Below are 55,949 nucleotides of genomic sequence, written 5' to 3'. Positions count from 1 at the left end.
ATCGCTTGTCCCAGCGGATGACCCGGCATGTTGTGCAATGCAAAGGCCCAGTCCGGTCGGATCGCGGCAAAGCGCGGATCGGCCAGCACCGCCGCCGCGCCCGAACCGTCCTCCTCTGCCGGCTGGAACAACAGGACCACCCGCCCCCGCTTCGGCCCCTGGCGCGAAAGCAGTCGCGCAAGCCCCAGAAGGATCGTCGAATGGCCGTCATGTCCGCAGAGATGCCCCTTGCCTGGAATGGTGGAGCGGTGGCTGACCTCTGACAGTTCCTCGATCGGCAGGGCATCCAGTTCCGACCGGAACATCACGGTCGGTCCCGGCTCGGCAGCCTGCCAGACCGCCGCGACGCCGTGGCCGCCAAGGCCCGTCAGGATGCGGTCAGGGGCAAGCGCCCGCAGCGCAGCCACGACCTCGGCCGCGGTCCATTCCTCCTGTCCCGACACTTCCGGGTGGCGATGCAGGTGGTGGCGGAAGTCGGTCAGTTCGGCGATGTCGCTGTTCGTCAGGCGCATGGGATCCTCCGTCGGATCCAAGCATCGTCCCTGCCGCGCGGCGCGGCAAGCGGCAAAGCACCCGGCCGGAGGCTGCTTTCCCTTGCGGAAGGACGATTAACACCACCCTAACGCGCCGCGGCAACCCATTGAAATCGTTGCATCGCGCTCCGCTGTCCACCGTGGACAACTTAGGACAGCCAGCCGCCCAGGTTCTCCTCAATGACCGCGACCAGCGCCTCGATATGGGCGGGATCGTCGTTCAGGCAGGGGATATAGGTGAACTCCTCGCCCCCCGCATGCAGGAAGGCCTCCCGGATCTCGCCGTTGATTTCCTCCAGCGTCTCGATGCAGTCGGCCGAGAAGGCCGGCGCGATCACCGCGATCCGCTTCTTCCCCGCCTTCGCCAGCTCGGCCACATGCTCGACCGTATAGGGCCGCAGCCATTCCTCGGGCCCGAAGACCGACTGGAAGGTCGTGTCGATCGCCCCCTTCTCCCATCCCAGCCTCTCGCGCAGCAGACGCGAGGTTTTCTGGCACTGGCAGTGATAGGGATCGCCCTCCCGCAGATACCGTTGCGGCATGCCGTGGTAGCTGGCGACCAGCACGTCCGGCCGGGTTTCCACCTTCGCATAGGCCGCCTCGACCGAACGGGCGAGGGCCTCGATATACAGGGGATGCTCGAAATACTCCGCCACCGTCCGCACCGCCGGCTGCCGCTTCTCCTTCATCAGGGCGCGGAAGAACTGGTCGTTCGCGGTGGCCGAGGTCGCGCCGGCGTAATGGGGGTAGAGGGGGAAGAACAGGATCTTCTCGCAGCCCGCCTCGACCATGGCCCGCACCTTCGCCTCGGTCGAGGGGTTGCCGTAGCGCATGCAGAAATCGACCATCACCTCGCCCCCGTGCCGGGCCGCAAGCGCCTCGGCCAGCGCCGAAGTCTGCGCCTTGGTGATCGTCAGCAGCGGGCTTTCGTTCAGCTCCCGGTTCCAGATCAGCCTGTAGTTCGCGCCCGAGGAGAACGGCCGCCTGGACAGGATGATCAGCTGGAGAAGCGGCTGCCACTTCCAGCTGGGATAATCCACCACCCTCTTGTCCGAGAGGAACTCGCTCAGATAGCGGCGCATCGACCAGTAGTCGTGGTTGTCCGGCGTCCCGAGGTTCGCCACCAGGACGCCGATCCTGGCCTTGCGGACGGGCGGGTGGTCGGCGGGGGCATGGGCCAGCCGGCCCTCGCCGGGGCGCAGGGGAGAGGTGTCGGATTTGGCGTCACGCATCGCAAGGATCCTGCTTGTTCCCTGCCGGAGATATAGGCTTCCCGCGCGGGGTCAACCGTCCAGCGGCTTCTCGGGCACGCCCAGCGCGTCGGAGAGCCGGGTCCGGGCCGAGCCGGGGCGGAGCGGCTTCTGCTGGCTTTCATGCGGGGCCCAGCCGGTAAGGAACACCAGTTCGAAGGTGGCGGGCAGATGGCCCTCTGGCGTCGCGAGGCCCTGGTAGACCGCCGCCGCCGCGCCGATGACCGAACGGCGGGTGAAGCGGCGCGGCCGCGCGGCCAATGCGCTGGTCTCGCCCATCGCGCGCAGGTCACCCAGCAGGCGGCCGAAATCGCGGTAATGGACCACCTGGGTCACGCTGTCCGCCACCGGCAGGGCGAACCCGGCCCGCTGCATCAGCGCGCCCAGGTCGCGGATCTCGCCCATCGGCAGGACGCGGGGGGAAAGGCCGCCGGCGACCTCGGCTTCGGCCTCGGCCAGGCTGGCGCGCAACTCGTGCAGCGTCCGGCCCCCCGGCAAGACCGCAAGGAACAGCCCGTCCGGCCGCAGCGCGCGCAGGCCTTGCACCAGCTGGCCCAGCGGATCGTTCGCCCAGTGCAGCGCCATGGCGTGAATCACCAGGTCATGCGCGCCGGGAGCCAGGGCCAGGACCTCGTCATCCGGCACGACCGGGGCGAAATCGGACCAGATCTCGGGATGGCCGCTGATCACCACGGGCGCCGTAAACGTCCTGTTAACCTCGGCGAGTCTTTCCTGGACGTCGGCAAGCGCCAGCCGGTGCAGGAACAGCGAATCGGCATGGCCGGGCAGGCGCAGGGCGCGCTGGCGCTGGCGCAGAAGGGCGGGGCGGTCGGTCAGGGTGGGCGGCTGTGTCATCGTGCGCGAAGATGCGGAGGAGTGGATGGGATTGCAAGCCGCGCTGCAGGTGATCTACCCGCCGCAATGCCTGAGCTGCGCTGCCCCGGTCGCCAGCGACTTTGGCCTTTGCGCCGACTGCTGGCGCGAGACGCCGTTCATCGCGGGCCTGGCCTGCGACCAGTGCGGCATCCCCCTGCCGGGCGGCGAGGCCGGAGAGATCGCGCAATGCGACGATTGCATCGCCATCGCGAGGCCCTGGGACCGGGGCCGCGCGGCGCTGGTGTATCGCGACAACGGGCGGCGGCTGGTTCTGGCGCTGAAACATGGCGACCGGATGGATCTGGCGCGACCGGCCGCTGGCTGGATGCTGAAGGCGGCGCGGCCGATCCTGCGACCGGGGATGCTGGTGGTGCCGGTGCCGCTGCACTGGCTTCGGCTGTTCCGGCGCAGGTTCAACCAGGCGGCGCTCCTGTCCCGTGCGCTGGCGCGGGGGGCGGGGCTGGACCATTGCCCGGATGCGCTGATCCGCCAGCGCAACACCGGCAATCAGGACGGCAAGACCCGCGAGGCCCGCTTTGCCAATCTGGCCGATGCCTTCGCGGTCCCCCGCCGCCGCATGGCAAGGATCGAGGGCCGCGACATCCTTCTGGTGGATGATGTGATGACCTCGGGCGCGACCTTCGCGGCGACGACCGAGGCGCTGGTTTCGGCCGGTGCCCGCTCGGTCAACGTCTTGTGTCTGGCGCGCGTTGCGAAAGACGGATGATCGCCTATAGTCGGCGCGCAAATGAGGTTTCCCATGCGTCCCGTCGAAATCTATACCACCCCGACCTGCAGCTATTGCGCCATGGCCAAGCGGCTGTTGCAGCGCAAGGGCGTGAGCTACCGCGAGATCGACGTCAGCGCCGATCCCGGCTTGCGCGCGGCCATGGTGCAGCGCGCCAACGGGCGGCGGACGGTGCCGCAGATCTTCGTCGGGCCGGTGCATGTCGGTGGCTCGGACGACCTGCATGCGCTGGAGCATGCGGGCAAGCTTGACGCGCTTCTGGCCGACTGATGCGCAGCGCCCTGATCCAGTTGACCGTGTCCGACGATCCGGTGGCGAACCTGCCGGTGACGCTGGACCTTGTGCGGCAGGCCGTGGCCGGGGGCGCGGGCTTCGTCCTGACGCCGGAACTGACGAACGGCCTCTCCTCCAGCCGCGCCTTCCAGCGCGGCGTCTTCCGGCACGAGGAGGAGGACGCGACCCTTGCCGCCCTGCGCGCCGAGGCGAAGGCGGCGGGGATCTGGCTGCTGATCGGCTCGCTGGGCCTGCTGACCCATGACGCGGACGGCCGCTTTGCCAACCGCAGCCTGCTGGTCGGCCCGGATGGCGGGATCGCGGCGCGCTACGACAAGATCCACATGTTCGACGTCAATGTCTCGGCAACCGAGGTCTATCGCGAGAGCGAGGGCTATCGGCCGGGCACCCGCGCCGTCGTGGCCGAGACGCCCTTTGCCCGGCTGGGGATGAGCGTCTGCTATGATGTCCGCTTCCCGGCGCTGTATCGGCGGCTGGCGCAGGGCGGGGCGCAGGTGATCACGGTTCCGGCGGCCTTCAACCACATCACCGGCGCGGCGCATTGGGAAACCCTGCTGCGCGCAAGGGCGATCGAAACGGGCTGTTTCGTCCTGGCCCCGGCGCAGACCGGCTTTCACCCCGAGGCGAATGGCAAGGGCCGCCGCACCCATGGCCATTCGCTGGCCATCGCGCCCTGGGGCGAGGTGCTGGCCGATGCGGGGACCGCCCCCGGCATGACCTTCGTCGACCTCGACCTGGCGCGGGTCGAGGAGGCGCGGCACCGCGTGCCCTCGCTCTCGCACGACCGGGACTTCGACGGACCATGAGCGCCGAGAAGTCGGAGGACATCGCCGTCGCCCTGTTCGGCGAGCTGTTCATGGCCGACCAGCTGGCGCGGAACCGCATTTCCAAGGTGCTGCCACGGGGGATGCAACTGTCGCATTTTTCGGTCCTGAACCATCTGGCGCGGATCAATGACGAGCGCACGCCGGCGCAGCTGGCCAAGGCGTTCCACGTCACGCGGGGGGCGATGACCAACACGCTGTCGCGGCTGGAATGGGCCGGCCATGTCCATATCCGCCCGGATTGGGAGGATGCGCGGCAGAAGTTCGTCGCGATCAGCCCCTCGGGCCGGGCGGCGCGGGATTCCGCCGTGGCGGCGGTGGTGCCCCTGATCGCCGAGGTGGTGCAGTCGATCGGGGATGACCGGGTGCGGGCGCTGGTCTCGGTCCTGCGCGAACTGCGGGTGCGGCTGGAGGACGAATAGTCATGGCATCCCTGCCATGCACCGGGCCTTTGATTCGGGCGGCGGCGGTTAGGTCTTGCCCTGCCCTGCCGAACTTCGCATAGACTGGCGCGGTATTCCGGGAAACGTGGAAACCATGCCGCAGACGCGCCTTCTTGCCCTTCTCGCCCTTGGCACCGCCCTTTCCGGCCTGCCCGCCGCAGCGGAGATGCCGAAATCGCTGAACCTGAACGGGGCGACGGGGCTGATCGACATGCCCTCGGGCGAGGCGCAGGAGGACGCGCGCTTCACCTTCTCGACCGCGCTGATCGGGCCGGTCACCCGCTCCTCCATCAGTTTCCAGATCACCGAGCGGCTCTCGGCCTCGTTCCGGTTCCAGGTCTGGCGCGACTGGGACACGATCATCGCCGGCGACGACAAGTTCGAGGACCGCAGCTTCGACCTGCGTTACCAGATCCTGAAGGAAGGGGCCTATCTCCCGGCCCTGACCATCGGCCTGCAGGATTTCACCGGCGAGGGGAACTTCTCCTCGGAATACCTGGCCGCGACCAAGAATTTCGGCGAGCGGCTGAAGGTGACGGCGGGCCTCGGCTGGGGCCGGATGGGTAGCTACGGCGGGATCGGCGCGCCCTTCGGCGACCGCCCCGCGCTGCCGGAAAGCGACTGGGGCACCCCGAACGTCGACCAGTGGTTCCGGGGCGAGGCCGCGCCCTTCGCCGGCGTGGAATACAAGATCAGCGACCAGTGGACCTTCAAGGCCGAATATTCGTCGGACGACTATGCACTTGAAGAGGGGCGGGGCCTGATCGAGCGCGACAGCCCGTTCAACTTCGGCTTCGAATACCAGCGCGGCCCGAACATGCGCTATGGCCTGTATTCGCTGTACGGCACCGAGGTGGCCTTTGCCTTCCACCTGATCCTGGACCCCAAGACCCGCGCCACCGGCGGGGTGATGGGGGCCGCGCCGGATCCGGTGAAGGCCCGCCCCGCACGTTCCGCCGACCCCGAGGCCTATGACGGCGGCTGGATTACGCAGGCCGATGCCGGGCCGCTTCTGCGCAAGAACCTGGCCAAGCGGCTGGCAAGCGACGGGATCGCGATCGAGAACCTGTCCTATACCGCGACCACGGCGCAGATCCGCATCCGCTCGAACCGGATCGACGCCGGGGCGCAGGCCATCGGCCGCACCGCCCGCGCCCTCAGCCATGTCATGCCCACCTCGGTCGAGACCTTCGAGATCGTGCCGGTCGTCAACGGCATGGGGGCGTCCAAGGTCACCATCCGCCGCTTCGACCTCGAGCAGCTGGAATATGCCGCCGACAACGGTTCGCTCCTGCGGCAGCGGGTGACGATCACCGATGCCGGGCCGCTTCCGGCCAATGCGGTGGGCGACGACGGCCTTTATCCGAAATTCCGCTGGAGCCTGAAGCCCGCGCTGAAGCTGAGCGAGCCGCTGAAGGGCGACGTCGGCCTGCGGCTGGCGGCCAGCTATGACATCCGCCCCGGCCTGGTGCTGAGCGGAGCGATCTACAAGCGCGTGCTCGGCAACGTGGATCGCGACGGCGCCTATTCCGACTCGACCCTGCCGCATGTCCGCACCGACAATTCGCGCTACAGCAAATACGCCGATCCGGGACTCGAGCAGCTGACGCTGGCCTGGTATGCCCGCCCGGCGACCGACATCTATTCGCGCGTGACGCTGGGCTACCTTGAGCGGATGCATGCAGGCATCTCGGGCGAGGTGCTGTGGAAGCCGGTGGACAGCCGCTTCGCGCTGGGGGCCGAGGTCAACTATACCAGGCAGCGCGATACCGACGGCGGGTTCGGTTTCGACGAATACGACTATGACGTGGTGACCGGCCATCTCTCGGCCTATTACGACTTCGGCAACGGCTATCTGGGCCAGCTGGACGTCGGCAAGTACCTGGCCGGCGACCTGGGCGCCACGGTTTCGCTGGACCGCGTCTTTGCCAACGGCTGGCGCGTCGGCGCATTCGCCACCGTGACCGACGTCAGCACCGAGGAATTCGGCGACGGCGGCTTTGACAAGGGCATCCGCTTCACCATCCCGATGACCTGGGCCATGGGCACCGAGACCCGGCAGACCTTCGGCGCCACCCTGCGGACCGATACCGGCGACGGCGGCGCGCGGGTGGATGTGGACGGGCGGCTTTACGAGTCGATCCGCGAATACCACACCCAGTCGCTCGATCCCGACTGGGGGAGGGTCTGGCGGTGAGCGCGATGTCCCGGCTGACCGCCGCCCTTGCCGTCCTCGCCCTGCTGGCCGCCTGCGGCAGCGAGAAATCCGAACCTTCGCCCATGGGTGCGGCGGTCGGCACGCTGGCCAAGGCCACGCTCTCGCGCGTGACCGCCCGCCGCGCGGGAGGAGAGGCCAAGGCCCCCGCCCCGCCCAGCCGGGCCGAGATCGAGAAATACGGCATGCCGATCCTGCGCGCGGTGATCCCATCGCGTGGGGCGGATGCGCTGGTCACGATCAGCGACAGGAAAGGTCCGGTCGTGACCTGGACCACCACCGACGGCACCACCTTCAGCCTGCGCGACGGCGTGCTGATCCAGACGCGCGGCCTTGGTCCCGACCTGATGTCCGCCCGCGCCCCCAGCCTTGGGCAGTTGCGCCAGAACGGCGGGACGCACCAGCGGGTCTACTACTTCCTCGGGGCGGACGACCGGACCACGACGCGGACCTATGACTGCACGGTCCAGGTCAGGGGCGGCGAAAGCGTCACGATCTTCGGCCGCGCCCATGCCACCACCCGCGTGACCGAGGAATGCACCCGTCCGCAGGGCAAGATCACCAACGAGTTCTGGCTGGAGGGCGCAACCGTCCGCAAGTCGCGGCAATGGGTCAGCGGACTGACCGGCTACATCGACCTTGAGCGCGTGGTTGATTGATTCGGACCCGTCGAATGCCGGGGCTGTATCCTTGATGCAACGGAATCGGGTTTCACGCCGGATTTCTTAACCTTCATTGGGCCTTGCACCTGCAAATGGTGTCGTTCCGGTTGCCGGAACACGGGTTGGTGATAGGCTGGTCCGGTGCAAGTCCAAGTCCAACCCTGGAGGTTCGAATGAAGAAACTTGTAACTGGTGTTCTCGCGTCTTCTCTGCTTGCGTCGGCGGCCTTTGCCGGTGGCCCCGTCGTCATCGTCGAGGAAGAGGTTCCCGTGGTCGAGGAACGGCCCGGCTCCTCGGCCGGCATCCTGCCGCTGCTGCTGATCCCGATCATCCTCTGCGTCGCGCTCTGCGGCAATGATGATGATGAGGAAGACGGGGGCTGACGGTTCCCCGGATTCGATCCCAGAACAGCCCGCCGCACCGGCGGGCTGTTTTCGTTTCAGTAGTCCCGCTCCAGGAAGATGCCGACGCCGGTCTCGCCCTCGGCCCCGACGCGGGCCTTCAGCGTCACGCCCTCGCGCAGGTCGAGGTTCAGGTTGATCCGGCTGGTGCCGCCCTGGCCGACCTCCACCTCGGTATAGACGTTCTCGGACAGGTATTTCCCCGCCCGCAGCGCCGCCGAACCATCGTCCGAGGTCGTGATGTCCAGGTCATCCAGCCCGAACCCCTGCCGCAGCTTGTTCACCAGCCCCTCGCCCCCGCGCCCGGCGAGGGTCGCCACGGCGTTCGCCAGTTGCAGCGCCTGCAGGGGTGACAGGTGCTGCAATCCGCGCCCGAACAGCAGTTGCGACAGCACCTCCTCCTGCGGCAGGTCGGGGGTCGAGGTGAAGCTGACCACCGGATCATCCGCCGGGCCGTCCACGTTCACATAGCTGATGATCCCGTCATTCTCGCTGCTGGCGGAAATGTGGATCGTCGGGATGAAACTGCCCTCCAGTTCCAGATCCGCGCGTGACAGGACCAGGCGCTTGCCCAGGATGTCGATCCGGCCCCGCACCAGTTCGAACGCGCCCGAGGGGATGACCGCCGCCGTGGTGCCGCCCAGCCGGATCTCGCCGCCCAGTTCCGCGTCGATCCCCCGGCCGCGCAGGAAGATCTGGTTCGGCGCCGCGATCAGCAGGTCCAGCCGGAACGCCCGCTCCGCGCTGCCACCCGGCCCCGCGCCGCCTTCGTCCAGAAGCCCGGCCTTGCGCCTTGTGTCGCGCACGGCGGCGGGTTCGTTGCGGTGCTGCAACGCCATCAGCGCCGCGGCCGAGGAGAAGCCGCTTGACGGCACCCGCAGCTCGGCCTCGCGCAGGTCCAGCCGCCCGGCGATCAGCGCGCCCCCGGCCAGCGGGCCGTCGATCGTCACCGCGCCGTCCAGCACCGCGTCGTAAAGCTCGGGGTCGTAGAGCCGCACCCCCACCAGCGCCACCGACAGGTCTGCCGGGAACGGAGCCGTCAGTCCCACCGGCCCGTCCAGCCGCAGTTGCCCCCCGGTCGAAGGCCGCCCGGTCAGCGAGACCTGCGCCTGCCCCCCGTCCAGCCGCGCCATGGCCTGCACATTCTCCAGCGCGAGGCCCAGCCCCGGATCGGTGGCCCGGCCGTCCGCAAGCGTCACGCTTCCCGAAACCGAGGCCAGCCGGAACGGCCCGTTCAGCCGCAGGTCATAGGACAGGGCCCCGTCCACCGCCCGGGGCGAGAGGAACACATTCGCCAGCCCTGCCCGCCCGGTGCCGGTGATGCTCAGATCGCCCGAGGCGAACCCCGCCGCGACCCGCCCGGCGATCCGCGCGTCGATACCGCCCGGCCCGCGCAGCGCGGCGGACAGCTCGGTCCCGGTCTCGTCCTGGCTTGCCAGGCCGTCCAGCGTCACCGGCCCCTGGAAATCCGGCAGCAGGAGTCCGACATTGGCCAGCCGTCCGGTCAGGTTCAGCCGCCGGGGGATGCTGTCCCCCTCTGCGCTGGCCAGGACGTCCAGTTGCGGGTTCGCCAGGCTGGCCCGGTCGATCAGCAGCCGCCCGTCCCGCAATTGCGCCGCCAGCGCCAGATGGCTGGTCCCGGCCAGCAGGCGGTCGGCCTCCGGGTTGCCCAGCCGGATTCCCCGGCCCTCGCCCTCGGCCGTCAGCGCGCCCGCTTCCGGCGTGCCCTTGAACGTCACCTCAAGCCCGACACCGCCGCCGAATCCGTTGCCCAGATCGCCCAGATCGGCAAAGTCCAACCGCCCGGTCAGGTCCGACCCGGCGGTCGCGACCGTGCCCGAGGCGGTCAGCACCAGACTGCGCGCGGTCAGGGCCAGCTGGCGCAGCCGGGTGCCGGTCTCGTCCCGCAGGACCGAGGCGCTGGCGCTGGATTGCCCCGCCAACAGCCGGTCCAGCGCCGGGATGCCAAGGCTGAGGCCCTGCGCCTCGACATCGACCTGACCGTCGATCATCCCCGACAGCAGGCCGACGAAGCCCTCGGCCCGGATCGTCCCGCTGCCGCCGAGCGCGCGTCCCACCAAGGTCGAGAAGCGCGACAGATCCCGTGCCGTGACGGTGATCCGCCCCTGCGTCCGCAGCCCGCCGTCCAGCCCGCCGACGGCCAGCTGGCCCAGCAGGGCATAATCCTCACCCGTCAGGGTCAGGTTGGAGAGGTTCAGGTCGCCGCCCTGCAGCGCGTGGAATTTCAGACTGCCGGTCAGGCCCGGCCCCAGCGCCGCCGAAAGCCCGGGGTCCGAGGGCGCGAGATCGCGCAGCGCCAGCGACAGCGTGCCGCCCAGCGTCTTGCCCGCCGGGGTCCGCCCGATCCGGCCCGAGCCCTCCAGCCGCGCCTCGCCCAGCCGCAGGTCGGTCCGCTCCAGCCCCTGCAGCGTGATCGCGCCGCGCCAGCCGGCACCGTCCCCGCTTTCCGCCGCCAGCCGGAAGCTGGCCCGGTCCAGCCGGGTCGGCAGCGCGCCGAACGGCAGCAACACCTTGTCCCCCTCGGGCGAGGCCAGGGTGCCGGTCACGTCCAGCATTTCCACCAGCCCGTCCGAGGCCAGCCGTGCCTGCCCCTGCAAGGCAAGCGACCGGGCCTTCAGGTCGAAGGCATCGACTTGCAGCCCGCCGAAGGCCGAGCGGGTGGCGTCCAGCGCCAGCGCCACGCGATCGCCGAAGAAATCCACATATTGCGGCAGCAGCAGCGGGGCGAGGTTCCCCGCCACATCCGCCCGCAGGCGGTAGGCCCCTGGATCCGCCGCCGCGAGGGTGATCGTCCCCGCCAGCCGTTCCTCGCCATCCGTCGCCAGCCGCAGCCGCGCGCCGAAATCCTCCAGCGGGCCCGAGCCGACAAGCTCCAGCTCGGCCGCCGGGGCGTCGGGGATGTTCAGGGCCGAGACGATCAGCCCGCCCGGACCCTCACGCGCGCCGAGGTCGATGGTCAACTGCCCGGTTTCATTGGTGAAACTCGCGTCCAGCCGGATTTCGCCCTCCGGCCCCCCGCCCTCGCGCAACAGCACGAGGTCCGCTTCCCCGTTGCCTTCTGCCAGCCTGGCCGAGGCCGAAAGGCTGCCCTCGACCGACTGACCCAACACGCTTTCATCCAGCGCGATTCTCTCGGCCGCGATCTTTCCGATCTCGACCGAGACCGGCAGGTCCGGCAGGCGGAAGCCGCGCGCCTCGGGGCTGGGGGCGCCGGCCTCGCCGGTATCGGGAAGCCGCGCCACCAGGATTTCGCCCGCTGAAAGCTCGGAGACCACCAGGGCCCCCGACAGCAGCGACGACCGGCTCCAGTCCAGCACCACATCGTTCAGCGTCAGCCAGACGCCCGCATCGTCGGCGATGGAAAGCGACTGGATCGTCGCGCGCGAGGATAGCGCGCCTTCAAAGCCGGTGATCGTCACCTGCCGCCCGGCGTCGGACAGGTTGTCCTCTAGGAAGGCAGTCAGAAAACCCCGGTCATCCTCCTGCGCGAGGGCCGGAGTGGCAAGGCAGGCGATCAGCAGGGCGCGGCGCAGCATCAGAACGCCTGCCCGAGGCCGATATAGACCTGCACCCCGTCGCCGGTATTGCCCGAGATCGGCGCCGCCACGTCCAGCCGGATCGGCCCGATCCCGGTGTCATAGCGCAGGCCCAGCCCCGCGCCGGCATGTGACTCGGCGTCGCCGCTGAACAGCCCGTCCAGCCCCACGCTGCCGGCATCGACGAAGCCGACCACGCCGATCCGTTCGGTAACCTTGGCGCGAAGCTCCAGCGACCCGGCGGCGAAGAACTGGCCGCCGATCAGGAACTGGGGTCCGAAGCCCCGCGTCACCGCGATCCCGAGCGAGCGGTAGGGTTGCCCCCGCACCGTCCCGCCGCCGCCCGAGAAGAACAGCTGGTCGCGCGGGGTCCCCAGCAGCGTCGGTCCCCAGATCCCCCCGGCCTGCGCCCGCGCGGCAATGACGAAGCGCCCCGCCTCGCCAAGGCTGCGATAGCCGCGCGCGTCCATGGTGGCGCGGACGCCCGAGCCGGTGGTGCCGAAGCCGAGGAAGGGTTTCAGCGTCGCGTCGATATAGAAGCCGCGCGTCGCATCCGTCTTGTCGTCGCGCCGGTCCCAGATCAGCCCCACGGGCAGCGAGAGGTTGCGGAAGGTGAAGTCGCCCCCCGGATCGTGGCCGTCCTGATACGAATAGGTCAGCCCCGCCTTGCCGGTCAGCGTGTCCGAGAAGATATGCGAGAAGTTCAGGCCAAACTCCACCGTGTCGGCGTAATAGTCCACCTCGTCCAGGTGGCTGTAGTTCAGCAATAGCCCCGCCGTCGTGTCCGGTGTCAGCGTCGCCGGCCGGTCCAGCGAGACGCCAAGCGCATAGTCCACCCCGCTCTCGCCCGAGCCGATGTTGGTGACCTCGCCCTCGACCAGCAGCCTCTCGCCCCCGCCCATGAGGTTGCGATGGAGCCAGGAGCCGGTCAGCGAGACGCCGTCCAGGCTCGCGACCTCGGCCCCCAGCGAGTAGCGGCGGGGTTTCTGTTCCACCAGTTGCGCCGTGATGCCCAGAAGGTCCGGCGCGGTGATCGTCTCGTCCTCGACCAGGTTGGCCGAGGCGAAGATGCCCGTCCGCCGCAGCCGCGTCTCGGCCCGGCGCAATTCGGTTTCGCTGAAGGTCTCGCCCTCGGGCAGGCCGGCGATCTTGCGGATCCGCGCCTCGCGCATCCGCCGTTCGCCCTCGACCTTCAGCGGGCCGAAGCGCAGGCGCGGTCCCGGCTCCAGCCCCAGCGCCACGTCCAGACGGGCGGCGGCATGATCGGCCACCACCTCCTCGGAGGCCAGGCTGGCCTTGGCATGGCCCACCTCGCGCCAGGCGCTGACCGCCCCTTCCGCGGCCTCGGTCACCACGCCGCTTTCCGCCAGGGCGCCGGGGCGGAAAGCCTCTGGCAGTTCGGTCCGTGGCGCGCGCGGCCCCAGCGCCATCCGGCCGAAGCGGAAGGGCGGGCCGGGATCGACCGCGATCTCGACGCGGTGGACCGTCGCCGGAACCTCCAGCGCCGGGATGTTCGCCGCCTCGCGCCCGTCGATGCGGATGGCGATGACGCCCGAGTAATGGCCCTTGGCATAAAGCGCGGAAAGGATCGCGGCGTAATCCGCCCTTGCGGCGGCCAGCACGTCCTGCGGCTCGGCATCCTTCGTCAGCACCACCAGATGCGAGGCGGCGCGGACGGCATCGGTCAGGTCCTCGTCTCCGCCCGCGACGCCCAGGGCCACCCGGTCCAGCGCCAGCGCGGGAATCGCCAGCCACAGACCCGCCAGCGCGGCGAGAGCACCTGGCAAAAGCGTCGTCCTTCCGGCAGACATGCGCGCTGGTCCCTCCTCCGGTCTTTGCCCGACTATTGCAGCTTGGTTCGACCGGGGCAATCGGACCCGTGGCGCTGGGCGAACAAGTGAACGGACTGGACCGTAACGCCCGATCCACCGCCCGGTTGCATCGGGCCTTGCAGACTCGGGCCCGGGGGCGTATATGGCCTTCAACAGCGGTTTCGGGGTCCACACCCGAAGCTACCGAAAGACGCAGCGGGCCGCCTGGTCCGCTTTTTTGTTTCTGGAATCCGGATGACCGATCTCGTCGCGAAAACCGCCATCGACCGCCGCCTGGCCGACATCGTCGGCCCGGTGATCGAGGGGCTGGGGTTTGAACTCATCCGCCTGCGGCTGATGGGCGGCAAGACGCGCGTGCTGCAGATCATGGCCGACCGCCCCGATGGCGGCATCGGCGTGGACGAATGCGGCGACATCTCGACCGCCGTTTCCGCCGTGCTGGACGTGGAAGATCCGCTGGAGGACAACTATGTCCTCGAGGTCTCCTCGCCCGGGATCGACCGGCCGCTGACCCGGCTGAAGGATTTCGAGATGTGGAAGGGCTGGGAAGCCCGGATCGAGACGACCGAACTGATCGACGGCCGCCGCCGCTTCAAGGGCGACCTGGCGGGGGTCGAGGGCGACGAGGTGCTGATCACCATCGAGGAGGGCGGCGAGGAGGTCACCATCGGGCTGCAGTTCGACTGGCTCTCCGACGCCAAGCTGATCCTGACCGATGAGCTGATCACCGAGATGCTGCGCCAGAAGAAGGTGGCCGAGCCCACCGAAGGCCAGTTCGACGAGATCGAAGAGACTGACGGGGATGAGGATGACGAGCCCGCCCCCGAGACGAAACACTAGGGAGTAAACACCCATGGCAATCACCTCGGCCAACCAGCTGGAGCTTCTGCAGACCGCCGAAGCCGTGGCGCGCGAAAAGATGATCGACCCGGATCTGGTGATCCAGGCGATGGAGGACAGCCTCGCCCGCGCCGCCAAGTCGCGCTACGGCGCCGAGATGGACATCCGCGTCAAGATCGACCGCAAGACCGGCCGCGCCAGCTTTTCCCGCGTCCGCACCGTGGTCGAGGATGAGGCGGTGGAAAACCACCACGCCCAGCTGACCGTGAAGCAGGCCAAGTCCTACCTTGCCGATCCGCAGGTGGGCGACGAGATCGTGGACGAGGTTCCGCCGGTCGATCTGGGCCGCATCGCCGCGCAATCGGCCAAGCAGGTCATCCTGCAGAAGGTCCGCGAGGCCGAGCGTGACCGCCAGTTCGAGGAATTCAAGGACCGCAAGGGCACCATCATCAACGGCGCCGTCAAGCGCGAGGAATACGGCAACGTCATCGTCGACATCGGCCGGGGCGAAGGCATCCTGCGCCGGAACGAGAAGATCGGCCGCGAGGCCTATCGCATCGGCGACCGCATCCGCTGCTACATCAAGGACGTGCGCCGCGAGCCGCGCGGGCCGCAGGTCTTCCTGTCGCGCACCGACCCGCAGTTCATGGCGGAACTCTTCAAGATGGAAGTGCCGGAAATCTATGACGGCATCATCGAGATCAAGGCCGTCGCCCGCGATCCTGGCAGCCGCGCCAAGATCGCCGTGATCAGCTATGACAACTCCATCGACCCGGTCGGCGCCTGCGTCGGCATGCGCGGCAGCCGCGTGCAGGCCGTGGTGAACGAGCTTCAGGGCGAGAAGATCGACATCATCCCGTGGAACCAGGACACCGCCACCTTCCTGGTGAACGCGCTGCAACCGGCCGAGGTCTCGAAGGTCGTGTTCGACGAGGAAGCCGGGAAGATCGAGGTCGTGGTGCCGGATGAGCAGCTCTCGCTTGCCATCGGCCGCCGTGGCCAGAACGTGCGCCTGGCCAGCCAGCTGACCGGCCTGGATATCGACATCATGACCGAGGCCGAGGAATCGGCCCGCCGCCAGGCCGAGTTCGCCGAGCGCACCAAGCTTTTCATGGACACGCTGGACGTGGACGAGATGATGGCGCAGCTTCTGGTTGCCGAGGGCTTCACCAACCTGGAAGAAGTCGCCTATGTCGAGGAGGACGAACTTCTGTCCATCGACGGCTTCGACGAAGGCACCGCGGCCGAACTTCAGGCCCGCGCCCGCGACTATCTGGAAGCGGCCAATGCCAAGGCGATGGAAAATGCCCGCGCCATGGGGGTCGAGGACAGCCTGATCAACTTCGACGGCCTGACGCCGCAGATGCTGGAGGCCCTGGCCAAGGACGGCATCAAGACGCTGGAAGACTTCGCCACCTGCGCCGACTGGGAACTGGCGGGCGGCTGGACCACGGAAAACGGCCAGCGCAAGAAGGACGAGGGCGTGCTCGAGAAGTTCGACATGTCGCTGGACGAGGCGCAGACCCTGATCATGACCGCCCGCGTCATGCTGGGCTGGGTCGACCCGACCGAGCTTGAGGAGCCCGAGGAAGAGTCCGCCGACGAAGACGAGGAGACCGAGGCCTGATCTCAGGCCTCGGGGTTTCGCGCCATGACGCGCGGCGGCCGGGAAAAGGACAGGATCGATCCGGAACGCAAGTGCATTGCGACCGGGGAAAGCCAGCCGAAGGCGGGGCTGATCCGCTTTTGCCTGGGCCCTGACGGGCAGCTGGTCCCGGACATCCTGGGCCGCCTGCCGGGCCGGGGGGTCTATGTCTCGGCCGACCGCGAGGCGCTGGAGAAGGCGGCGAAGAAGAACCTGTTCTCCCGCGCGCTGCGCCAGCCGGTGAAGCTGCCCGAAGGGCTGGCCGATCTGGTCGAGCGGTTGCAGGCGGCGCGGGTGGTCGAATTGCTGAGCATGGCGCGCAAGGCGGGCGATGCGGTGATGGGCTACGAGAAGGTGAAGGACTGGCTTGCCAAGGGCACGGCGGCGACGCTGATCCAGGCAAGCGACGGGTCGGAACGCGGCAAGACGAAGCTTCATGCGCCGGATGGCGAAAAGGGCTTCATCGGCTGTCTTTCGGCTGGGGAAATCGGTTTGGCTTTCGGGCGCGAACGTGCGATACACGCCGCGCTTGCCGCTGGTGGACTCAGAACCCGTGTTGTAGAGGAAGCGGCAAGGCTTGCCGGGCTGCGCCAGCAGACTGGTGGGCAATCGGGCGGTACTCCCGCCATGAAGGATACGTAGAACGCATGAGCGATACAGACGGCAAGAAACCTCTTGGCCTCGGGGGCGCCCCCCGTTCCGGACAGGTGAAGCAAAGCTTCAGCCACGGCCGGACCAAGAGCGTCGTGGTCGAAACCAAACGCAAGCGCGTCGTGGTGCCCACTCCGGCCAAGCCGGGGGCGCCTGGCGCAGGCGCTGCGTCGTCTGGCTCGGGGCTTGGCGATCCGTCGAAGCGGCCCGCCGGCATCACCGACGCCGAGATGGAGCGCCGTCTCGCCGCCCTGCGCGCCGCCAAGGCGCGTGAGGCCGAGGATGCCGCCCGCCGCGCCGAGGAAGAGCGCCAGCGCGAGGAAGATCGCGCCGCCCGCCGGGCCGAGATCGAGGCGAAGGAGCGCGAGGATCGCGAACGCGCCGAGGCCCTGCGCCTGAAGGCCGAGGAAGAGGAGCGCGCCGCCAAGGCCGAGGCCGCCGCCAAGATCGCGGCTGCCGAGGCCCGCCGGGCCGAAGTGCTGGGCACCCGCTCGCGCTCGACCATGCCGGCGCCGAAACCCGCCGAACGCCCGGCCAAGGCCGATGCCGCCGCCCCGGCCGCGCCCGCCGCGACCGAGGAGGCGCGCGGTCCCGCCAGCGCCAAGCCGGGCCTCAGCCCGCGCAAGACCGACCGCGAGAAGGACGACCGTTCCGACCGCAGCGCCAAGCGCGGCGCGGATGACGGCCGCCGTTCCGGCAAGCTGACGCTCAGCGATGCGCTCTCGGGCGAGAGCGGCCGCCAGCGCAGCCTGGCCGCGATGAAGCGCAAGCAGGAAAAGGCGCGGGCCAAGGCCCTGGGCCTGGGCCACAAGGCCGAGAAGCAGGTGCGCGACGTGCAACTGCCGGAAACCATCGTGGTCTCGGAACTGGCGAACCGGATGGCCGAACGTGCCGCCGACGTGGTCAAGGCGCTCATGAAGATGGGCATGATGGTCACGATGAACCAGGCCATCGACGCCGACACCGCCGAACTGGTGATCGAGGAATTCGGCCACAAGGCCGTCCGTGTCTCGGACGCCGACGTGGAACAGGTCATCGACACCGTCGAGGACAAGTCCGAGGACCTGCAGCCGCGCCCGCCGATCGTGACGATCATGGGCCACGTCGACCACGGCAAGACCTCGCTGCTGGACGCGCTGCGCAAGACCAGCGTGGCCACCGGCGAGGCCGGCGGGATCACCCAGCATATCGGCGCCTACCAGGTGAAGACGCCGAACGGCCAGCTTGTCACCTTCCTCGACACGCCCGGCCACGCGGCCTTCACCTCGATGCGTTCGCGCGGGGCGCAGGTGACGGACATCGTGATCCTGGTGGTTGCGGCCGACGACGCCGTGATGCCGCAGACGGTCGAGGCGATCAACCACGCCAAGGCGGCCAAGGTGCCGATGATCGTGGCGATCAACAAGATCGACAAGCACGAGGCCAACCCGCAGAAGGTGCGGACCGACCTGCTCCAGCACGAGGTCGTGGTCGAGGCCATGTCCGGCGACGTGCAGGATGTCGAGGTTTCGGCCAAGACCGGCCTGGGCCTGGACGACCTGCTGGAAGCCATCGCGCTGCAGGCCGAGGTTCTGGAACTGCAGGCCAACCCGAACCGTTCGGCTTCGGGCGCGGTGATCGAAGCCAAGCTCGACGTGGGCCGGGGTCCGGTCGCGACCGTGCTGGTGCAGAACGGCACCCTGCGCAAGGGCGACATCTTCGTCGTCGGCGAACAGTGGGGCAAGGTCCGCGCGCTGATCAACGACAAGGGCGAGACCATCACCGAGGCCGGCCCCTCGGTTCCGGTCGAGGTTCTGGGCCTGTCCGGCACGCCCTCTGCCGGCGACACGCTGAACGTCGTCGAGACCGAGGCCCAGGCGCGCGAGATCGCCGACTACCGGATCAAGACCGCCAAGGACAAGCGCGCCGCGGCCGGTGCCGCCACGACGCTGGAACAGCTGATGGCCAAGGCCAAGGCCGACCAGTCGGTTGCCGAACTGCCGATCCTGATCAAGGCGGACGTGCAGGGCTCGGCCGAGGCGATCGTCCAGGCGATGGAGAAGATCGGCAACGAGGAAGTGCGCGTCCGTGTGCTGCACTCGGGCGTCGGCGCGATCACCGATACCGACGTCGGCCTGGCCGAGGCTTCCAAGGCCCCGATCATCGGCTTCAACGTCCGCGCCAATGCCTCTGCCCGCCAGTCGGCGAACCAGAAGGGCGTCGAGATCCGCTACTATTCGATCATCTACGACCTGGTGGACGACATCAAGGCGGCCGCCTCCGGTCTCCTCAAGGCCGAGGTGCGCGAGCATTTCATCGGCTATGCCAAGATCCTCGAGGTCTTCAAGGTCTCGGGCGTCGGCAAGGTGGCGGGCTGCCTGGTCACCGAGGGCGTTGCGCGCCGCTCGGCGGGTGTGCGCCTGCTGCGCGACAACGTGGTGATCCACGAGGGCACGCTGAAGACGCTGAAGCGGTTCAAGGACGAGGTGAAGGAAGTCATCTCGGGCCAGGAATGCGGCATGGCCTTCGAGAACTACGAGGACGTGCGTCAGGGCGATGTGATCGAGATCTTCGAACGCGAGGAAGTCCAGCGCAAGCTGGACTGATCCCCGCCCCAGAAACACGAAAGCCGGGCCAAGCGCCCGGCTTTTTCATGCCTGCCGACTGTGGCGGCGTTCAGGCGGCCGCCCGGACCACCGGGATCGGAAAGCCGGTGAACTCACGGCTGCCGACGCGGACGACGATGCGGCCGTCCGGCAGCACGCCAACCTGGTCCCCCTGCACCTGCAGATTGCTTCCGATCTCGATCGTTCTCACCATGGCATCGCACTCGGCTGTCTGAATCATCTCAAGTGCACCTGATCGCAGATCCTCCGGTTGTGCCACATGACAAAAATCAACTCGTCACAGCCAATCGCGCAGAATGGGTAGCAAAGGTATATCGGCGGGTGGCATCGGATAGTCCCGCAATGCGTTTGGCCGCACCCAGGCCAGGGTCTGCCCCTCGGTCGGGCGGACGGTGCCCTGCCAGCGACGGCAGATGAACAGCGGCATCAACAGGTGGAAGTCGTCATAGCTGTGGCTGGCAAAGGTCAGCGGTGCGAGGCAGCTCGACCAGGTGTCGATGTCCAGCTCCTCCTTCAACTCGCGGATCAGCGCGACTTCCGGGGTTTCGCCCGGCTCGACCTTGCCGCCGGGAAACTCCCACAACCCCGCCAGGGACTTGCCCTCGGGCCGCTGCGCCAGAAGCACGCGCCCGTCCGCATCGACCAGCGCCACGGCCGAGACGAGAAGCGTCCTCACGATCGGTAATCGGCGTTGATCTCGATGTAGCGCGAGGTCAGGTCACAGGTCCAGACGCTGCGCTTCGACTTGCCCAGGCCAAGGTCGACGTGGAACAGCAGCTCCTGCCCCAGCATGTAGTTCGCGCCCTGCTCTTCCTGATAGTCGGGATTCCGCCAGCCCTTCTCGGCCACCAGGATGTCGCCGAAACGGATCGTCAGCAGATCGCGATCCGCCTGCGCGCCCGACTTGCCGACCGCCGCGACGATCCGGCCCCAGTTCGGATCCTGGCCCGCCACCGCTGTCTTGACCAGCGGCGAATTGGCGATGCTGAAGGCGACCTTCGCCGCATCCTCATCGCTGGCCGCGCCGGTCACCCGGACCTCGACCAGCTTGGTCGCGCCCTCGCCATCGCGCACCACCTGCAGCGCCAGGTCCCGCATCACGCCGGCCAGCGCCGTCTCGAAGGCCTTGGCCACGGCGCCCTTGACCTCCGCCGCCTCCGACCGCCCGGTCGCCGCCACCAGCAGCGTGTCCGAGGTCGAGGTGTCGCTGTCCACGGTGATCGAATTGAACGTCGCGTCCACATTGCGCGACAGCATCTTCTGCAGGTTCGCCTGGCTGATCTTGGCGTCGGTGAAGATGTAGACCAGCATCGTCGCCATGTCCGGCGCGATCATGCCCGAACCCTTGGCGATCCCCGCGATATGGATCGTCCCGCCCTCGCCCTGGACCGTGGCCGCCGCGCCCTTGGGGAAGGTGTCGGTGGTCATGATCGCCTGCGCGGCCATCTCGACCGCATCCTCGGTCAGCGCGGCCATCAGATCCGGTACCTTTGCCGTGATCTTCTCGAACGGCAGCGGCTCGCCGATCACCCCGGTCGAGGAGGAGAACACCCGGGAGGCCGGAACCCCCAGCGCCTCGGCCACCGCGCCGGTGACGGCGGCGACGGCCGCATCGCCAACGGCGCCGGTGAAGGCATTGGAATTGCCCGAGTTCACGATGATCGCCGCCCCGGCATCGGCCGGAGCCTTCAGCGCCAGCTTCGCCTGGCAATCCCGCACGCAGCCCGACCGGGTGGAAGAGCGGGTGAACACCCCCGCCATCGCCGTCCCCGGCGCCAGCCGCACCAGCATCACGTCCTTGCGGTTCTGATAGCGCACCCCGGCCTCGACCGCCGCGAATTCCGCGCCCTTGATCGGCGGCAGCACCGGGAAGGCGGCCGGGGCCAGCGGCGAGACCGGCTTCAACGCCTTCTTCGCCGCCTGCACCACATCGCCCACCGCCTCGCCCAGGGCCTCCGCGACCGGACCGGCCGCCGCGCCAAGCCTGTCCTTCAGCTTGCGCACCTTCTTCTTCAGTGCCTTCGCTTCGGCCTTCCAGTCGGTCTTTGCCATCTCTGTCCCCAGATCCGCGCGAGATCAGTCGATCAGCGCCGAGTTCTTCAGCAGCGCCGGGTCAAGCCCCTCACCTTCGCGGGTAATCGTGGCGGATTTGGTCAGTTCGTCAAGCTTCGCCTTGATCGCCGCATTCTCGATCTCGGCCGCCAGTTCGTCGCGCAGCATCTCCAGCGTGGGCTTCTCGGCGATGCGGGTCTCCTGCACCAGGATCAGGTGATAGCCGAAGTCCGACTGAACCGGCCCGGTCACCTCGCCGATCTTGGCGGCAACCACGGCCTCCTCGAAGGGTTTGACCATCTGGCCCAGGCCGAACCAGCCCAGATCGCCCCCCGCCGCGCCCGAGCCGGTGTCGGTCGAATGCGCCTTGGCGAGTTCGGCGAAATCCGCGCCGCCGGCCAGATCGGCCTTCAGTTTCTCGGCCTCCTCGGCCGTCGCGACCAGGATATGCGCCGCGTGATATTCCGTCTGCGGCGCCGCATCCTTGAAGCGCGCGTCATAGGCCGCCTGCAGCGCCTCCTCCGTCACCGCCTCGGCCGCGATCCGCTGGATCGCCACGCCCGAGACATAGCCGCGCCGCTCGTTCTCCAGCGTGATCTCGTCGCGGGCGCTCAGGTCGGTCGTGGCCTGCTCCAGCGTCTCCTGCTGGATCAGCTGGTCTAGGATGCCTTTGAACAGCACGTCATCCGGCAGCGTCTGATACTGCTCGGGCAGGCTTTCGCGCAGCGCGACCATATGGCCTAGCGTGATCTCGGTGCCGTTCACCGTCGCCACCACCGTTCCGGCCGTCTCGCCCTCGGCCCAGACCGGCGCCGCAAGTACCAGCGCCAGACCCAGAATTCCCGCAGGTTTCAGCATGCTCACACCCTCATGATCAGGGCGAACCACCCTGCCTCGTTGACTATGACCGTCCTTCCCCTTACATCGCGACAGTCGCGTGGAACGGGGGCACGGCTCTCTTCCCTGGCCCTTCTATGGAAGGGAGAGTGGTCGGGCAAGTCTCTGCGCCCACACGATGCCGTCAGATTGTCGCCCCACGGAGAAAACATGCTGGGTTTCGGAACGCTCGCGCGGAAGGTGTTCGGCACCCCGAACGACCGCAAGGTGAAATCGGTCCGCCCGCTGGTGGCGCAGATCAACGCGCTCGAGCCCGAGTATCAGGCATTCACCGACGAACAGATCATCGCCAAGACGCGCGAGTTGCAGAAGCGCGTGCAGGAAGGCGGCGAAAGCCTGGACGACGTGCTGCCCGAAGCCTTTGCCAACTGCCGCGAGGCCGCCAGGCGCGCCCTCGGCCTGCGCGCCTTCGACGTGCAGCTCAAGGGCGCGATCTTCCTGCATCAGGGCAATATCTCGGAAATGCGCACGGGTGAGGGCAAGACCCTCGTCGCCAGCTTCGCCGCCTATCTGAACGCGCTTTCCGGGCGTGGCGTGCATGTCGTCACCGTGAACGACTATCTCGCCAAGCGTGACTCGGACTGGATGGGCAAGATCTACCACCAGCTTGGCCTGACCACCGGCGTCGTCTACTCGCACCAGCCCGAGGACGAGAAGCGCGCCGCCTACCGCGCCGACATCACCTATGCGACCAACAACGAACTGGGCTTCGACTACCTGCGCGACAACATGAAATCCTCGCTCGAGGACATGGCGCAGCGCGGCCACTATTACGCCGTCGTGGACGAGGTCGACTCCATCCTCATCGACGAGGCGCGGACGCCGCTGATCATCTCCGGCCCCAGCCAGGACCGCGGCACGCTGTATCAGGCGGTCGACGCGGTGATGCCGCAGGTCAAGCCCGAGCATTACGAGATCGACGAAAAGGCCCGCAACGTCACCTTCACCGAGGAAGGCAACGAGGCGATCGAGGATATCCTGCAAAAGGCCGGCATCCTGCCCGAGGGGCAAAGCCTCTATGCCGCCGAAAGCACCACCATCATCCACCACGTCAACCAGGCGCTGCGGGCGCACAAGCTGTTCCACAAGGACCAGCAATACATCGTCCGCGACGGCGAGGTGATGCTGATCGACGAATTCACCGGCCGGATGATGAAGGGCCGCCGCCTCTCCGACGGGCTGCACCAGGCGATCGAGGCCAAGGAGCATGTCCAGATCAAGCCCGAGAACGTCACCTATGCCAGCGTGACCTTCCAGAACTACTTCCGCCTCTATGAGAAACTGGGCGGCATGACCGGCACCGCCGCGACCGAGGCCGAGGAATTCGCCGAGATCTACAAGCTGGGCGTGGTCGAGGTCCCGACCAACCGCCCGGTGCAGCGGATCGACGAACATGACCAGGTCTTCCGCACCGCACGCGAGAAATATGACGGCATCCTGAAGTCGATCAAGGAAGCGCATGAGAAGCGCCAGCCGATCCTGGTCGGCACCACCTCGATCGAGAAGTCCGAACAGCTGTCCGAGCTTCTGAAGAAGGAAGGCATCCCGCACAACGTGCTGAACGCCCGCCAGCACGAGCAGGAGGCGAAAATCGTCGCCGACGCCGGCAAGCTGGGCGCGGTGACCATCGCCACCAACATGGCCGGCCGCGGCACCGACATCAAGCTGGGCGGCAACGTCGAATTCAAGATCATGGAGGCGATCGCCGCCGATCCCGAGGCCGACCACATCGCCCTTCGCGCCCGGATCGAGGCCGAGCACAAGGACGAGGAAGAGGCGGTCAAGGCCGCCGGGGGCCTGTTCGTCCTTGGCACCGAACGCCACGAAAGCCGCCGCATCGACAACCAGCTTCGCGGCCGTTCGGGCCGGCAGGGCGACCCCGGCCGCTCGGCCTTCTTCCTGTCGCTGGAAGACGACCTGATGCGGATCTTCGGATCGGAGCGCCTGGACGGCATCCTGTCCAAGCTGGGGATGAAGGAGGGCGAATCCATCGTCCATCCCTGGGTCAACAAGAGCCTTGAGAAGGCCCAGGCCAAGGTCGAGGGCCGCAACTTCGACATCCGCAAGCAGCTCTTGAAATACGACGACGTGATGAACGACCAGCGCAAGGCGATCTTCGGCCAGCGCATGGAGATTCTCGAGGCCGACCATGTCGCCGACGTCGCCGCCGACATGCGCCATCAGGTGATCGAGGATCTGGTCGACCTGAACCTGCCGCCGAAGGCCTATCCCGACCAGTGGGATACCCAGGGCCTCGCCGATGCCTGCCGCGAGATGCTGAACATCGACCTGCCCATCGCCGCCTGGGCGGCCGAGGAAGGCGTGGACCAGCAGGTCATCCGCGAGCGGGTGATCGAGGCTTCGGACAAGATGATGGCCGAAAAGACCGAGGCCTTCGGTAAGGCCACCATGGACAACATCGAGAAGCAGGTCCTCCTGCAGGCGATCGACAGCAAGTGGCGCGAGCATCTGCAACGGCTCGACCACCTGCGCTCGGTGGTGAACTTCCGCGGCTATGCCCAGCGCGACCCGCTGAACGAATACAAGACCGAGGCGTTCCAGCTGTTCGAGGGCCTGCTGGAATCGCTGCGCGAGGCGGTGACGCAGCAGCTCTCCCGGGTCCGCCCCGTGACGCGCGAGGAACAGGAGGCGATGCTGCAGCAGATGCTGGCCGCCCAGCAGCCCGCCGCCGCCGCGCCGAAGATCGAGGCTTCCGCCCCGGAGCGCACTCCGGTCCTTGCCGGTTTCGATGAGGCCGATCCCTCCACCTGGGGCAATCCGGGCCGGAACGACGCCTGTCCCTGCGGCTCGGGCGAGAAGTTCAAGCACTGCCACGGCCGCATCGTCTGACGCTTTGCGCCAATTCTGGCCACAATCGGGGCGTTGATAGGCGGATTTCCGCAGAATTGCCACCGAGTTGCCGGGATTGGCCCCTACTCCGGACTCTCGTGATTCGAGTTCGGGATGCTCTCCGTGTCTTTTCGCTGGTCCCTTCTGCGTGGTGCGGCTGCGCTGGGTGTTGCCCTGGCGGCGGGGCATCTGGCGCAGTCGGTTCGGCCGGCGGGGGCCGTCATGGCCAACCTGACAGAGGCCAGCCCCCGCACCGACCTTCCGTCCGAAGCCGTGCCGAAATCCGCCTCGCTGCGCAGCGGCCAGGGTGTCGGCCTGCCGCAGCCGACCGGCATAACCCCCGTCGCGGCCGAGTTGCCCGCCCGGTCCGAATGTCCGATCACGCTCGACCTCACCGCCCTGCCCGGCGCGCTGATCGGGCTTTCGCTGAACGCCCCCTGCAACCTTGGCGAACGGGTGGTGATCCGCCACGCCGGCCTCTCCTTCACCGCCCGCACCGGGGCGCAGGGGACATTGCAGCTCACCTTCCCCGCCCTGCAGGAAGCCGGCCTCGTCGCCGTCTACCTGGAAGGTTCCGCCATCGTCCTGGGCGAGGTCGCGCTGCCCGAGGTTCGCACCTTGCGCCGCTTCGTCTTCCAATGGGCGGCTCCGGCCCAGTTCGACCTGCGCGTCAGCGAGGGCGGGCGCCTTTTTGTCGGCACCGCCAGCCAGGCTCCGGGGGCCGATCTCAAGGTCATCACCCTTGGTTCGGCCGACGTCGGCGATCCCCTCCTGGCCCAGGTCTATACCTTCCCGGCCGCCGACACCGCCATCGACCTGACGGTCGAGCATCGGATCACCGAGGATACCTGCGGCCAGACCCTCCCGGCCGAGATCATCATGGCGGCCGCGGGCCAGGCGGAAACACGCGACTATCCGGTCGCAGTCCCGCTTTGCGGCACTTCCGGCGACATTCTGGTGTTGAAGAATCTTGCGCCTGACCTGAAACTCGCCGCGCCGGATTAAGGGCAGGGTTCATGGGTTTCACAGCGCGGGTGGCGGCGTTTCTGGTCGCCATCGTCACGTCATTTCCGGCGCTGGCACAGGACGTGACCCTGATCGCGCGCGAGGGCGGGATCGTCCTCTCTGGTGCCCTGCAGGGCTTTGACGGCGAATTCTACCGGATCCAGACCTCCTACGGCCTGCTTACCGTCGATGGCCAGGGCGTGATCTGCGAAGGCCCCGCCTGTCCCGATCTCGTCGCCCCGCGCGCCGTGATCCGCATCACCGGGGCCGGTGACGTGGGCGCCGACCTGCTGGAGCCGCTGTTCCGCAGCTTTGCCGCGAAGCGCGGCCTGATCTACGAAGACCGCGCGCAGGGTGCCTATGCCGCCGCGCTTCTGGACCCCGACAGCCGGAAGGAGCTGGCCGTCGTCAGCTTCCAGCCCCTGCCCCCCGACCCGGCCTCCGCCGCCCTTGCCGAGGGCAATGCCGACCTCAAGCTCTCCTTCCTGCCCGAGGCGACGCTGGTCAGCCACGCCCTCGCCCTGGATGCGCTTGCCGCCATCGTCGCCCCCGACAACCCGACGCCCGAGATTTCGACGACCAGCCTTGCCCGCGTCCTGTCGGGCGAGGTGACGAACTGGGCCCGGATCGGCGGCCCGGACATGCCGATCGTGCTGCACGCGCTGGAGGGCGACACCGACATGCAGCGCGCCCTGGCCGCCCGGATCGGCGCCCCCGTTGCCGCCACGGTGCTGCACCCCGACCAGCAGTCCCTGGCCGCCGCCGTTGCCCTCGACCCCTGGGCGCTGGCGATCATCGGCCGCGCCAACATCGGCCCCGCCCGTCGCATCCCGTTGACCGACAGTTGCGGTTTCCCTCTCTTGCCGACCCCCCTTGCCGTCAAGGCCGAGGACTATCCGCTCGCCCTTCCCGTCCTGATCCTCGCGCCCAAGCGCCGCCTGCCGCTGATGACGCGCGAGTTCCTCGAATTCCTCCGCAGCCCCGCCGCGCAAGAGGTGATCGCCGCGAGGGGCTATATCGACCGTTCGCCCTCGCGCCAGCCGATGACCGCCGACGGGCTGCGCCTGATCAATGCGATCCAGGGCGCGGGCGAGGACATCACCCTTGCCGACCTGAAGCGGCTGGTGGACCTGATGGACGGCGCCGACCGCCTCTCGCTCACCTTCCGCTTCGAGGATGGCTCCTCCACCCTCGACACCACCTCGCGCGAGAACCTGGCCGACCTCGCCCAGATCATCGCCTCGGGCCGCTTCCGCAACGAGCGCATGGTGCTGGCGGGGTTTTCCGACGGCTCGGGCGCGGCCGCCGCCAATCTGGCACTGTCGCTGGAGCGGGCCGGGCGTGTGGCGCAGGAACTCGCCGCGCTGGCCCCGGACCTTCCGCCCGAGGCCCTGCCCGCGATCGACGGCTTCGGCGAGGCGCTGCCCATGGCCTGCGACGAAACCGCGATCGGCCGCCAGCTGAACCGGCGGGTGGAGCTTTGGCTGGTCCCGCATTTCCCGGAGTCCGATGCGCCATCTCCCTGAAATCATTGCGGAAGCCGCCGCCCGCGCCCCCCGGATCCCGGTCACCCGCCGCCCCGGCACCGCGCGCTGGAACGTCATCGATCCCCTGCCTGCCAGCGGCAATATCGGGATCGAGCTTGGCGTCGCCGCCGGCTCCTTCTCGGCGCGGATGGTGCAATCCGGCCGCTTCGCCCGGTTCTACGGCGTCGATGCCTACAGCGACGGCCATTCCGCGCGCGAATACAAGGCCGCCCTTCTGGCGACCGGCCTTGCCTCGGACTACCGTCTCCTGCGGCTGACCTTCGCCCAGGCCGTGGACCTTTTCCCCGACGCCAGCTTCGACTTCATCTATGTGGACGGCTTCGCCCATGGCGGGCGGACCCTGGCCGACTGGTATCCCAAGCTGAAGCCCGGCGGGATCATGGCGGGCGACGACTATGACGCGACGCACTGGCCGCTGGTCGTCTGGGCCGTGCATGAGGCCGCCGCGCAACTGGGTACCGGGCTGGAGATCACCGACCTGGTGCAGGACGCGACCTACAACCGCTTCCCCTCCTGGTCCTTTTCCCGGCCTCCGGGCGGACCCGAGCGCCTGACCTTCTCGCCCGAATTGCAGGCCATCGCCGACGCCGAGCGCGCCCGGATCGACGAGATCCGGCGGCAGAAGCGGGTGCAGCAACGCCGGGCCCGTCACAGGTAGCCGCTGCCGCGAAAGCTCAACTCGCGGCTCTTGCCGATGATCAGGTGGTCGTGCAGCACCAGCCCCAGCGCCTGGCACGCATCCTGAACCTGCGCCGTCATCGACAGGTCCGCATCCGAGGGCGTGGGGTCGCCGGAGGGATGGTTGTGGACCAGGATCAGCGCGCTGGCGTTCAGCTCCAGCGCGCGCTTCACGATCTCGCGCGGGTAGACCGGGACGTGGTCGACCGTGCCCCGCGCCTGTTCCTCATCCGCGATCAGCACGTTCTTGCGGTCCAGGAACAATACGCGGAACTGCTCGGTCTCCCGGTGCGCCATGGTGGTGTGGCAATAGTCCAGAAGCGCGTCCCAACTGGAGAGCAGCGGCTTCTGGATCACCCGCGCCCGCATCATCCGCTGCGCGGCGGCTTCGACCAGCTTAAGCTCCAGCACCACGGCGGGACCGGCGCCCTTGACCAGCTGCAGCCGCGCCGGAGAGGCGGTGATCACCCGGTTGAAATCGCCGAACGTGTCGAGAAGCAACCGGGCCAGCGGCTTCACATCCTGGCGCGGGATGGCGCGGAACAGGACCAGTTCCAGCAGTTCGTAATCCGGCAGCGCCGCGCCGCCGCCTTGCATGAAACGGTCGCGCAGGCGCTGGCGGTGGTCGGCGATATAGGAGGGCAGGCGGCCCGGCAGCACGGCGGGCGCGGCTTCATCCTCGTCCCCTTGCGGGCGAAACAGCGGCAGCGGCGAATCCTGGAATGACTGGCTCATGTCCCCAGTCTGGGCCGCGAGCGTGAAGGAAGGGTTAACCGGCGCCGGGGCGGGCCGCTCGTCGAGCACTTCGTGCACTCCTCGCCGGACGATCGCCGACGAGTGCACGAAGTGCTCGAGGAGGTTTCAGCCCTTCATCCCGTCCCAGAAGCCCTTGACCTTCGAGAAGAAGGAGGAGCTTTCGGGATTGTTCTCCTCGCTCAGCTTCTCGAACTCGCGCAGCAACTCGCGCTGCTTCGAGGTCAGGTTCACCGGGGTTTCCACCGCCAGCTCGATCACCATGTCGCCGGTGTTGCCGCTGCGCAGCGCGGGCATTCCCTTCATCCGCAGCCGCATCTGCTTGCCGGTCTGCGCCCCCGCCGGAACCTTAACCCGGGCGCGGCCGCCGTCGATCGTCGGCACCTCGACCTCGCCGCCCAGCGCCGCCGTCGGCATCGAGACCGGCACCCGGCAGAACAGATGCACCCCGTCGCGCTGGAAGATCGCGTGTTCCTTCACCTCGATGAAGATGTAGAGATCGCCCTGCGGCCCGCCGCGCAGGCCGGCCTCGCCCTCGCCAGCCAGGCGGATCCGGGTGCCGGTCTCCACCCCCTGCGGGATGTTGACCGAGAGGCTGCGGTCCTTCTGCACCCGTCCCTGCCCGCCACAGCTGCGGCAGGGGTTCTTGATGATCTGGCCCATGCCGTTGCAGTTCGGGCAGGTCCGCTCGACCGTGAAGAAGCCCTGCTGCGCCCGCACCTTGCCCATGCCCGAGCAGGTCGGGCAGGTGACCGGCTCGGCCCCGCCCTCGGCGCCCGAGCCATGGCAGGTGTCGCAGGTGACCGAGGTCGGCACGTTGATCGTCTTCTGGACGCCGGAATAGGCTTCTTCCAGCGTCACCCGCAGGTTGTAGCGCAGGTCCGAGCCGCGTTGCGCCCGGCTGCGTCCCCCGCCGCCGCCGCCACCCCGGCCGCCCATGAAATCGCCGAACAGGTCCTCGAACACGTCGGAAAACGCGCTGGCGAAATCGCCCTGCTGGCCATAGCCGCCACCGGGCCGCGGTCCGCCGCCCATGCCGCCTTCGAAGGCCGCATGGCCGAAACGGTCGTAGGCCGCCTTCTTCTGGTCGTCCTTCAGGACCTCATAGGCCTCGTTCACTTCCTTGAACTGGGCCTCGGCCTGCGGGTTGTCGGCGTTGCGGTCGGGGTGCAGCTCTTTCGCCTTCGCCCGATAGGCCTTCTTCAGCTCTTCCGCAGAAGCACCCTTCTTTGCCCCGAGAACTTCGTAGTAGTCGCGCTTTGCCACGGCAAAACCCCCATCTGGAACCAAGGAGGGGCGGCCCGTTGCCAGACCGCCCCTTTCCCCGATTCCCGCGGCTTACTTCCGCTTGTTGTTGCCCAGATCCTCGAAGTCGGCGTCGACGATGTCGTCGTCATCCACCGGCCGCGGCTCGTCCTCGGCTGCGCCACCCTCGGCCTGGCTGGCCTTGTAGATCGCCTCGCCCAGTTTCATCGCGGCTTCGGTCAGGTTCTGGATCGCACCCTTGATCTTGCCGGCATCCTCGCCTTTCAGCGCGTCCTCCAGCGGCCCCATCGCCAGCTCGATCGCCTCGACGGTCGAGGGATCGACCTTGTCGCTGTGTTCCGACAGCGACTTGCGGGTCGAGTGCAGCAGGCTCTCGCCCTGGTTCCGGGTCTCGACCAGCTCGCGCCGTTCCTTGTCGGCTTCGGCATTCGCCTCGGCGTCGCGGACCATCTTCTCGATCTCGTCGTCGGACAGACCGCCCGAGGCCTGGATCGTGATCGCCTGTTCCTTGTTGGTGCCCTTGTCCTTGGCTTTCACCGACACGATGCCGTTGGCGTCGATGTCGAAGGTCACCTCGATCTGCGGCACGCCACGCGGGGCGGGCGGGATCTGTTCCAGGTTGAACTGGCCCAGCATCTTGTTGTCCGCGGCCATCTCGCGCTCGCCCTGGAACACGCGGATCGTCACCGCGTTCTGGTTGTCCTCGGCGGTCGAGAAGACCTGGCTCTTCTTGGTCGGGATCGTGGTGTTGCGGTCGATCAGGCGGGTGAACACGCCGCCCAGCGTCTCGATCCCCAGCGACAGCGGCGTCACGTCCAGCAGCACCACGTCCTTGACGTCGCCCTGCAGCACCCCGGCCTGGATCGCGGCGCCCATGGCCACGACTTCATCCGGGTTCACGCCCTTGTGCGGCTCCTTGCCGAAGAACTTGGTGACCTCTTCGATCACGCGGGGCATCCGGGTCATGCCGCCGACCAGCACCACCTCGTCGATGTCGTCCTTCGAGACGCCGGCATCCTTCAGCGCCGCCATGCAGGGCTTGATCGAGCGTTTGATCAGGTCCTCGACCAGGCTTTCCAGCTTGGAGCGGGTCAGCTTGACCACCAGGTGCAGCGGCTGCCCGGTGTTCTTGTCCATGCTGATGAAGGGCTGGTTGATCTCGGTCTGCTGCGAGGACGACAGCTCGATCTTGGCCTTTTCCGAGGCCTCCTTCAGCCGCTGCAGCGCCATCTTGTCCAGCGTGAGGTCGACGCCATGCTCTTTCTTGAACTCGTCCGAGAGATACTGGACGATGCGCATGTCGAAGTCCTCGCCGCCGAGGAAGGTGTCGCCGTTCGTGGACTTCACCTCGAACAGGCCGTCGTCGATCTCCAGGATGGTGATGTCGAAGGTGCCGCCGCCAAGGTCATAGACCGCGATGGTCTTCGTTTCCTTCTTGTCCAGCCCATAGGCCAGCGCGGCCGCGGTCGGTTCGTTGATGATGCGCAGCACCTCAAGACCCGCGATCTTGCCCGCGTCCTTGGTCGCCTGGCGCTGGGCGTCGTTGAAATAGGCCGGAACCGTGATAACGGCCTGCGTCACCGGCTCGCCCAGATAGCTTTCGGCGGTTTCCTTCATCTTCTGCAGGATGAAGGCCGAGACCTGGCTCGGCGAGTATTTCTCACCGCGGACCTGGACCCAGGCGTCGCCGTTGCCGCCGTCGACGATGGCATAGGGGACAAGCTTCTTGTCCTTTTCCACCTCGGCATCGCCCAGGCGGCGGCCGATCAGGCGCTTGACCGCGAAGACGGTGTTGGTGGGGTTGGTCACGGCCTGGCGCTTGGCGGGCTGGCCGACCAGGCGTTCGCTTTCCGTGAAACCGACGATGGAGGGCGTCGTGCGCGCGCCTTCCGAATTCTCGATCACCCGGGGTTGCGAGCCGTCCATGATGGCAACGCAGGAGTTGGTGGTCCCGAGGTCGATACCGATGACTTTGGCCATGTTTTCATCCCTTTCGTTAGGCGATCTTCCGACCCAGAGCCCGGAGACTTCGGCACACGGGGTCGGGGGTGTCGGCTTCGGGTGGCTCCCCTCACCGGACTTGGCGTATATAGGCAGGCCGGTTTTGGCGTGCAACGGCTGCCGTGCTCTCTCTGGCGTGAATCTTCTGCGGATCCGCAGGACCGGCCCGGCGGCGCTATGGCGGCTGGATCGTGCAGCAGCCGCTCAGCCGGTCCGGTGCGGGGCTGTCCAGGAAAAGGTCGGCCGCGATGCCGTAGCTTCGGTCGGACATGCCGTCGCTGCAGGCGGCGGGCGACAGGACCACCATTCCCACCGGCAGCGACAGGGCCGCCGCCCTTGCCCAGGGCTGGCCGGGCCAGGCCTGGCGGATCGGCAGGGGTTCTCCCTCCGCCTCGGGCGTCGACAGGAGCGCCGTGCCCTGCGCCGGGTCGATCCGCAGCGACCAGAACGGCTCGGTCCCCAGGCAGGTCAGCGGCTGCTTCAGCGCGTTCCAGTCCGGCCCGGCCTCACGCTCCAGATAGCGCAGCGCGGCGTAGCCGGCCCGCTCTCCCGCATTGACCAGCGCCCAGTCGCCCTCGACCGCCAGCAGCTCCACCCCTGTCGCATCGGGGGCAAGCGTGCCCAGGATCGGCGCCCCGGCCTCGGGCCGTTCGCGGATGTTCAGCACGTCCCAGGCCGCCACCCCCGTCACCGAGTAGAGCGCGGGCATCTCCTCGGCCCGGCAGGGCAGGGCCAGAAGCAGGAAGACCAGAAGCGCCCTCATCGCCGCTTGTTCCAGCTGGCCGAGACATGCTGGCGGGTAAAGAACTCCATCATCAGGCCGATCATCACGCAGGCCAGCGCCACCATCACCGGATAGTCGATCGAGGTGTAGCGCGGGCCGTAGTTCAGGAAGATGAAGCCGCGCGACTGGTCGATGGTGTGGAACAGGGGGTTCCAGTCGAACATCGCCCGGATTCGCGGCGGGGTGTTGTTGACCAGAAGCATCTTGCCCGAGGCGATCATGTTGATCCGCATCAGGATCGTGGTGACGATCGACGCCAGTTCGGGCTGCCAGGGCCGGATCGACATCAGCACCATCCCGATCCCGACCCCCGAAAGCCAGGAGAGCAGGAACATGCCCAGCATTCCCACCGGCTCGTCGATCGAGATCGGCGTGAAGACCGCGTGATAGAAGAACAGGATCACCGAGGCCGCCAGCACCTGCTGATACAGCGATGCAAGCGCCGCGCCGCAGATCGAGATGATCGGATTCATCGGCCCATGCATCATCATCGGCGAGGTCGGCCCCTCGGCCCCGCTGACGGCGCCGATCGCCTTGATGTGCGTCATGAACATGAAGACGCCCGACATCACGTAAAGCATGAAGTCGCCGCGCACCGCGACCCGCCGCAGGCCCAGGATCTCCATCATGAAATACATGATCACGACCATGATCATCGCCTGCACGATCGACATGACCAGGCCCAGGACCGCATTGCCGTTGGTCTTGCGCAGGTTGCGGACGGCGGCATGGAAGATCAGTTCAAGGGTCTCGAAACCCTTGCTCAGCGGCGATCCGGCAATCGGCCTGTGGCGGAACATCCAGCGTCCTTCGTCCTGATGCGCGACTCTTGCCAGCGAAACCTTGCCGTTCCGTTACCGGCGAAGGATAAGGGGCGCGCCGCGGCAGATCAACGCCGCAAGGAGGGGATGATGGATTTCGACCACCTGATGCCGCTTCTGCGCCGTCTGGCGCTGCGGGCGGGCGATGCGATCATGCAGATCTACCAAGGCCCCGATTTCGAGGTCCGCACCAAGGGCGACGCCTCGCCGGTGACCGAGGCCGACGAGGCCGCCGATGCCGTGATCGCCGCCGGCCTGCGCCAAGCCTTCCCCGACGTGACCCTGATCACCGAGGAACAGGCCGCCAGCCACGCCCTGACCGCCTCCACCTTCTTCATCGTCGATCCGCTGGACGGCACCAAGGAATTCGTCCAGCGCCGCGGCGACTTCACCGTGAACATCGCCTATGTGCAGGACGGCATCCCGCTGCGCGGCGTCGTCTATGCCCCGGCCAGGGGCCGCCTGTTCTACACCACCCCCGACGGCCAGGCGGTGGAGGAATCCGGACCCTTCGGCCCCGAACCCGGCCCGCTGGCGCCGCTGAAGGTCTCCACCCCCGACAATGCCGCCCTGATGGTCGTCGCCTCCAAGTCCCACCGCGACCAGGCGACCGACGACTACATCTCGCGCTACGCCGTGAAGGACATGACCTCCGCCGGCTCCAGCCTGAAGTTCTGCCTTCTCGCGACCGGAGAGGCCGACCTCTATCCCCGCCTCGGCCGCACGATGGAATGGGACACCGCCGCCGGCGATGCCGTGCTGCGCGGGGCCGGAGGCCGGGTCGTCCGCTTCGACAGCCACCAGCCCCTCACCTATGGCAAACCCGGCTGGGACAACCCGTTCTTCATCGCCTTCGCCCCCGGTGTCGTGCTGAAATGACCACGCTCATCGCCATCCCCGCCCGCTATGCCTCGACCCGCTACCCCGGCAAGCCGCTGGTCCCGCTGAAGGGGCCGGACGGCGAAAAGACCCTGATCCGCCGCAGCTGGGAGGCGGCGATGGCCGTCCGCGGCGTCGATCGCGTCGTCGTCGCCACCGATGACGCCCGCATCGCCGACCACGCGAGCGCCTTCGGGGCCGAGGTCGTGATGACCTCCCCGGACGCCCGCAACGGCACCGAGCGTTGCGCCGAGGTGGCCGCGAAACTGCCCGGCTTCGACGTGATCGTGAACCTGCAGGGCGACGCCCCCCTTACCCCCGCCTGGTTCGTCGAGGATCTGGTCGCCGGACTGGCCTCCGACCCCCGGGCCGACATCGCCACCCCCGTCCTGCGCTGCACCGGCCGCGCCGTCGCGGGCTTCCTTGCCGACCGCCGCCAGGGCCGGGTCGGCGGCACCACCGCCGTCTTCGGGGCGCAAGGCCGGGCGCTGTATTTCTCCAAGGAGGTGATCCCCTATACCGGGCGTGACTATGCCCCGGACGAACCCACCCCCGTCTTTCACCATGTCGGCGTCTACGCCTACCGCCCGGCTGCCCTTGCCGCCTATCCCGCCTGGCCCGTCGGCCCGCTGGAAACCCTGGAAGGGCTGGAGCAGCTCCGCTTCCTGGAAAACGGCCGCCACGTCCTTTGCGTCGAGGTCGAATCACGGGGCCGTGAGTTCTGGGAGCTGAACAACCCCTCCGACGTTGCGGTGATCGAGGCGATGCTCGGCGGGCACTAGGCAGAAATTGCTCTTTCCGCATTGGCATGCCAAAGTCGGGCGTGCATCGCGATTCCGGACGTGCAAAATACCAATAATTGCCCCGGCGCGGTCCAGATATGGACAGAATCCGCGGCCACGACAGGGCGAGGCGATCCGTTGGTCGCCTGTGACAAGTGAGATGTGGGATGAAAGCGAAGAAGATCACGAAGGCCGTGTTTCCCGTGGCCGGTCTTGGAACCCGATTCCTGCCCGCGACGAAATCGATCCCCAAAGAGATCATGACTCTCGTCGATCGTCCGCTGATCCAGTACGCCATCGACGAGGCGCGCGCCGCCGGCATCAGGGAATTCATCTTCGTGACCGCGCGCGGCAAATCCGCGCTTGAAGACTATTTCGACCACGCGCCCGAACTGGAATCCGAACTGCGCAAGAAGGGCAAGACCGACCTTCTGGAGATGCTCAAGGATACCAACATGGACTCGGGCGCCATCGCCTATGTCCGGCAGAACCGGGCGATGGGCCTTGGCCACGCCGTCTGGTGCGCCCGCCGCCTGATCGGCAACGAACCCTTTGCCGTGCTGCTGCCCGATGACGTGATCGCGGCGGAAACCCCCTGCCTGCAGCAGATGGTCGAGGCCCATGCCCAGACCGGCGGCTGCATGGTCGCCGCGATGGAGGTCGCGCCGTCCCGCACCTCCTCCTACGGGGTGCTCGACGTCGGCAGCGACACCGGCTCGATCGTCCGGGTCCGCGGCATGGTGGAAAAGCCCCGCCCCGAGGAGGCTCCCTCCAACCTCGCGGTCATCGGCCGCTACATCCTGACCCCCAAGGTTCTGACCAACCTCAACCGGATGAAGCAGGGTGCCGGCGGCGAGATCCAGCTGACCGATGCCATTGCCGAGGAAACCGGCTCTGCCGCCGGGGTCCATGGCCTGCGTTTCCGGGGCCAGCGATACGATTGTGGTTCCAAGATCGGCTTCCTTCAGGCCACCGTTGCTTTCGGCCTGTCCCGTCCCGACCTGTGTGGTGAGTTCGAAGTGTTCCTTCACGAGCTTCTTGCCATGCAGAAAGCCGCGCAATAGCCCCTTGGGCCGGCTTCCTCACGCCTGCCCGGTCGGCGAGTTGCCAGACCCCGGGCGCGGCCCGGCGGCGCTCTGGCAGGCATTGCGGCTGCGGATCCGGCGCCGGACGCTTCTGGCCCGCGCCATCCGCCGCCGTCGCCAGCTGACCGTGCTTCGCGACCGGACCGCCGCGATCCGGCCGGGCGACATCCTGTGCTTTCTCTGCCTGCGCAACGAGGCGCAGCGCCTGCCCTTCCTGCTTGACCACCACCGCAGGCTTGGCGTGCGGCACTTCCTTGTCGTCGACAATGCCAGCAGCGACGGCTCCGACAGCCTGCTTCGCGACCAGGACGATGTCTCGCTCTGGCGGACCGGGGCCAGCTACAAGGCCGCCCGCTTCGGGATGGACTGGCTGACCTGGCTGATGCTGCGCCATGGACACGGCCACTGGTGCCTGACGCTCGACGCCGACGAGATCCTGGTCTACCCGCATTGGCAGACCCGCCCCCTGCCGGCGCTGACCGACTGGCTTGACCGTCAGGGCCAGCCCAGCCTTGGCGCGCTGACCCTGGACCTCTATCCCGAAGGCCCGGTCTCGCGCTCTCGCCACGCCGCCGGGGACGATCCCACCCGGATCCTGCGTTGGTTCGACGGCGGCAATTACCAGGTCCAGGTCCAGCCCCGGCTGCGCAACCTCTGGATCCAGGGCGGCGCCCGGGCCCGCGCCTTCTTTGCCGAGGCCCCCCGTCGCGCGCCGACGCTGAACAAGATCCCGCTGGTGCGCTGGCACTGGCGCTATGCCTATGTCAACTCAACCCATGCGCTGCTGCCACCGCGCCTGAACCAGGTCTACGCCACCGACGGCGGCGAGCTGACCTCGGGCGTGCTTCTCCACACCAAGTTCCTGCCCGGCATCATCGACCGCTCGGCCGAGGAAAAGGCGCGGGGCGAGCATTTCGCCGATGGCGCGCAATATGCCAGCTACTACGACCGGCTGATCCGGGACCCGGTGCTGCACAGCCCCGCCTCCTCGCGCTACACCGGCTGGCGCCAGCTGGAGGCCATGGGCCTGATGTCGCGGGGGGGCTGGGTATGACAGCCCTTTCGCGCATGCTGTCGATCTACCGCCTGCGCGTCCAGCGCAAGCAGCTCCTGTGGCGCGCCTTCACCAAGCGGCGGCAGCTTCAGCCGGTGACGCAGCGCATGGCGGGCCTCGGGCCGCAGCCGATCCTCCTGTTCTCCACCATGCGCAACGAGCGCGTCCGCCTGCCCTATTTCCTGAACTACTACCGCAAGCTGGGGGTCGACCACTTCCTGATCGTCGACAACGCTTCGGACGACGGCACCCGCGAATACCTGGCCGAACAGCCCGACGTCTCGCTCTGGAGCACCCCGGCCGGCTACAAGCAGTCGCGCTTCGGGATGGACTGGATCATGCATCTGTTGCGCCGCCACGGCCACGGGCGCTGGTGCCTGACCGTCGATGTCGACGAGTTCCTGGTCTACCCCTTCTGCGAGACCCGCCCCCTGCGCGCGCTGACCGACTGGCTGGACAGCGCCGGAAACCGCACCTTCTCCTCGATGCTCCTCGACATGTATCCCCGCGGCGCCATGCACGAGCAACCCTACCACGAGGGGCAGAACCCCTTCGAGATCGCCCAGTATTTCGACAGCGGCAACTATACCTTCAACCGCAGCTGGCCGCTTCTGAACCTCTGGATCCAGGGCGGCCCCCGCGCCCGGCTGTTCTTCACCGACGAACCCTACCGCGCCCCCGCGCTGAACAAGATCCCGCTCGTCCGCTGGCACCGCTCCTTCGCCTATGTCTCCTCGACCCACATGCTCCTGCCCCGCGGCCTCAACCTCACTTACGACGACGCCGGCGGCGAGAAACCCTCGGGCTGCCTTCTGCACGCCAAGTTCCTCGACACCTTCGCCGCCAAGGCCGAGGAGGAGATGCGGCGCGGCCAGCATTATGCCGAAAGCCACGAATACCGCGCCTATCGGGCCGGGATCAGCCGCGAGCGCGACCTCTGGTGCAACTGGAGCGAGAAATACGTCAACTGGCGCCAGCTCGAGATCCTGGGCCTGATGTCGAAGGGAAACTGGGCATGAGCTTTGGCGTCGTCATGCTCTGCCATACGGCGCTGGACCGCGCCGCCCAGGTCGCGCGGCACTGGGCGGCCAATGGCTGTCCCGTCGTCATCCACCTCGACCGCCGTGTTCCCGAAGCCCAGCGCGCCGCCTTCGCCGCGGCGCTTTCCGACCTGCCCGACGTCCGCTTCTCGGCCCGCGTCCCCTGCGAATGGGGCACCTTCAGCCTGGTCCAGGCCACCAACCTCGCCGCGACCCAGCTGCTTGCCAGCTTTCCCGACATCGGCCATGTCCTCCTCGCCTCGGGCGCATGCCTGCCGATCCGCCCGGTGGCCGAGCTTCAGGCCCATCTCGCCGCCCATCCCGATACGGATTTCATCGAAAGCGTCACCACCGCCGATGTCGGCTGGACCATCGGCGGGTTGAACAAGGAGCGGTTCACCCTCCGCTTCCCCTTTTCCTGGAAAAAGCAGCGCCGCCTCTTCGACGGCTATGTCGCCCTGCAGCGCCGCCTCGGGTTCCAGCGCCGCATCCCGGCGGGCCTGGTCCCGCACCTGGGCAGCCAATGGTGGTGCCTGACCCGCCGCTCGCTGCAGGCGATCCTGTCGCACCCCGACCGGCCCCGCCTCGACCGCTATTTCCGCCGCGTCTGGATTCCCGACGAAAGCTACTTCCAGACCCTCGTGCGCCAGGTCTCCACCCGCATCGAAAGCCGCTCGCTCACGCTGTGCAAGTTCGATTTCCAGGGTCGCCCGCATGTGTTCTACGACGACCACCTGCATCTCCTGCGCCAGTCCGACGCCTTTGTCGCCCGCAAGATCTGGCCCCAGGCCGACCTGCTCTACCGCACCTTCCTGACCGAGCTGCCCGAGCGGCGGGCCGCGCCGAACCCGGCCAAGATCGATCGCCTGTTCGCAAAGGCGGTCGAGCGGCGGACCCGTGGCCGCCCCGGCCTCTTCATGCAAAGCCGCTTTCCGACCCGTGCCCGCGGCGGCAACCGCGCGGCCGCGACCTATGGCGTCTTCCAGGGTTTTGCCCAGCTCTTCCCGGATTTCCATCCCTGGCTTGCCCGCGCCACCGGGGCCAGGGTCCACGGCCATCTCTTCGCCCCCGATCGCGTCGAATTTGCCGAGAATGAGCGCGTCTTCACCGGCGGCCTCTCCAACTCGCCCGCCCTGCGCGACTACAATCCCACCAGTTTCCTGACCAACCTCGTCTGGAACACCAGGGGCGAGACGCAGTGCTTCCAGTTCGGCCCCGCCGATGTGCAGGACGTCACGCGCTTCATCGCGGGCGATAGCAACGCGCGCGTCTTCATCATCTCGGGTGCCTTCGCGGTGCCGCTCTGGCGCTCCGCCCGCCCGGCCTCCGAGGTCCGGGCCGAGGCTGCGCGCCTGCAGAAGATCGAAGCGGATCTGATCGCGCGGCTCGACCACCCCGAGGCAAAGGCGAATGTCCGAATCTGGAGCCTGGCCGAATTTGTCGAGAACCCGGCCGAGCCGCTGATGCAACTGCTTGACGATCTCAACCCGCGCGGCTCGCATCGCGATGTGGACCTGCCGCCGATGATCCCGCTTCTGGGGTTCGGCGCCTTTCTGCAGGATCTGCGCAATCAGGGGATGCATCCCGTGCTGATGGGCGATTTCCCCATAGATTTCGGCAGCAAGTCCGCCCCCTCGCCGCTGCTGCGGCTGAAGTGACCCGATGCCGCAATCCTTTACCAGCTTTGTCATCCTTGCCGGAATGCGCACCGGCTCGAACTTCCTGGAAGCGAACCTGAACGCGCTGCCCGGCGTCGTCAGCCATGGCGAGGTGTTCAATCCGCATTTCATCGGCAAGCAGAACGTGACCGAGATGTTCGGGATCACGCTCGAAGCCCGCGAGGCGAACCCCAAGCCGCTTCTGCGCAAGCTGCGGGCCGAGACCCCCGGTCTTTCGGGCTTTCGCTTCTTCCACGACCACGATCCCCGCGTGCTGGACATCCTGCTCGCCGATCCGGCCTGCGCCAAGGTCATCCTGACCCGCAATCCGGTCGACAGCTATGTCAGCTGGCAGATCGCCCGCGCGACCGGCCAGTGGAAGCTGACCGATGCCAAGCGCCTGAAGACCGCGACCGCCCGCTTTGATGAGGGCGAATTCCGCGACCACCTTGCCGCGGCGCAGTCCTTCCAGCTTCAGATCCTCCATGCGTTGCAGACCTCGGGCCAGACCGCCTTCGTGCTGGATTACGAGGACCTTGCCTCGGTCGAGGTGCTGAACGGCCTCGCCGCCTTCCTTGGCGTCGCGGGGCGGCTCAAGGCGGTGGATGACACGCTGAAAAAGCAGAACCCCAGGGCGCTGGAGGACAAGCTTGAAAATCCGCAGGACCTCGCCGCCGCTGTCGCCCGGGCCGATCTCTTCGCCCTCGCCCGCTCGCCGGTGTTCGAGCCGCGCCGCCCCGCCGCGATTCCGCATGTCGTCGCCGCGCGCGCCGCACCCCTTCTGTTCTTCCCCGTCCGCTCCGGCCCCGAGGGCGCGATCCGCGACTGGCTTTCCGCGCTTGGCGGGCTGGTCGAAGGCTTTGACAACCGAACGCTGCGTCAGTGGAAACGTGACCACCCCGGCCACCGCGCCTTTACCGTGGTGCGCCATCCGCTCCTGCGCGCGCATGTCGCCTTCCGCGAGAAGATCGTCTCGGGCCAACTGGCCGACCAGCGCCGCCGCCTGATCCGCGCCTGGAAGGCCAACCTGCCCGACCCCGGCCAATCCTTCCCCGACCCGGCGGCCGAGCGCGAGGCGTTTCTGGTATTCCTGAACTGGTGCCGCCTTGCGACCTCGGGCCAGACCGGCAACCGGGTCGATCCGCACCTGGCCAGCCAGAGCGCGATCCTGCAGGGCTTTGCCGGCTTCCACCCCCTCGACCTCGTGATCCGCGAGGACCGCCTGCCCCGGTCCCTCGCCTTCCTCGCCGCCGAGATCGGCGTGACCGCCCCGCCCCCGCCCGCCGCCGACCCGGCCGCACAGGCGCTGGCCGCGATCTGGGACGACGGCCTCGAAGCCGCCGCCGAGGCCGCCTATGCACGCGACTACACCGGCTTCGGCTTCACCCGCTGGCGCGCATGACAGGGCGCGCAGGATGGAAAAATCCTGCGCGCCCTCGATGTCGAACCGACTTACGCCGCCTGCGGGGCCTTGGCCTCGGTCAGGATCGCATACAGCTTGGCCGGGTCGTTGTTCGCCCGCAGCTTCGCCAGCACCCCCTGGTCCCGCATCGTCCGGCTGACCAGGGCCAGCGCCTTCAGATGATCGACGCCCCCGTCCTTCGGGGCGAAGAGGCCGAAGACCAGATCCACCGGCTGCCGGTCCACGCTGTCATAATCCAGGGGCTTCTCCAGCCGGACGAAGACGCCGACGATCCCCTTCAGGTCCTCCAGCCGGGCATGGGGCAGGGCGATGCCATGTCCCACCCCGGTCGGGCCCAGCGTCTCCCGCTCCTGCAGCCCGTCGATGGCCACCGCCGCCGACATCCCGTAGGCCTGCGCCGCGATCTCTCCCAGCTCCTGGAAAAGCCGCTTCTTCGAGGTGAACTGCCCAACCACCTTGACGGCGGCCGGCACGAGTAGCTTGGAGAGTTCCATCGTCGGGCTTTGTTCCCGCGCCACGTCGGCGCCTTACCTGCTGTTGCGCGGGTCGATCCAGCCGATGTTCCCGTCGTCGCGACGATACACCACGTTCACGCCCCCATGTCCTTCGTTCCGGAAGACCAGCATGCGCTGCCCGGCAAGCTCCAGCTGCATCACGGCCTCGCCGACGGTGATCGAAGGAATCTTCGCCTCCATCTCGGCAATGACGACGGGCTGGAGCGTATCGGGCTCCGCATCCTCGGTCTCATCGGACGCGGCGAGGATATACGAGGACCCACCGGCGAATTCAACAGGGGCCGTGCGGTGGTTGTGGTGGTTGCGGATCCGCCGCTTGTAGCGCCGCAGCTGCTTGTCCAGCTTCTCGCGGCAGCTTTCGAAGGCGGCATAGATCTCGACCGCGTGACCCTTGGCCTGGGCGTTCAGGCCGGTGGACAGGTGAATCACCGTCTCGCAGACATATTCGTGCGCCGAACGCGAGAAAACCACGATGCATTCGGTGGGACGCTGGGCGTATTTCTCGACCAGCTCGCCCATTTCCGATTTCACATGGGTTTGAAGAGCCTCACCGACGTCGATCTGTTTCCCACTGATCTGATAGCGCATGGCCTCTCCTTTCGCATGCTTTCCGGCCGGTTCGGGTCAGTCCCAACCGGCCGATCCCCTATACAAGAGATGGAAAGAACGTAGCGCCACGCAAGAACGGCCGGCAGAAGGTTTCGCGGCAGGACGGGACCGGACAGGGGCAAGTGACGCACGCATTGAAGGCATTTGGCGCACCCGCGACGCGGCTTGTCAACCGGGTCCTTTTCAGATGATGCGGAAGTTCTCGCCCAGGTAAACGCGCCGCACCGTCTCGTCGCGGACGACCTCATCCGTCGTCCCGCTCATCAGCACCGTTCCGTCGTGCAGGATATAGGCGCGGTCGACGATCTCCAGCGTTTCCCGGACGTTGTGGTCGGTGATCAGCACTCCGATTCCCCGCGCCTTCAGGTCATGCACCAGATGGCGGATTTCCCCCACCGCGATCGGGTCGACCCCGGCAAAGGGCTCGTCCAGAAGCAGGTATTTCGGATCCGCCGCCAGGCAGCGCGCGATTTCCACCCGCCGCCGCTCGCCGCCCGACAGCGCCAGCGCCGGGGTCCGCCGCAGATGGGTGATCGAGAACTCGCTCAAGAGTTCCTCCAGCCGCTCGCGCCGCTTGTGGCGGTCGGGCTCGGCGATCTCCAGCACGGCCAGGATGTTGTCCTCGACGCTCAGCCCCCGGAAGATCGAGACCTCCTGCGGCAGATAGCCGATTCCCAGCCGGGCGCGGCGATACATCGGCAGGGCGGTCACGTCCTTGCCGTCGATCAGCACCTGTCCGCCCTCGGGCGTCACCAGCCCGGCGATCGAGTAGAAGCAGGTCGTCTTGCCCGAGCCGTTCGGCCCCAGAAGCGCCACCACCTCGCCCCGGCGCAGGTCCAGGCTGACATCGCGGATCACCGGCCGCTTCTTGTAGCTCTTGCGCAGGGACCGGACCTGAAGCCCGCCCGCGCCCTCGGTGATCGTCAGTTCCGGCTTTGCCGCCATCAGTTGCCGCCCGGCACGAAGGTCGTGGTCACCCGGCCTTCCATGATGCCGGTCCCGTCCTTCAGGTTGATCGTCAGCTTCTGTCCTTGCATGGTCGAGCCGGCCTGTGCCAGCTGCACATTGCCGGTCAGCACGATCACGCCGGTTTCGATGGTATAGACCGCCTCGTCGGCGCTGGCCTTGTCGGCCAGGTTGGTGATCGTCACCCCGCCGCTGGCCAGAAGCTCCTTGATCTGCGACTGGTCGGTGCCATAGCGCACATCGACCTTGGCCGCCGCCAGCGTCATCTCGCCCTGCTTCACCTGGACATTGCCGCTGAACACCGCGCTGCCGTCGGCGTTGTTGACCGCAAGCTGGTCTGCGGTGACCTCGACCGGCTGGGTCGTGTCCTGCTCCAGATCGCCGAAGGCGATGGTCGCCTGCTGCGCCTCGGCCATCCCGGCGGCAAGGCCAAGCATCAGGATCAATGCGCGATGGAATGCCATTCGTCGGAACCTCACGGGCCTGCGCCGCCCGGCAGATATACCAGCCGGACGCCTTGGGTGAAAACCAGAAGATAGGCGCCCGGGGTCACGTTGTCCTGACTCAGGGTCATGCCGCCCGCGATGATATCGCCCGCCGGGCCTGTCGCCCGCACCTCGCCCCGGCTCTCCAGCCCCGAACGGTCCAGCCGCGCCGCGATCTCGGGCGTATCCAGCACATAGCCGCTGCTGGTCGTGACCTTGACCCCGCCCGAAAGCACCATTTGCTTCGCCGCATCGTCCATCACCGCCGTCGCCGCATGCAACTCGGTCCGGGCGCCGTCGGGGGTATCCAGGTCCAGCCGCAGGCCGCGCGCCTCGGCCGGGGTGTCGGTCGCCTCGGGGCGCGCTTCCTCGGCGGTCAGGGTCAGGGCCGCGCCGTCGCTGGTGGTCCCGGCATAGCTGGGGGCGGTCATCCGCGGCTCGCGGGCCAGTTCCTCGACATCGACCTCGGCGTAAGGCAGGGCGTCCTCGGGGTCGATGCGGTCGGCCACGAGGAACAGCGTCGACAGGATCGCCAGCGCCGCCAGCGGCAGGGCGACCTTGAGCCAGCCCACCACCCGCGTATGCTTGTCGATCCCCGCCACCTCAGGCAACCCCGGCGCGCAGGCAGTCGTGGACATGCAGGATGCCGATGGCGCGGCTCTTGTCCTCGCCCGTGACCAGAAGGCAGGTGATCTTGCGGTCGTTCATCACCGCCAGCGCCTCGCCCGCCAGCGCGTCAGGCCCGATGGTGCGCGGGTTCCGCGTCATCACCTCGCCCGCGACATGCGACAGAAGCCCGTCCAGATGCCGCCGGAGGTCGCCGTCGGTGATGATCCCCGCCAGCGCGCCATCGGCATCCGTCACGCCAACCACGCCAAAGCCCCTGCGGCTGATCTCGACCAGCACTTCGCCCATGGCCATGTCCTCGGCCACCAGCGGCGGGTCGTCGTGCATCAGGTCGCGAACCTTCAAGAGCCGCGCGCCCAGCTTGCCGCCGGGATGGAAGACGCGGAAATGCTCGGGCGTGAAGGCGCGATGCTCCATCAGCGCAATCGCCAGCGCATCGCCAAGCGCCAGCGTCATCGTGGTCGAGGTGGTGGGCACGATCCCGGTCTCGCAAGCCTCGGGCACCTGCGGCAGCAGGATCGCCACATCCGCCTGCCGCATCAGCGTGGAACCCGCGCGCCCCGCCACCGCGATCAGGGGGATGCCGAAGCGGCGCGAATGGGCGACGATATCCGCCAGCTCCGGCGTCTCGCCCGAGTTCGACAGCACGATCAGCACGTCGCCCTCGGCCACCATGCCAAGGTCGCCATGACTCGCTTCGGCCGGGTGGACGAAATGCGCCGGCGTGCCGGTCGAGGCAAAGGTCGCCGCGATCTTGCGCGCGACATGCCCCGATTTGCCCATGCCCGAGACGATCACCCGCCCCTTCGCCGCCATCAAGAGGCCGACCGCCGCGCCGAAACTGTCCCCCAGCGCGCCCGCCAGCGTCTCCAGCGCCCCGGCCTCGCGCAGGATCACCCGGCGGCCGGTGGCCAGGAAATCAGTGGAGGAAGATGTCATTCACGTTTTCCCAGCCCAGAAGATCCAGCTCGGCCCGGGTCGGCAGGAAGGCGAACAGCCGCTCGGCCAGCTCCATCCGCCCCTCGCGCTTCAGCCGCACCTCAAGCTCGGCCTTCAGCGCATGCAGATACAGCACGTCCGAGGCCGCATATTCCTTTTGCGCCTCGGTCAGCACCTCGGCCCCCCAGTCGCTGGTCTGCTGCTGCTTCGACACATCGACGCCCACCAGATCGGCCAGCAGGTATTTCAGCCCGTGCCGGTCGGTGAAGGTCCGCACCAGCTTGGACGCGATCTTGGTGCACCAGACCGGGGCGGTCGTCACCCCGAAGGCCTTCTTCATCACCGCGATGTCGAAGCGGCCATAGTGGAACAGCTTCAGCACCGCCGGATCGGCCAGAAGCCGCTCCAGGTTCGGCGCGCGCTCCTGCCCCTTCGCGATCTGCACCAGATGCGCGTCCCCCGTCCCGTCCGAAAGCTGCACCACGCACAGCCGGTCGCGGCGCGGATCCAGCCCCATGGTCTCGGTGTCGATCGCCACCACCGGGCCCAGCGTCAGCCCGTCGGGAAGGTCGTTTCGGTGCAGATGAATGGCCACGGGTCGGATCTCCTGAAATCCCACCCGGATTACGCCCGGCACCCAACGGGGTCAACACTGGCGGGCCGCACGGCCCCGCGCTAGGCTGAAGCCAACCCCGGAAGGCACCCCGATGCTGCACCACGATAGCTTCCGCGACCCCGCGCCGGGCCAGCCCCGCGTGCTCGCCGCCTTTTCCTATCGCTACGACGCCCATCTCGTCCCCGACCTGATCCAGAACATCCGCCCCGCCGTCCACGGCTTCGTCGCCTGGGACGACCGCTCGGCCGAGGCCGCCCTGTCGGACGAGCCCGCCCGCCGCCGCCGCCTTCTTGCCGCCGCCCGGGCGAAGGGAGCCGACTGGCTCCTCGTTCCCGACCCGGACGAGCGTTTCGAGCGGGATTTCGCCGCGCATCTGCCCGCCCTCCTGGCCGAGGGCGATTGCCTCTGGCACTTCTCCCTGCGCGAGATGTTCTCGCCCGGCGAATACCGCAGCGACGGCCCCTGGGGCGCGAAATCCGTGCTGCGCCTCTTTCCGATTGCGGCGGCGGCGGCCGAAGACGTGGCGCTCCACGGCCTTTGGGTCGCCGACGACAGAGGCTTTCGCCGCCGCGCCAGCCGGATCAATCTCTACCACCTGCGCATGGCCTCGCCCGCCCGCCGCAAACTCCGGCGCGAGCTTTACGCCGCCGCCGACCCCGAGCGCCGCTTCCAGGCGATCGGCTACGACTACCTCGACGACGAGCGCGGCATGGTGCTGGAACCCCTGCCCCCCGGCCGCGCCTTCGATCCGCCCTTCGTCGAGGATCACGGTCTCTGGTCCCCCGACCCAGGCGATCTGGGTGAAATCCGCCCCGATCCGCCCGAGGTCAGCCTGCTACGCGCCGCCCATGCCGCCCGTCGCCGTGGCCAGGGCAACGCCTATCACATCGTCCGCGATCTGTTCCGTTCCGATCCTGTCGACTGCGATCTCGGTTTCCTCGCCGCCAGCTACGCCTTTCAGTCCGGTGACCATTCCGCCGCCATCGCGCTGGCCGGGGAAATCCTGACCTCCCGGCCGCAGGACCTCTCTGCCCGACTGCTCCGCGCCCGCTCGCTTGTCGCCAGCGGCCGGAATGCCGACCTCTCCACCCTTGCGGCAAGCCTGCCCGGCAGCCCCGTCATCGCCGCCCTTCAGGCCGAGGCCGCGCGCCCCACCGCCGATTTCACCGCCGCCGATGCTCAATGGCGCGGCCTCGCCCCGCCCGATGCCACGATCGACGAGGGCCGGCCCCACCGCTCCGATCTCGCGACGGTGGTGATCGGCTTCCGCAGCCAGCCCGGCCTCCTGTCGGCCGTCCGCTCCTTGCTGGACCAGGGGACCGAGATCGTCGTGGTCAACTCCGGCGGCGGCGGCGTCCGCGCCGACCTGGCCTCGGTCGCGGACCGGATCCGGCTGATCGCCACCGACACTCCGCTCCGCGTCGGGGCCGCGCGCAACATCGGTGTCGCCGCCAGCCGCGCGCCCTTCATCGCCTTCCTGGCCGGGGATTGTCTGGCGGAACCGGGCTGGGTCGCGGGTCGCCTTGCCCATCACCATGCGGGGGCGGCCTCGGTCTCCACCGCCGTCAGCGGCCTGCCCGGTGCGGGCCTCGTCGCGCTTGCGGCCAACCGTCTGCGCTATTCCGCCCGCAATCCTGCGGCTGATCCCCGCAGCCTCTCGCATTACGGCCAGTCCTGCTCTCGCCACCTTCTTGGCCTCTGCGGGCTCTTTCCGCCCGCGCTTTCGGCGGGCGAGGATACCGCGCTGAACCGCGTCGCCGCCCGCTTTGTCCAGCCGCGCTGGGCCCCCGAGGTCGTGACCCTGCACCGCGACCTGACCGATCTTGCCACCCTGGTGGCCGACGAACGGATGCGCGGCCAGCGCCGGGCCGGTCACCCGCCCTTCCGCGCCCTCGCCGCCGGGCCGGATCCCGCGCTCGCCGCAGCACCTTTCCTCCGCCGCCGCCTGCATCAGGCCTGGGAGCTGGTCATGCGCGAACCCGGCCTGTCAGCCGCCGAACGGCGGGCGGTGCAGGCGACGCAGTGGCTTGCCGCCCGGGCCGATGCGCAAGGCACCGTCGAGGGGTTGCAGCGCATTGCCCGCGCCGATGCGCTTCTCGGCCGGGCCAAGGTGCGGACGGACGATCCCGGCCAGGCCCTGCCCCTTATCGAAGAGGCCCTTGCCCTCGACCCCGAGGATCCGTCCAAGGCGCTGGCGCTCGGGCTCTTGCGTCTCGCGGTTGGCGACATGGCCGGGGGAGAGGCCTCGCTTCTGGCCGCCCTGGCCCTGTCTCCGGCGGATGAGCGGGCCGCCGCCGCCCTGATCGCCCTGCGGGACGCGCTGGAGGGCCCCGTCGCGGCGCTGCATCTGGCCGAGCGTCTCGCTCTCGCCGCGCCGACCGTCCCGCGGCTATGGTCCCTGGCGGCCGATCAGGCGCTTGCGGCCGGGGATGCCGGCTGGGCGGTCGCGCTGGGCCGGACCGCGCTTGCCTGCGCCCCGGCCCAGCCCGCAGCCCATGCCCATCTGGCCAAACTCCACGCCGCCGCCGGGGACCCCGCCGCCGAGGCTTTGCGTCACGCCACCGCCAAGCGTCTCACCGCCGCCGAGGAGCGCCGCAAGGGATAGGCATCCACCCGCGCAGGTGTCGTTCGCTCAGCGGCGGCGGCATTGCTTCCGCCCCCGGTGCCGCCCGGGACTCGGCAGTCGGCGCATCACGCCCCCGCCGCCAGGGAACTCCGGAAGGGACAGTCCGCCCGAATGCGCGGATGCCGTTCGCCCAGCGGAGGCGGCATTGCTTCTGCCCCGCCTCCAGGGACTTGGCGGTCGGGGCAGCACGCCCCCGCCGCCAGGGGACTCCGGAAGGCGCCAGCCGCCCGAATGCGCGGGTGTCGGGCCGTCCGTGGGCACGAGCCCGCCCATGCACCGGCCATCCCCGGGCGCGCGCCCAAGCCCTTCGCAGGCCGAAAGCCAAAGCTTTCCAGTTCATTAATCGGATCCGGCAACCCATTGATCCCATTGCATCAGCAAAGGTTGTCCACAGTGGGCAGGCCTCAGTTGACCACGAACTCCGCATGCAGCGCCCCGGCCGCATTGATGCTTTTCAGGATGTCGATCATGTCATGCGGAGCTACCCCCAGCGCGTTCAGTCCCGCCACCACCTCGGCCAGGTCGGTCCCGCCCCTGACCTCGGCTAGCCCGGTCCCATCCGTCCCGATCGAGGCGCTGGACCGGGGCACCACCACCGTCTCGCCCTCGCTGAACGGGTTGGGTTGGACGACCAGCGGGCTCTCCTCGACCCGCAGCGTCAGGTTCCCCTGCGCCACCGCGACCCGGCTGATCCGCACGTCGGCCCCCATCACGATCGTCCCCGACCGCTGGTCCACCACCACCCGCGCGCGGGTCTCGGGCTCGACCAGGATGCCCTCGATCCGGCTGATCACATGCGCGGGCGAGCGCATCCCCGCCGCCCCGATGTCCACCGCCACCGTACCCGCATCCTGCATCACCGCGACCCGGCGGCCGAAATCGGCGTTCACCGCCCGCTCGATCCGCTCGGCCGTGGTGAAATCCGCCGATTTCAACGCCAGACGCAGGTTCGACAGGCCGGAGAAATCGAATTCCACCTCCCGCTCGACCCGCGCGCCGGAGGGAATGACCCCGGCGGTCGGCACGCCCTGCACCACCCGGGCCGCCTCGCCCTCGGCCGAGATGCCGCCGGCGATGATCGTGCCCTGCGCCACCGCATAGATCTGCCCGTCCGCGCCATTGAGCGGCGTCATCACCAGCGTGCCGCCCAGCAGGCTTTTCGCATCGCCGATCGCCGAGACCGTCACGTCGATCCGACCTCCGGAGCGGGCGAAGGGCGGCAGCTCCGCGGTCACGAAGACGGCGGCCACGTTCTTCGGCCGGAACTCCTCGCCCGTGACATTCGCCCCCAGTCGCTCCAGCAGGTTGGCCATGATCTCCTCGGTGAAGGGCGCGTTGCGGATGCCGTCCCCGGTGCCGTTCAGCCCGACGACCAGCCCATATCCCACCAGATCGTTGGCCCGCACCCCGTCGAACTCCACCAGGTCCTTGATGCGGATCGGGTCGGCCCAGGCGGCGGTGGCGGAAAGGACCAGCGCAAGGAGAAGGCGGATCATCGCAGATAGTCCACAAGGCTGAGCCGCGAGACGCGGGCGGTGACGAGATAAAGCGATTCCAGCTGTCCGCGCAGCTCCTCGAGCCGGGTGGCGGCCTCGTAGGGGTCGGCGGCCCCGGTTTCGGAGCGCAGGATGCCGAGGGCCGTTTCCTCGGCGGAATTGCGGACGGCGGCGGATTCGATCCTGGCCTCGACCATGCCGATCCGCGCCGCCAGATCGACCCGCGATTCCTGCGAGCCTTGCAGCAGCCCGGCCGCCCGCTGCGCCAGATCGGCCCGCTCCTCATGGTTGCCGCCCAGCACCCCACGGTCCAGAAGCGCCGCCAGGGCAAAGCCGTGCAGCGTGTCACGGATCGCCGGGTCAAGCGCGGTGGTCGCAAGATCCACCGTCTCGCCCGAGGCGACCGGGCTGGAGGACAGGGGGCCGCCCCCCTGGTAGAAGGCCGCATAGTCGGCGGGGTCGGAGAACCAGGTCGCGACCGCATCTGCCACCTGGCTTGCGTTGGTTGCGCCCGCCGCCGCGGTCTCCAGCGCGGTGAGCATGTCCTCGGCCGGGCCGAGCGGCGGCGTGCCGGTCGCGGTGCCGGCAAAGATCGCCCGCCCCCCTGCCTCGGTGTTCACGAGGCCCATGGCGCTGGCGAGACGCCCCCGCGCATCGGCCCCGAAAAGGCCGACCTGGGCCACGGTCGCCATGTCCTTCGAGCGCAGGAGGGGGGCTGCAAGGTCGACCGCCAGCCCGGAGAGACCGGCAAGCGCGGATTGCTGGGCCGCGGTCTGGAACGCGGCTTCGGCCGTGTTTCCGGCAAAGGATTTCAACCGCGCCAGGCTGGCGTCCACCGCCAGAAGCGGCGAGAAATCGCCGCGCAGCGCCTGGCCGAGGTCGCCCTTGCGGCCGCTGGCGATCTCATTGGCGGTCCGCTGGATCTGCGCGCGCAGCTGCGTGCCCTGGCGGGAAAGGATGTTGGTCAGGCTGGCGTCGCCCAGGGAAATCCGGCTCATTCTCCCAACCTCATCAGGATGTCGATCATCTGGTCCGCCGTCTGGATCACGCGGGCATTGGCCGCATAGTGCTTTTCAATGGTCAGAAGCTCCTGCATCTCCCGGTCGGTATCGATGCCGTTCTGCGCCTCGAGGTCGGTCAGCGCGGTCAGCCGGGCCGAGGCGAAGGCCTGGTCCGACTGGCCGGAAAGCCGCCGGGCGGAGGCGTCGGAGAGGATCTCGGCGGTGAGGGTCGCAAGGCTGCGCGAGCCGGCCGGCAGCGCGGTCGAGGAGAGCGGCCGTGCGCCGACAAGGGCGCCATGCAGGGCCTTCAGCAGGGTCGCATCGCCCAAGGGCCCTTCGACCGTCGCGCCAAGCCCGTCCCGCAGGCGGTACAGCGCCCCGCCCTGCTCGGGGTCGGCCGCCGCATTGATCTGCAAGCGGCCCGCCAGCCCCACCTCGTCGGTGGCAAGGAAGGGTGCGCCGGCATCGGTGAACAGGCCCGGCGCGCCCGGCGTCGTGGTCGGGTCAAGGCCCGCAGCCGCGAACCGCTCCACCAGATCGCGGGCCATTGCGTCCAGCCTGCCCTGGGCGCTCGTCGCAAGCTCATCCCGCACCGCGAACAGTGCCCCGAGCGAGCCGCCGAGGATCGGGCTGGCCGGTCCCGACGTATCATATGGCCGCCCGTCGATCGTGATCCCCGACAACCCGCCGAGGGCCTGGGTCATCTCGGGCGTGATGGCGTGGACCGGGGTGAAGCCGAGTTCGACCCGGTTCCCCTCCAGCAGCGGCGCGCCGCCGGTGGTGAACAGCGCGATCTGGTTGCCCTCGCGCTCGACCTCGCGCAGGGGGACGATGGTCGAGATCGTGTCGACCAGCCGCTGCCTTTCGTCCAGAAGCGCCGAGACATCGCGGCCCATGCCGGTAAAGGACCGCAACTCGGTGTTCAGCGCATGGACCTTCTCCAGCGTGGAGTTCAGAAGCCCCACCTGGTCGGTGATCTGGCGGTCGGCGGCTTCGCGCGCGGTCTGGATATCGCGGGTGGCGGTGGCAAGGCCCGAGGCCAGCCCCTTGGCCGCGGTCAGGACATTGGCCAGCCGCGCCTGCGAGTCGGGGCGGCCCGCAGCCTCGACCAGGGCGGAGTCGAAGGCGGAGAGCCGCGCCGAGAGCGAGCCCAGGCTGTCGGGCGTACCGAAAGCCTGCTCGACCCCGGCCAGGAAGGTCGCGCGGGTGTTGCGATCACCATCCCCCGCCTGGGCCAGCCGCCGGTTGGCGAGGAGCGACTTGTCCACATCCCGGCTGATCCCGGTGACCGAGACCCCCTGCCCGGTCCCGGCAAGGACCGCCGCGCGCAGCCCGACCTCGCGCCGGGCGTAGCCGGGGGTCGCGGCATTGGCCACGTTCGACGACAGGACCTCGGCCCGCCGGGACGCGGCCGTGAGGCCGGACAGCGCGCTGGACAGGGCAGTGGTGATGCTCATGGCCGGTTACCGTTTGATATTGGTGGTTTCCTGCAGCATCTCGTCCACGGTCTGGATGACCTTGGCATTCGAGGAATAGGCGCGCTGCGTCTGGATCAGATTGGTCAGTTCGGCCGCGACATCGGTCTTCGATCCCTCGCGCGAATAGCCCTGGATCGAGCCGGTGGGCCCGCTGCCGGCGTCCCAGAGGTAGAAGGAGCCGGAGTCGGGCGAGACCTGGTAGGTCATGTTCGACATCGACAGAAGCCCGTTCGGATTCGGGACGTCGACGATCGGGATCTGATAGAGCCGGCGGGTGAAGCCGGTGTCGTAGGTTGCATTCAGATAGCCTTTCTCGTCGACCTCGACCGTGGTCAGGTTGCCGACGGGCGAGCCGTTCTTGGTGATCTGCACCGGGGCGAAATTGTCCGAAAGCTGGGTCAGCCCGTTCGGGTCGCCCGTCCTGCCGATGCCCACCGACATCGGCCCGCCCGCCACGGTCAGCGCCAGCGTGCCGTCCGCCGGGTTGTAGGCGCCGCCCGAGATCACCGTGACCGAGGCAAGAGTGCCGCCGGCACCGCGCGAATCGTCGAAGGTCAGGCCATATTCGCCGATCAGGGCCCCGCCCTGGGCGGAATCGCGGATCTCCATCGTCCACTGGTTCGAATGGCCGGTTGCCGGAACCACGGGGACGAAGGTGACCGCCAGCGATTCGGAGGTGCCGAGGTTGCCGAAATATTCCACCGACAGGGGCGGCGGGACCGCGGTACTTCCGGCAAGCGTATAGGTCGCGGGCAGGTTCACCCCCAGGTTCATCGTCGTGGTCGGGTCACCCGCCGTCTGGTTGGTGTTGATCACGATCGGCACCAGGCTGGAGATCGTGTCGCGCGCGAAGGACGGGATCGTGCCATCGGCATTGGCCGGCCAGCCGAGCAGCACCAGGCCCGAATCGGTCTTCAGGACGCCGTCCGCGTCGGTGCGGAAGCCGCCGGTCCGCGTCATCAGCATGGGTGTGTCGGAAAGCGCATTGCCCATAGACACCTCGTTGATCACCGGCAGCATGCCACGCCCGGCGATGGCGATGTCCAGCGCATTGCCGGTGCCGACGAGATCCCCCCGCTCCTCGATCAGGCGGACGGTGGTGGCACGGACGCCGCCGGCGGAATAGGTGCCCGAGCCCCGGGCCGAGGTGATGACCATGTTCGCGAAATCGGTCGAGGCGCGTTTGTAGCCATAGGTCGACGAGTTCGCGATGTTGTCGGAGATCGACGCCAGCCGCGTCGCATTGGCATTCAGACCGGCCACGCCCGCGGACAGCGAGGAAGAGATCGTCATTGGAAAGCGCCTTTCTGCTGCTTCGATCCTGATGGGGGCGAAGGTGCATCAGCGGCGCTTAACAACGGCCTAACGGATAAAATTCGACGGATTCCTCAGCGATCGCGGCGCAAGAGGATGATCTCGATCCGGTTGTTGCGCGGGTCGGCGGGTTCGGTCACCGCGGGTTTGCGGTCGGCATAGCCCGAGACGCGCTGCATCCGTGCCGGGTCGAGTCCCGCCGTTTCCAGAAGCCCCCGCGTCGCCTGCGCGCGATCCGCCGAGAGGTCCCAGACCGGGTTGTCGATCAGCGTCACCGGCAGGGCGCGCAGATGGCCGCTTACCGCGATCTCGTTGGTGGTCAGGTTCAGCACCTCGGCCAGAAGCGCCGCGATCGACCTGGTGACGGGCGCGGGATCGGCCGATTCGCCTTTGAACAGCGGCGCGTCGGGAAGATCGAAAATCTCGATCACCAGCCCCTCGTCGGTGACGCGGGTCACGACATGGCGCAGAAGCTGCTGCATCGTGTTGCTTTCGCCGCCCCGCGCCAGCAGCGCCTTCTCCACATCCTCAAGCTCGGACTCCGCCTTGCCGCTGCCGCCCTCGCCACGGCCGGAGGCCCCGGTGCCGGTCGCGGTCGAGGTCTCGCGATCCATCGCGCCGGTCCCGGTATGGGCCATCGTCTCCTCGGCAAAGACGCTGTCCCCGCCGAAGGCGCCGTCGCCCCCGCCCGAGATGCGGTTCACCGGGATCGTCGGATTGAAGTAATCCGAAATCCCCTTGCGCTGCTTTTCCGTCGTCGCGTTCAACAGCCACATCAACAGGAAGAATGCCATCATGGCAGTCACGAAGTCGGCATAGGCCACTTTCCAGGCCCCGCCATGATGACCGCCGCCCGCGACGACTTTCTTCCGTTTGATTATGACTGGCGCGCCATTGCCTGGCCCTGCCATTCCACATCACCCGATTACACACCCGGGATCAGGAATAGCATTCCAGCCTTTACGTCGGCTTAACCGCTTGGATTTTAACGGAAGGCCGCGACCGGGCCACAATTCACCGCAGCCGCTCGCCCTTCCCCCAAACCCCGCGCAGGCTGCCGTCCGGGCCAAGGTGCACCATGTCGGCCGCGCGGCCCGGCAGAAGGTGGCCCAGCCGGTCGCCTCGCCCCAGGCAGGCGGCAGGGCGCGAACTCGCCATGGCCAGCGCCACCTTGGGCGGGGTGCCAAGACGCAGCATCATCCCCACCGCCTGCGGCAGGGTCAGGTCAGCTCCGGCCAGCGTGCCGTCCTCCAGCGTGAGCCGTCCGTCACGGCGCAGGATGCGGCGGCCGTTCAGGGTGAATTCGGTCACATCGCTGCCGGCCG

At 68.2% G+C, this 55,949-nt stretch carries 50 protein-coding genes (1 of these 50 running past the window's edge); 23 read left to right on the top strand and 27 right to left on the bottom strand.

Annotated features, from left to right (window positions below; translation table 11 throughout):
• From ACE3UA_RS04410 to ACE3UA_RS04400, 3 genes are all read right to left on the bottom strand, one after another.
• Positions 1 to 512 carry the beginning of an amidohydrolase gene (locus ACE3UA_RS04410; protein WP_374642921.1) on the bottom strand. The gene continues 637 nt to the left of window position 1, outside the view, so only the first 512 of its 1,149 coding nucleotides appear in the window; the start codon lies at positions 510 to 512; its stop codon lies beyond the left edge, outside the window.
• 170 nt (positions 513 to 682) lie between these two features.
• Positions 683 to 1,765, bottom strand: coding sequence for a ferrochelatase (hemH, locus tag ACE3UA_RS04405; RefSeq protein WP_374642919.1), 1,083 nt, complete (start codon positions 1,763 to 1,765; stop codon positions 683 to 685).
• Between the two features lie 51 nt (positions 1,766 to 1,816).
• Positions 1,817 to 2,638: an SAM-dependent methyltransferase gene (locus ACE3UA_RS04400; RefSeq protein WP_374642917.1), complete on the bottom strand. Its 822-nt coding sequence runs from the start codon at positions 2,636 to 2,638 to the stop codon at positions 1,817 to 1,819.
• Positions 2,639 to 2,663: 25 nt separating this feature from the next.
• Here ACE3UA_RS04400 and ACE3UA_RS04395 point away from each other — a divergent pair, with 25 nt between their 5' ends.
• The 7 genes from ACE3UA_RS04395 to ACE3UA_RS04365 all read left to right on the top strand — a co-directional run bounded on the left by ACE3UA_RS04395 (position 2,664) and on the right by ACE3UA_RS04365 (position 8,228).
• Positions 2,664 to 3,386, top strand: coding sequence for a ComF family protein (locus tag ACE3UA_RS04395; RefSeq protein WP_374642915.1), 723 nt, complete (start codon positions 2,664 to 2,666; stop codon positions 3,384 to 3,386).
• A 33-nt stretch (positions 3,387 to 3,419) separates the two neighbouring features.
• On the top strand, positions 3,420 to 3,677 hold the full coding sequence (gene grxC / locus ACE3UA_RS04390) for a glutaredoxin 3 (RefSeq protein WP_374642913.1): 258 nt from the start codon (positions 3,420 to 3,422) through the stop codon (positions 3,675 to 3,677).
• Positions 3,677 to 4,507, top strand: a complete 831-nt coding sequence (locus tag ACE3UA_RS04385) for a carbon-nitrogen hydrolase family protein (RefSeq protein ID WP_374642911.1) — start codon at positions 3,677 to 3,679, stop codon at positions 4,505 to 4,507. The genes grxC and ACE3UA_RS04385 overlap by 1 nt, the downstream gene beginning before the upstream one ends.
• The gene (locus ACE3UA_RS04380; protein ID WP_374642909.1) at positions 4,504 to 4,947 is read left to right on the top strand and encodes a MarR family winged helix-turn-helix transcriptional regulator; all 444 of its coding nucleotides are present in this window, start codon (positions 4,504 to 4,506) and stop codon (positions 4,945 to 4,947) included. The genes ACE3UA_RS04385 and ACE3UA_RS04380 overlap by 4 nt, the downstream gene beginning before the upstream one ends.
• Positions 4,948 to 5,062: 115 nt before the next feature.
• Positions 5,063 to 7,165: a YjbH domain-containing protein gene (locus tag ACE3UA_RS04375; RefSeq protein ID WP_374642907.1), complete on the top strand. Its 2,103-nt coding sequence runs from the start codon at positions 5,063 to 5,065 to the stop codon at positions 7,163 to 7,165.
• Between the two features lie 5 nt (positions 7,166 to 7,170).
• Positions 7,171 to 7,842, top strand: coding sequence for a YjbF family lipoprotein (locus ACE3UA_RS04370; protein ID WP_374643223.1), 672 nt, complete (start codon positions 7,171 to 7,173; stop codon positions 7,840 to 7,842).
• A 176-nt stretch (positions 7,843 to 8,018) separates the two neighbouring features.
• Complete coding sequence (locus ACE3UA_RS04365) at positions 8,019 to 8,228, top strand: hypothetical protein (protein ID WP_374642905.1); 210 nt, start codon at positions 8,019 to 8,021, stop codon at positions 8,226 to 8,228.
• A gap of 56 nt (positions 8,229 to 8,284) precedes the next feature.
• Here the strand turns inward: ACE3UA_RS04365 and ACE3UA_RS04360 are convergent, their stop codons facing one another.
• Positions 8,285 to 11,803, bottom strand: coding sequence for a translocation/assembly module TamB domain-containing protein (locus ACE3UA_RS04360; protein WP_374642903.1), 3,519 nt, complete (start codon positions 11,801 to 11,803; stop codon positions 8,285 to 8,287).
• Positions 11,803 to 13,614, bottom strand: a complete 1,812-nt coding sequence (locus tag ACE3UA_RS04355) for an autotransporter assembly complex family protein (protein WP_374642901.1) — start codon at positions 13,612 to 13,614, stop codon at positions 11,803 to 11,805. The genes ACE3UA_RS04360 and ACE3UA_RS04355 overlap by 1 nt, the downstream gene beginning before the upstream one ends.
• A gap of 255 nt (positions 13,615 to 13,869) precedes the next feature.
• Here ACE3UA_RS04355 and rimP point away from each other — a divergent pair, with 255 nt between their 5' ends.
• Genes rimP through infB form a run of 4 tightly spaced genes read left to right on the top strand, consistent with a single transcriptional unit; the run spans position 13,870 to position 19,356 of the window.
• The gene (gene rimP / locus ACE3UA_RS04350) at positions 13,870 to 14,475 is read left to right on the top strand and encodes a ribosome maturation factor RimP (protein WP_374642899.1); all 606 of its coding nucleotides are present in this window, start codon (positions 13,870 to 13,872) and stop codon (positions 14,473 to 14,475) included.
• A 13-nt stretch (positions 14,476 to 14,488) separates the two neighbouring features.
• A complete protein-coding gene (nusA, locus tag ACE3UA_RS04345; RefSeq protein ID WP_374642897.1) occupies positions 14,489 to 16,102 on the top strand; it encodes a transcription termination factor NusA in 1,614 nt (537 codons plus the stop codon).
• A gap of 24 nt (positions 16,103 to 16,126) precedes the next feature.
• Positions 16,127 to 16,762: an RNA-binding protein gene (locus ACE3UA_RS04340; RefSeq protein WP_374642895.1), complete on the top strand. Its 636-nt coding sequence runs from the start codon at positions 16,127 to 16,129 to the stop codon at positions 16,760 to 16,762.
• 5 nt (positions 16,763 to 16,767) lie between these two features.
• Entirely contained in the window at positions 16,768 to 19,356 is a 2,589-nt protein-coding gene (gene infB, locus ACE3UA_RS04335; RefSeq protein WP_374642894.1) for a translation initiation factor IF-2, read from the top strand.
• A gap of 70 nt (positions 19,357 to 19,426) precedes the next feature.
• On the opposite strand, the gene ACE3UA_RS04330 is transcribed toward infB, so the two are convergent.
• The 4 genes from ACE3UA_RS04330 to ACE3UA_RS04315 are packed head-to-tail and all read right to left on the bottom strand — an operon-like array spanning position 19,427 to position 22,287.
• On the bottom strand, positions 19,427 to 19,597 hold the full coding sequence (locus ACE3UA_RS04330) for a hypothetical protein (RefSeq protein ID WP_374642892.1): 171 nt from the start codon (positions 19,595 to 19,597) through the stop codon (positions 19,427 to 19,429).
• A gap of 57 nt (positions 19,598 to 19,654) precedes the next feature.
• A complete protein-coding gene (locus tag ACE3UA_RS04325) occupies positions 19,655 to 20,053 on the bottom strand; it encodes a (deoxy)nucleoside triphosphate pyrophosphohydrolase (RefSeq protein ID WP_374642890.1) in 399 nt (132 codons plus the stop codon).
• Positions 20,050 to 21,429, bottom strand: a complete 1,380-nt coding sequence (gene argJ / locus ACE3UA_RS04320) for a bifunctional glutamate N-acetyltransferase/amino-acid acetyltransferase ArgJ (RefSeq protein ID WP_374642888.1) — start codon at positions 21,427 to 21,429, stop codon at positions 20,050 to 20,052. The genes ACE3UA_RS04325 and argJ overlap by 4 nt, the downstream gene beginning before the upstream one ends.
• A gap of 24 nt (positions 21,430 to 21,453) precedes the next feature.
• Complete coding sequence (locus ACE3UA_RS04315) at positions 21,454 to 22,287, bottom strand: peptidylprolyl isomerase (protein ID WP_374642886.1); 834 nt, start codon at positions 22,285 to 22,287, stop codon at positions 21,454 to 21,456.
• Positions 22,288 to 22,476: 189 nt separating this feature from the next.
• Here ACE3UA_RS04315 and secA point away from each other — a divergent pair, with 189 nt between their 5' ends.
• The 4 genes from secA to ACE3UA_RS04295 all read left to right on the top strand — a co-directional run bounded on the left by secA (position 22,477) and on the right by ACE3UA_RS04295 (position 28,386).
• Positions 22,477 to 25,176 (top strand): preprotein translocase subunit SecA, encoded by a 2,700-nt coding sequence (secA, locus tag ACE3UA_RS04310; RefSeq protein ID WP_374642884.1) that lies wholly within the window; start codon positions 22,477 to 22,479, stop codon positions 25,174 to 25,176.
• A gap of 222 nt (positions 25,177 to 25,398) precedes the next feature.
• A complete protein-coding gene (locus ACE3UA_RS04305) occupies positions 25,399 to 26,181 on the top strand; it encodes a hypothetical protein (protein ID WP_374642882.1) in 783 nt (260 codons plus the stop codon).
• A gap of 11 nt (positions 26,182 to 26,192) precedes the next feature.
• The gene (locus ACE3UA_RS04300) at positions 26,193 to 27,707 is read left to right on the top strand and encodes an OmpA family protein (protein ID WP_374642880.1); all 1,515 of its coding nucleotides are present in this window, start codon (positions 26,193 to 26,195) and stop codon (positions 27,705 to 27,707) included.
• Positions 27,691 to 28,386, top strand: a complete 696-nt coding sequence (locus tag ACE3UA_RS04295) for a class I SAM-dependent methyltransferase (RefSeq protein ID WP_374642878.1) — start codon at positions 27,691 to 27,693, stop codon at positions 28,384 to 28,386. Before ACE3UA_RS04300 ends, ACE3UA_RS04295 begins: the two co-directional genes overlap by 17 nt.
• Here ACE3UA_RS04295 and radC read toward each other — a convergent pair.
• The 5 genes from radC to ACE3UA_RS04270 form a co-directional block, all read right to left on the bottom strand.
• Positions 28,377 to 29,141 carry a DNA repair protein RadC gene (gene radC / locus ACE3UA_RS04290; protein WP_374642876.1) on the bottom strand — a complete coding sequence of 255 codons (765 nt, stop codon included), beginning with the start codon at positions 29,139 to 29,141 and terminating at the stop codon, positions 28,377 to 28,379. The two genes, ACE3UA_RS04295 and radC, sit on opposite strands and share 10 nt — an antisense overlap.
• A 126-nt stretch (positions 29,142 to 29,267) precedes the next feature.
• Positions 29,268 to 30,425: a molecular chaperone DnaJ gene (gene dnaJ / locus ACE3UA_RS04285; RefSeq protein WP_374642874.1), complete on the bottom strand. Its 1,158-nt coding sequence runs from the start codon at positions 30,423 to 30,425 to the stop codon at positions 29,268 to 29,270.
• A 72-nt stretch (positions 30,426 to 30,497) separates the two neighbouring features.
• Entirely contained in the window at positions 30,498 to 32,405 is a 1,908-nt protein-coding gene (dnaK, locus tag ACE3UA_RS04280; RefSeq protein WP_374642872.1) for a molecular chaperone DnaK, read from the bottom strand.
• Positions 32,406 to 32,601: 196 nt separating this feature from the next.
• Complete coding sequence (locus ACE3UA_RS04275; protein WP_374642870.1) at positions 32,602 to 33,189, bottom strand: COG3650 family protein; 588 nt, start codon at positions 33,187 to 33,189, stop codon at positions 32,602 to 32,604.
• On the bottom strand, positions 33,186 to 34,010 hold the full coding sequence (locus ACE3UA_RS04270; protein ID WP_374642868.1) for an ABC transporter permease: 825 nt from the start codon (positions 34,008 to 34,010) through the stop codon (positions 33,186 to 33,188). The genes ACE3UA_RS04275 and ACE3UA_RS04270 overlap by 4 nt, the downstream gene beginning before the upstream one ends.
• 111 nt (positions 34,011 to 34,121) lie before the next feature.
• On the opposite strand from ACE3UA_RS04270, the gene cysQ reads away from it, so the two are divergent.
• From cysQ to ACE3UA_RS04235, 7 genes are all read left to right on the top strand, one after another.
• Positions 34,122 to 34,910, top strand: a complete 789-nt coding sequence (gene cysQ, locus ACE3UA_RS04265; RefSeq protein WP_374642866.1) for a 3'(2'),5'-bisphosphate nucleotidase CysQ — start codon at positions 34,122 to 34,124, stop codon at positions 34,908 to 34,910.
• Positions 34,907 to 35,692, top strand: coding sequence for a 3-deoxy-manno-octulosonate cytidylyltransferase (locus ACE3UA_RS04260; RefSeq protein ID WP_374642864.1), 786 nt, complete (start codon positions 34,907 to 34,909; stop codon positions 35,690 to 35,692). The genes cysQ and ACE3UA_RS04260 overlap by 4 nt, the downstream gene beginning before the upstream one ends.
• 167 nt (positions 35,693 to 35,859) lie before the next feature.
• Positions 35,860 to 36,756: a UTP--glucose-1-phosphate uridylyltransferase GalU gene (galU, locus tag ACE3UA_RS04255; RefSeq protein WP_374642862.1), complete on the top strand. Its 897-nt coding sequence runs from the start codon at positions 35,860 to 35,862 to the stop codon at positions 36,754 to 36,756.
• 40 nt (positions 36,757 to 36,796) lie between these two features.
• Positions 36,797 to 37,831 carry a glycosyltransferase family 2 protein gene (locus ACE3UA_RS04250; protein ID WP_374642860.1) on the top strand — a complete coding sequence of 345 codons (1,035 nt, stop codon included), beginning with the start codon at positions 36,797 to 36,799 and terminating at the stop codon, positions 37,829 to 37,831.
• Complete coding sequence (locus tag ACE3UA_RS04245) at positions 37,828 to 38,850, top strand: glycosyltransferase family 2 protein (protein ID WP_374642858.1); 1,023 nt, start codon at positions 37,828 to 37,830, stop codon at positions 38,848 to 38,850. Before ACE3UA_RS04250 ends, ACE3UA_RS04245 begins: the two co-directional genes overlap by 4 nt.
• A complete protein-coding gene (locus tag ACE3UA_RS04240; protein WP_374642856.1) occupies positions 38,847 to 40,529 on the top strand; it encodes a beta-1,6-N-acetylglucosaminyltransferase in 1,683 nt (560 codons plus the stop codon). Before ACE3UA_RS04245 ends, ACE3UA_RS04240 begins: the two co-directional genes overlap by 4 nt.
• A 4-nt stretch (positions 40,530 to 40,533) precedes the next feature.
• The gene (locus tag ACE3UA_RS04235; RefSeq protein ID WP_374642854.1) at positions 40,534 to 41,931 is read left to right on the top strand and encodes a nodulation protein NodH; all 1,398 of its coding nucleotides are present in this window, start codon (positions 40,534 to 40,536) and stop codon (positions 41,929 to 41,931) included.
• A 50-nt stretch (positions 41,932 to 41,981) separates the two neighbouring features.
• Here ACE3UA_RS04235 and ACE3UA_RS04230 read toward each other — a convergent pair whose 3' ends face one another.
• From ACE3UA_RS04230 to ACE3UA_RS04200, 7 genes are all read right to left on the bottom strand, one after another.
• Positions 41,982 to 42,446, bottom strand: coding sequence for a PTS sugar transporter subunit IIA (locus ACE3UA_RS04230; protein ID WP_197643687.1), 465 nt, complete (start codon positions 42,444 to 42,446; stop codon positions 41,982 to 41,984).
• Between the two features lie 33 nt (positions 42,447 to 42,479).
• On the bottom strand, positions 42,480 to 43,055 hold the full coding sequence (gene hpf, locus ACE3UA_RS04225; protein WP_374642852.1) for a ribosome hibernation-promoting factor, HPF/YfiA family: 576 nt from the start codon (positions 43,053 to 43,055) through the stop codon (positions 42,480 to 42,482).
• A 204-nt stretch (positions 43,056 to 43,259) separates the two neighbouring features.
• Complete coding sequence (gene lptB / locus ACE3UA_RS04220; RefSeq protein WP_374642850.1) at positions 43,260 to 44,021, bottom strand: LPS export ABC transporter ATP-binding protein; 762 nt, start codon at positions 44,019 to 44,021, stop codon at positions 43,260 to 43,262.
• Positions 44,021 to 44,506 carry a lipopolysaccharide transport periplasmic protein LptA gene (gene lptA / locus ACE3UA_RS04215; RefSeq protein WP_374642848.1) on the bottom strand — a complete coding sequence of 162 codons (486 nt, stop codon included), beginning with the start codon at positions 44,504 to 44,506 and terminating at the stop codon, positions 44,021 to 44,023. The genes lptB and lptA overlap by 1 nt, the downstream gene beginning before the upstream one ends.
• A gap of 11 nt (positions 44,507 to 44,517) precedes the next feature.
• Positions 44,518 to 45,165, bottom strand: a complete 648-nt coding sequence (lptC, locus tag ACE3UA_RS04210; protein ID WP_374642846.1) for an LPS export ABC transporter periplasmic protein LptC — start codon at positions 45,163 to 45,165, stop codon at positions 44,518 to 44,520.
• Positions 45,131 to 46,093, bottom strand: coding sequence for an SIS domain-containing protein (locus ACE3UA_RS04205; RefSeq protein ID WP_374642844.1), 963 nt, complete (start codon positions 46,091 to 46,093; stop codon positions 45,131 to 45,133). The genes lptC and ACE3UA_RS04205 overlap by 35 nt, the downstream gene beginning before the upstream one ends.
• Entirely contained in the window at positions 46,074 to 46,688 is a 615-nt protein-coding gene (locus ACE3UA_RS04200; RefSeq protein WP_374642842.1) for a ribonuclease D, read from the bottom strand. Before ACE3UA_RS04200 ends, ACE3UA_RS04205 begins: the two co-directional genes overlap by 20 nt.
• Before the next feature lie 112 nt (positions 46,689 to 46,800).
• Here ACE3UA_RS04200 and ACE3UA_RS04195 point away from each other — a divergent pair, with 112 nt between their 5' ends.
• Positions 46,801 to 49,314 carry a glycosyltransferase gene (locus ACE3UA_RS04195; protein WP_374642840.1) on the top strand — a complete coding sequence of 838 codons (2,514 nt, stop codon included), beginning with the start codon at positions 46,801 to 46,803 and terminating at the stop codon, positions 49,312 to 49,314.
• Positions 49,315 to 49,739: 425 nt separating this feature from the next.
• On the opposite strand, the gene ACE3UA_RS04190 is transcribed toward ACE3UA_RS04195, so the two are convergent.
• The 6 genes from ACE3UA_RS04190 to ACE3UA_RS04165 all read right to left on the bottom strand — a co-directional run.
• Positions 49,740 to 50,831, bottom strand: coding sequence for a flagellar basal body P-ring protein FlgI (locus ACE3UA_RS04190; RefSeq protein WP_374642838.1), 1,092 nt, complete (start codon positions 50,829 to 50,831; stop codon positions 49,740 to 49,742).
• On the bottom strand, positions 50,828 to 51,829 hold the full coding sequence (locus tag ACE3UA_RS04185) for a flagellar biosynthesis protein FlgL (protein WP_374642836.1): 1,002 nt from the start codon (positions 51,827 to 51,829) through the stop codon (positions 50,828 to 50,830). Before ACE3UA_RS04185 ends, ACE3UA_RS04190 begins: the two co-directional genes overlap by 4 nt.
• The gene (flgK, locus tag ACE3UA_RS04180) at positions 51,826 to 53,289 is read right to left on the bottom strand and encodes a flagellar hook-associated protein FlgK (RefSeq protein ID WP_374642834.1); all 1,464 of its coding nucleotides are present in this window, start codon (positions 53,287 to 53,289) and stop codon (positions 51,826 to 51,828) included. The genes ACE3UA_RS04185 and flgK overlap by 4 nt, the downstream gene beginning before the upstream one ends.
• Positions 53,290 to 53,295: 6 nt before the next feature.
• Positions 53,296 to 54,603, bottom strand: a complete 1,308-nt coding sequence (locus ACE3UA_RS04175) for a flagellar hook protein FlgE (protein ID WP_374642832.1) — start codon at positions 54,601 to 54,603, stop codon at positions 53,296 to 53,298.
• A gap of 95 nt (positions 54,604 to 54,698) precedes the next feature.
• Positions 54,699 to 55,535, bottom strand: a complete 837-nt coding sequence (locus ACE3UA_RS04170; RefSeq protein WP_374642830.1) for a flagellar motor protein MotB — start codon at positions 55,533 to 55,535, stop codon at positions 54,699 to 54,701.
• 103 nt (positions 55,536 to 55,638) lie between these two features.
• Positions 55,639 to 55,949, bottom strand: a 311-nt coding sequence (locus ACE3UA_RS04165) for an amidohydrolase family protein (RefSeq protein ID WP_374642827.1), incomplete at its 5' end; no start/stop codon positions are given.

This window comes from Tabrizicola sp., from assembly GCF_041919135.1.
Classification (GTDB): domain Bacteria; phylum Pseudomonadota; class Alphaproteobacteria; order Rhodobacterales; family Rhodobacteraceae; genus Tabrizicola.
The sequence above is the reverse complement of the archived record's forward strand: the minus strand, read 5'-3'. Positions and strand labels throughout refer to the sequence as shown.

Bases quoted from the DNA above. Each gene is read 5' to 3' on its own strand.
- hemH (WP_374642919.1), bottom strand. From the start codon at position 1,765: ATGCGTGACGCCAAATCCGACACCTCTCCCCTGCGCCCCGGCGAGGGC.
- ACE3UA_RS04400 (WP_374642917.1), bottom strand. From the start codon at position 2,638: ATGACACAGCCGCCCACCCTGACCGACCGCCCCGCCCTTCTGCGCCAG.
- ACE3UA_RS04395 (WP_374642915.1), top strand. From the start codon at position 2,664: ATGGGATTGCAAGCCGCGCTGCAGGTGATCTACCCGCCGCAATGCCTG.
- grxC (WP_374642913.1), top strand. From the start codon at position 3,420: ATGCGTCCCGTCGAAATCTATACCACCCCGACCTGCAGCTATTGCGCC.
- ACE3UA_RS04385 (WP_374642911.1), top strand. From the start codon at position 3,677: ATGCGCAGCGCCCTGATCCAGTTGACCGTGTCCGACGATCCGGTGGCG.
- ACE3UA_RS04380 (WP_374642909.1), top strand. From the start codon at position 4,504: ATGAGCGCCGAGAAGTCGGAGGACATCGCCGTCGCCCTGTTCGGCGAG.
- ACE3UA_RS04375 (WP_374642907.1), top strand. From the start codon at position 5,063: ATGCCGCAGACGCGCCTTCTTGCCCTTCTCGCCCTTGGCACCGCCCTT.
- ACE3UA_RS04370 (WP_374643223.1), top strand. From the start codon at position 7,171: ATGTCCCGGCTGACCGCCGCCCTTGCCGTCCTCGCCCTGCTGGCCGCC.
- ACE3UA_RS04365 (WP_374642905.1), top strand. From the start codon at position 8,019: ATGAAGAAACTTGTAACTGGTGTTCTCGCGTCTTCTCTGCTTGCGTCG.
- ACE3UA_RS04360 (WP_374642903.1), bottom strand. From the start codon at position 11,803: ATGCTGCGCCGCGCCCTGCTGATCGCCTGCCTTGCCACTCCGGCCCTC.
- ACE3UA_RS04355 (WP_374642901.1), bottom strand. From the start codon at position 13,614: ATGTCTGCCGGAAGGACGACGCTTTTGCCAGGTGCTCTCGCCGCGCTG.
- rimP (WP_374642899.1), top strand. From the start codon at position 13,870: ATGACCGATCTCGTCGCGAAAACCGCCATCGACCGCCGCCTGGCCGAC.
- nusA (WP_374642897.1), top strand. From the start codon at position 14,489: ATGGCAATCACCTCGGCCAACCAGCTGGAGCTTCTGCAGACCGCCGAA.
- ACE3UA_RS04340 (WP_374642895.1), top strand. From the start codon at position 16,127: ATGACGCGCGGCGGCCGGGAAAAGGACAGGATCGATCCGGAACGCAAG.
- infB (WP_374642894.1), top strand. From the start codon at position 16,768: ATGAGCGATACAGACGGCAAGAAACCTCTTGGCCTCGGGGGCGCCCCC.
- ACE3UA_RS04330 (WP_374642892.1), bottom strand. From the start codon at position 19,597: ATGATTCAGACAGCCGAGTGCGATGCCATGGTGAGAACGATCGAGATC.
- argJ (WP_374642888.1), bottom strand. From the start codon at position 21,429: ATGGCAAAGACCGACTGGAAGGCCGAAGCGAAGGCACTGAAGAAGAAG.
- ACE3UA_RS04315 (WP_374642886.1), bottom strand. From the start codon at position 22,287: ATGCTGAAACCTGCGGGAATTCTGGGTCTGGCGCTGGTACTTGCGGCG.
- secA (WP_374642884.1), top strand. From the start codon at position 22,477: ATGCTGGGTTTCGGAACGCTCGCGCGGAAGGTGTTCGGCACCCCGAAC.
- ACE3UA_RS04305 (WP_374642882.1), top strand. From the start codon at position 25,399: ATGGCCAACCTGACAGAGGCCAGCCCCCGCACCGACCTTCCGTCCGAA.
- ACE3UA_RS04300 (WP_374642880.1), top strand. From the start codon at position 26,193: ATGGGTTTCACAGCGCGGGTGGCGGCGTTTCTGGTCGCCATCGTCACG.
- ACE3UA_RS04295 (WP_374642878.1), top strand. From the start codon at position 27,691: ATGCGCCATCTCCCTGAAATCATTGCGGAAGCCGCCGCCCGCGCCCCC.
- radC (WP_374642876.1), bottom strand. From the start codon at position 29,141: ATGAGCCAGTCATTCCAGGATTCGCCGCTGCCGCTGTTTCGCCCGCAA.
- dnaK (WP_374642872.1), bottom strand. From the start codon at position 32,405: ATGGCCAAAGTCATCGGTATCGACCTCGGGACCACCAACTCCTGCGTT.
- ACE3UA_RS04275 (WP_374642870.1), bottom strand. From the start codon at position 33,189: ATGAGGGCGCTTCTGGTCTTCCTGCTTCTGGCCCTGCCCTGCCGGGCC.
- ACE3UA_RS04270 (WP_374642868.1), bottom strand. From the start codon at position 34,010: ATGTTCCGCCACAGGCCGATTGCCGGATCGCCGCTGAGCAAGGGTTTC.
- cysQ (WP_374642866.1), top strand. From the start codon at position 34,122: ATGGATTTCGACCACCTGATGCCGCTTCTGCGCCGTCTGGCGCTGCGG.
- ACE3UA_RS04260 (WP_374642864.1), top strand. From the start codon at position 34,907: ATGACCACGCTCATCGCCATCCCCGCCCGCTATGCCTCGACCCGCTAC.
- galU (WP_374642862.1), top strand. From the start codon at position 35,860: ATGAAAGCGAAGAAGATCACGAAGGCCGTGTTTCCCGTGGCCGGTCTT.
- ACE3UA_RS04245 (WP_374642858.1), top strand. From the start codon at position 37,828: ATGACAGCCCTTTCGCGCATGCTGTCGATCTACCGCCTGCGCGTCCAG.
- ACE3UA_RS04240 (WP_374642856.1), top strand. From the start codon at position 38,847: ATGAGCTTTGGCGTCGTCATGCTCTGCCATACGGCGCTGGACCGCGCC.
- ACE3UA_RS04235 (WP_374642854.1), top strand. From the start codon at position 40,534: ATGCCGCAATCCTTTACCAGCTTTGTCATCCTTGCCGGAATGCGCACC.
- ACE3UA_RS04230 (WP_197643687.1), bottom strand. From the start codon at position 42,446: ATGGAACTCTCCAAGCTACTCGTGCCGGCCGCCGTCAAGGTGGTTGGG.
- hpf (WP_374642852.1), bottom strand. From the start codon at position 43,055: ATGCGCTATCAGATCAGTGGGAAACAGATCGACGTCGGTGAGGCTCTT.
- lptB (WP_374642850.1), bottom strand. From the start codon at position 44,021: ATGGCGGCAAAGCCGGAACTGACGATCACCGAGGGCGCGGGCGGGCTT.
- lptA (WP_374642848.1), bottom strand. From the start codon at position 44,506: ATGGCATTCCATCGCGCATTGATCCTGATGCTTGGCCTTGCCGCCGGG.
- lptC (WP_374642846.1), bottom strand. From the start codon at position 45,165: ATGTCCACGACTGCCTGCGCGCCGGGGTTGCCTGAGGTGGCGGGGATC.
- ACE3UA_RS04205 (WP_374642844.1), bottom strand. From the start codon at position 46,093: ATGACATCTTCCTCCACTGATTTCCTGGCCACCGGCCGCCGGGTGATC.
- ACE3UA_RS04195 (WP_374642840.1), top strand. From the start codon at position 46,801: ATGCTGCACCACGATAGCTTCCGCGACCCCGCGCCGGGCCAGCCCCGC.
- ACE3UA_RS04190 (WP_374642838.1), bottom strand. From the start codon at position 50,831: ATGATCCGCCTTCTCCTTGCGCTGGTCCTTTCCGCCACCGCCGCCTGG.
- ACE3UA_RS04185 (WP_374642836.1), bottom strand. From the start codon at position 51,829: ATGAGCCGGATTTCCCTGGGCGACGCCAGCCTGACCAACATCCTTTCC.
- flgK (WP_374642834.1), bottom strand. From the start codon at position 53,289: ATGAGCATCACCACTGCCCTGTCCAGCGCGCTGTCCGGCCTCACGGCC.
- ACE3UA_RS04175 (WP_374642832.1), bottom strand. From the start codon at position 54,603: ATGACGATCTCTTCCTCGCTGTCCGCGGGCGTGGCCGGTCTGAATGCC.
- ACE3UA_RS04170 (WP_374642830.1), bottom strand. From the start codon at position 55,535: ATGGCAGGGCCAGGCAATGGCGCGCCAGTCATAATCAAACGGAAGAAA.